Origin of the sequence: uncultured Escherichia sp. (assembly GCF_948475835.1) — a bacterium.
Lineage (GTDB): Bacteria > Pseudomonadota > Gammaproteobacteria > Enterobacterales > Enterobacteriaceae > ECMA0423.
Window position 1 is genome coordinate 1 of the sequence record NZ_CAOLGM010000010.1, and the last position, 57,671, is coordinate 57,671.

The following is a 57,671-nucleotide window of genomic DNA, read 5'->3' on the forward strand; positions in this document are numbered from 1 at the left end:
TGCCGAACTCAGAAGTGAAACGCCGTAGCGCCGATGGTAGTGTGGGGTCTCCCCATGCGAGAGTAGGGAACTGCCAGGCATCAAATTAAGCAGTAAGCCGGTCATAAAACCGGTGGTTGTAAAAGAATTCGGTGGAGCGGTAGTTCAGTCGGTTAGAATACCTGCCTGTCACGCAGGGGGTCGCGGGTTCGAGTCCCGTCCGTTCCGCCACCCTAATTAGGGGCGTAGTTCAATTGGTAGAGCACCGGTCTCCAAAACCGGGTGTTGGGAGTTCGAGTCTCTCCGCCCCTGCCAGAAATCATCCTTAGCGAAAGCTAAGGATTTTTTTTATCTGAAATAACCCTCTCCGAAGTAAATCCTTCTACCGGCATCCTTGCCAGCCATTCATATTAATACACTTCATCCAGCACGTTAATTTTCAAAAGATCGCGAATCAACGTATTTTTATCGCTATTTTGCAGCCATATGGCATAAAGCGGCCGTGAAAGTGTTGTGCTATCGACAACGGTATGCAGGCCGCCTTTTTTACGCGCCCAGCTGACGGGTAGCCAGGTGCAACCATTAAGCATCGCAATCTGTTGCTGTGCCAGTTCAGCAGAACTGGTTGTCAGAATGGGCACTTCGTCAGCACCGATCAAACCTGCCTCATGCTGTTGAAAATCTGGCCCCCACTCAAGTCGCAGATAATTAAGATCTCCCTTTAGTTTTGAAGGGGCACTGGTATAAAGCGCTAAAGTGAAATATCCCAGCAACTGACTACTAAATTCGTCCATTTTGGGCGCTTCAGTGGTAATAAGAAGATCAAGCTGGCGTTCATGCAGCTGTTTTACCAGAGACTGCCGTTGGGCAATTCGCGCTTCGAACTGTAAGCCTGTATGGGCATCCTGATTTTGATACAAACGTCCCAGCCACTGATTAAGCATACATTCCCACAATGAGGCGCTGGCACCGATAGAAAACTCGTTATGTCGTGAGGTATGCGCCACCTCCTTGCGGGCGGCCTGCCAGGTGCTCATGAGCGTTTCTGCATAAGGCAGTAGTTTTTCACCGGCAGCGGTTAAACGGATATTGTTTCTGTGGCGGGTGAAAAGGTTCACACCCAGTTGATTTTCCAGTTGTCTGATTCGAAAGCTCACTGCTGACTGGGTCAGATAGAGCGATTCAGCCGCTCGACCAAAGTGACGCGTTCGGCTAACTTCCAGGAAAGTTTTTAACAATTCCGTATCCACAGTGCTCTCCGCAAAATTATTTGTCGTTATAATTTAAATGTTTTGTTTTACACTCTGTCAAGCGTAACTAATACTCCGCGCCATAACTAGCTCGGTCAAAGAATTAGGAGCGTGCAGGATGGCGGAAAGCTTTACGACGACTAATCGATATTTCGACAATAAACATTATCCACGTGGATTCTCTCGTCATGGTGATTTCACCATCAAAGAGGCACAACTGCTTGAGCGTCATGGTTATGCCTTCAATGAGTTGGATCTTGGCAAACGCGAGCCGGTTACCGAGGAAGAGAAACTCTTCGTAGCAGTATGCCGTGGCGAACGTGAGCCAGTGACAGAAGCAGAACGCGTGTGGTCCAAGTATATGACGCGTATTAAGCGTCCAAAACGTTTTCACACCCTTTCCGGCGGTAAACCGCAGGTTGAAGGTGCTGAAGACTACACCGATTCTGATGATTAATAAAAAGGGCGAAATGCCCTTTTTTTATGTCAGTAGTTTTTGCAGATGGATGAGCAAACGGTCAATCGCACGATAGCTAACTGCCTCCTGCAAATGCTGACGTGTGATAATGTCAGACTGATCAATATCAGCAATGGTTCGTGCAACTTTCAATAACCGCTGCCAGGCACGAATCGATAACCCCAGATGGATCAGTGTTCCTTCCAACCACATCGCATCTTCGCTCTCAAGTTTGCAGAATTGGCGTATTTCCGGACTATCCAGCCAGGCATTCAGTTTATTCTGCCGCTTAAATTGGCGCTCTCTGGCGGCCATTACGCGTTGTTTAACGGTGGCGCTGCTTTCTCCCGGCACTACCGTTTTACTCAAAATGCCGGGGGGTGGTAATGGGATCTCCAGTGAGAGATCGAAGCGGTCGAGAAAGGGCCCCGAGAGCCGGTTGAGATAACGTAATGTCTGTTCTGGCGTGCAGCGGTTATGGTTTCCCTGATAATGTCCGGTAGGGCTGGGATTCATCGCCGCGACAAGCTGGAAACGGGCTGGATAGGTTATTTTTGCTCGTGTGCGTGAAAGATGGATCTGCCCGGATTCAATCGGCTCTCGCAAGGCATCCAGTGTACGCCGTTCAAATTCAGGTAGCTCATCAAGAAAAAGCACGCCGTTATGCGCCAACGAAATTTCACCTGGCCCTGGAATTGCACCACCGCCCACCATCGCAGTTAACGACGCACTGTGATGAGGTGAGCGGAACGGGCGCTGCCGCCATTGTTTTTGTACTGATTCAGCATTTACCAGACTTAATATCGCAGCGCTCTCCAGTGCCTCTTCATTGCTTAAATCTGGCAACAGGCCATTAATACGGCTGGCGAGCATTGTTTTACCTGTTCCCGGCGGCCCAATCAGTAAAAGGTTGTGCCCGCCAGCGGCGGTAATTTCCAGTCCTCGCTTTCCTTGTTCCTGACCGACAACATCACTGAGATCATGTTGTAGCGCCCGGGATACTGCATCAGTTGGTTTCGGGCGTTCGAGAGCGTGCTTACCTTCCAGAAACGCACAGACAGCTTGCAGATGATCGGCTATCAGGCATCCTTCACCGTTAATTAGCCCCACTTCATCTTCGTTATCTTTCGCGACGATAATTTTTCTGCCCGACTTAATAGCTTCAGTTGCACTGGAGATTGCACCGGGAACGCCACGCAGAGCGCCTGTAAGAGCCAGTTCTCCGACTAATTCATATTCATCTAACTTATTGGCTGTAAGCTGTTCTGAGGCCGCCAGCAACGCAATGGCGATAGGTAAATCATATCGTCCCCCTTCTTTTGGCAGATCGGCTGGAGCCAGGTTGATGGTGATTTTTTTCGCCGGATATTCATATCCGCTATTGATAATGGCGCTGCGCACGCGATCGCGAGCTTCTTTTACCGTTGTTTCTGGTAAGCCCACCATCGTTAAGCCGGGTAGACCTTTACTGATATGTACCTCAACAGTGATCGGGGGTGCATTTACTCCCAGGGCTGCGCGGGTATGAACAATTGACAGTGACATAAGCCCTCCTTGAGTCACCATTATGTGCATAAGATATCGCTGCTGTAGCCCGCTAATTCGTGAATTTTAGTGGCTGATTCCTGTTTATTTGTGCAAGTGAAGTTGAGTTGTTCTGGCGGTGGAATGATGCTCGCAAAAATGCAGCGGACAAAGGATGAACTACGAGGAAGGGAACAACATTCATACTGAAATTGAATTTTTTTCACTCAATATTTTATTTTTAAAAAACAACAATTTATATTGAAATTATTAAACGCATCATAAAAATCGGCCAAAAAATATCTTGTACTATTTACAAAACCTATGGTAACTCTTTAGGCATTCCTTCGAACAAGATGCAAGAAAAGACAAAATGACAGCCCTTCTACGAGTGATTAGCCTGGTCGTGATTAGCGTGGTGGTGATTATTATCCCACCGTGCGGGGCTGCACTTGGACGAGGAAAGGCTTAGAGATCAAGCCTTAACGAACTAAGACCCCCGCACCGAAAGGTCCGGGGGTTTTTTTTGACCTTAAAAACATAACCGAGGAGCAGACAATGAATAACAGCACAAAATTCTGTTTCTCAAGATTCAGGACGGGGAACTAACTATGAATGGCGCACAGTGGGTGGTACATGCGTTGCGGGCACAGGGTGTGAACACCGTTTTCGGTTATCCGGGTGGCGCAATTATGCCGGTTTACGATGCATTGTATGACGGCGGCGTGGAGCACTTGCTGTGCCGACATGAGCAGGGTGCGGCAATGGCGGCTATCGGTTATGCCCGTGCTACCGGCAAAACTGGCGTATGTATCGCCACGTCTGGTCCGGGCGCAACCAACCTGATAACCGGGCTTGCGGACGCACTGTTAGATTCTATCCCTGTTGTTGCCATCACCGGTCAAGTGTCCGCACCGTTTATCGGCACTGACGCATTTCAGGAAGTGGATGTCCTGGGATTGTCGTTAGCCTGTACCAAGCACAGCTTTCTGGTGCAGTCGCTGGAAGAATTGCCGCGCATCATGGCTGAAGCATTCGACGTTGCCAGCTCAGGTCGTCCTGGTCCGGTTCTGGTCGATATCCCAAAAGATATCCAGCTAGCCAGCGGTGACCTGGAACCGTGGTTCACCACCGTTGAAAACGAAGTGACTTTCCCACATGCCGAAGTCGAGCAAGCGCGCCAGATGCTGGCAAAAGCGCAAAAACCGATGCTGTACGTTGGTGGTGGCGTGGGTATGGCGCAGGCAGTTCCTGCTTTACGAGAATTTCTCGCTACCACAAAAATGCCTGCCACCTGCACGCTGAAAGGGCTGGGCGCAGTTGAAGCAGATTATCCGTACTATCTGGGCATGCTGGGAATGCATGGCACCAAAGCGGCGAACTTCGCGGTGCAGGAGTGCGACTTGCTGATCGCCGTGGGTGCACGTTTTGATGACCGGGTGACCGGCAAACTGAACACCTTCGCACCACACGCCAGTGTTATCCATATGGATATCGACCCGGCAGAAATGAACAAGCTGCGTCAGGCACATGTGGCATTACAAGGTGATTTAAATGCTCTGTTACCAGCATTACAGCAGCCGTTAAATATCAATGACTGGCAGCTACACTGCGCGCAGCTGCGTGATGAACATGCCTGGCGTTACGACCATCCCGGTGACGCTATCTACGCGCCATTGTTGTTAAAACAACTGTCGGATCGTAAACCTGCGGATTGCGTCGTGACCACAGATGTGGGGCAGCACCAGATGTGGGCTGCGCAGCACATCGCCCATACTCGCCCGGAAAATTTCATCACCTCCAGCGGCTTAGGCACCATGGGTTTCGGTTTACCGGCGGCGGTTGGCGCGCAAGTCGCGCGACCGAACGATACCGTCGTCTGTATCTCCGGTGACGGCTCTTTCATGATGAATGTACAAGAGCTGGGCACCGTAAAACGTAAGCAGTTACCGTTGAAAATCGTCTTACTCGATAACCAACGGTTAGGGATGGTTCGACAATGGCAGCAACTGTTTTTCCAGGAACGATATAGCGAAACCACCCTTACCGATAACCCCGATTTTCTCATGTTAGCCAGCGCCTTCGGCATCCCTGGCCAACACATCACCCGTAAAGACCAGGTTGAAGCGGCACTCGACACCATGCTGAACAGTGATGGGCCATACCTGCTTCATGTCTCAATCGACGAACTTGAGAACGTCTGGCCGCTGGTGCCGCCTGGTGCCAGTAATTCAGAAATGTTGGAGAAATTATCATGATGCAACATCAGGTCAATGTATCGGCTCGCTTCAATCCGGAAACCTTAGAACGTGTTTTACGCGTGGTGCGTCATCGTGGTTTCCACGTCTGCTCAATGAATATGGCCGCCGCCAGCGATGCACAAAATATAAATATCGAATTGACCGTTGCCAGCCCACGGTCGGTCGACTTACTGTTTAGTCAGTTAAATAAACTGGTGGACGTCGCACACGTTGCCATCTGCCAGAGCACAACCACATCACAACAAATCCGCGCCTGAGCGCAAAAGGAATATAAAAATGACCACGAAGAAAGCTGATTACATTTGGTTCAATGGGGAGATGGTTCGCTGGGAAGACGCGAAGGTGCATGTGATGTCGCACGCGCTGCACTATGGCACTTCGGTTTTTGAAGGCATCCGTTGCTACGACTCGCACAAAGGACCGGTTGTATTCCGCCATCGTGAGCATATGCAGCGTCTGCATGACTCCGCCAAAATCTATCGCTTCCCGGTTTCGCAGAGCATTGATGAGCTGATGGAAGCTTGTCGTGACGTGATCCGCAAAAATAATCTCACCAGCGCCTATATCCGTCCGCTGATCTTCGTTGGTGATGTTGGCATGGGAGTAAACCCGCCAGCGGGATACTCAACCGACGTGATTATCGCTGCTTTCCCGTGGGGAGCGTATCTGGGCGCAGAAGCGCTGGAGCAGGGGATCGATGCGATGGTTTCCTCCTGGAACCGCGCAGCACCAAACACCATCCCGACGGCGGCAAAAGCCGGTGGTAACTACCTCTCTTCCCTGCTGGTGGGTAGCGAAGCGCGCCGCCACGGTTATCAGGAAGGTATCGCGCTGGATGTGAACGGTTATATCTCTGAAGGCGCAGGCGAAAACCTGTTTGAAGTGAAAGATGGTGTGCTGTTCACCCCACCGTTCACCTCCTCCGCGCTGCCGGGTATTACCCGTGATGCCATCATCAAACTGGCGAAAGAGCTGGGAATTGAAGTACGTGAGCAGGTGCTGTCGCGCGAATCCCTGTACCTGGCGGATGAAGTGTTTATGTCCGGTACGGCGGCAGAAATCACGCCAGTGCGCAGCGTAGACGGTATTCAGGTTGGCGAAGGCCGTTGTGGCCCGGTTACCAAACGCATTCAGCAAGCCTTCTTCGGCCTCTTCACTGGCGAAACCGAAGATAAATGGGGCTGGTTAGATCAAGTTAATCAATAAATACAAAAAATGGGACGGCACGCACCGTCCCATTTACGAGACAGACACTGGGAGTAAATAAAGTATGCCTAAGTACCGTTCCGCCACCACCACTCATGGTCGTAATATGGCGGGTGCTCGTGCGCTGTGGCGCGCCACCGGAATGACCGACGCCGATTTTGGCAAGCCGATTATCGCGGTTGTGAACTCGTTCACCCAATTTGTACCGGGTCACGTCCATCTGCGCGATCTCGGTAAACTGGTCGCCGAACAAATTGAAGCGGCTGGCGGCGTTGCCAAAGAGTTCAACACCATTGCGGTGGATGATGGGATTGCCATGGGCCACGGGGGGATGCTTTATTCACTGCCATCTCGCGAACTGATCGCTGATTCCGTTGAGTATATGGTCAACGCCCACTGCGCCGACGCCATGGTCTGCATCTCTAACTGCGACAAAATCACCCCGGGGATGCTGATGGCTTCCCTGCGCCTGAATATTCCGGTGATCTTTGTTTCCGGCGGCCCGATGGAGGCCGGGAAAACCAAACTGTCCGATCAGATAATCAAACTCGATCTGGTTGATGCGATGATCCAGGGCGCAGACCCGAAAGTTTCTGACTCCCAGAGCGATCAGGTTGAACGTTCCGCGTGTCCGACCTGCGGCTCCTGCTCCGGGATGTTTACCGCTAACTCAATGAACTGCCTGACCGAAGCGCTGGGTCTGTCGCAGCCGGGCAACGGCTCGCTGCTGGCAACCCACGCCGACCGTAAGCAGTTGTTCCTCAATGCCGGTAAACGCATTGTTGAATTGACCAAACGTTACTACGAGCAAAACGACGAAAGTGCACTGCCGCGCAATATTGCTAGCAAAGCGGCGTTTGAAAACGCCATGACGCTGGATATCGCGATGGGTGGATCGACTAACACCGTACTTCACCTGCTGGCGGCGGCGCAGGAAGCGGAAATCGACTTCACCATGAGTGATATCGATAAGCTTTCCCGCAAGGTTCCACAGCTGTGTAAAGTTGCGCCGAGCACCCAGAAATACCATATGGAAGATGTTCACCGTGCTGGTGGTGTTATCGGTATTCTCGGCGAACTGGATCGCGCGGGGTTACTGAACCGTGATGTGAAAAACGTACTTGGCCTGACGTTGCCGCAAACGCTGGAACAATACGACGTTATGCTGACCCAGGATGACGCGGTAAAAAATATGTTCCGCGCAGGTCCTGCAGGCATTCGTACCACACAGGCATTCTCGCAGGATTGCCGTTGGGATTCTCTCGATGACGATCGCGCCAATGGCTGTATCCGCTCGCTGGAACACGCCTACAGCAAAGACGGCGGCCTGGCGGTGCTCTACGGTAATTTCGCAGAAAACGGCTGCATCGTTAAAACCGCGGGCGTCGATGACAGCATCCTCAAATTCACCGGCCCGGCGAAAGTGTACGAAAGCCAGGACGACGCGGTAGAAGCGATCCTCGGTGGCAAAGTTGTCGCGGGCGATGTGGTGGTGATCCGCTATGAAGGCCCGAAAGGCGGCCCTGGCATGCAGGAAATGCTCTACCCAACCAGCTTCCTGAAATCAATGGGTCTCGGTAAAGCCTGTGCGCTGATCACCGACGGTCGTTTCTCTGGCGGCACCTCTGGTCTTTCCATCGGCCACGTCTCACCGGAAGCGGCAAGCGGCGGCAGCATTGGTCTGATTGAAGATGGTGACCTGATCGCTATCGACATCCCGAACCGTGGCATTCAGTTACAGGTAAGCGATGCCGAACTGGCGGCGCGTCGTGAAGCGCAGGAAGCTCGGGGTGACAAAGCCTGGACGCCGAAAAACCGTGAACGTCAGGTTTCCTTTGCCCTGCGCGCCTACGCCAGCCTGGCAACCAGCGCCGACAAAGGTGCGGTGCGCGATAAATCGAAACTGGGGGGTTAATAATGGCTGACTCGCAACCCCTGTCCGGTGCTCCGGAAGGTGCCGAATATTTAAGAGCAGTGCTGCGCGCGCCGGTTTACGAGGCGGCGCAGGTTACGCCGCTACAAAAAATGGAAAAACTGTCGTCGCGTCTTGATAACGTCATTCTGGTGAAGCGCGAAGATCGCCAGCCAGTGCACAGCTTTAAGCTGCGCGGCGCATACGCCATGATGGCGGGCCTGACGGAAGAACAAAAAGCGCACGGCGTGATCACTGCTTCTGCGGGTAACCACGCGCAGGGCGTCGCGTTTTCTTCTGCGCGGTTAGGCGTGAAGGCCCTGATCGTTATGCCAACCGCCACCGCCGACATCAAAGTCGATGCGGTACGTGGATTCGGCGGCGAAGTGCTGCTTCATGGCGCGAACTTTGACGAAGCGAAAGCTAAAGCGATCGAACTGTCACAGCAGCAGGGGTTCACCTGGGTGCCGCCGTTCGACCATCCGATGGTGATTGCCGGGCAAGGCACGCTGGCGCTGGAACTGCTCCAGCAGGACGCCCATCTCGACCGCGTATTTGTGCCAGTCGGCGGCGGCGGTCTGGCGGCGGGCGTTGCGGTGCTGATCAAACAACTGATGCCACAAATCAAAGTGATCGCCGTAGAAGCGGAAGACTCCGCCTGCCTGAAAGCAGCGCTGGATGCGGGTCATCCGGTTGATCTGCCGCGCGTAGGGCTATTTGCTGAAGGCGTAGCGGTAAAACGCATCGGTGACGAAACCTTCCGTTTATGCCAGGAGTATCTCGACGACATCATCACCGTCGATAGTGATGCGATCTGTGCGGCGATGAAGGATTTATTCGAAGATGTGCGCGCGGTGGCGGAACCCTCTGGCGCGCTGGCGCTGGCGGGAATGAAAAAATATATCGCCCAGCACAACATTCGCGGCGAACGGCTGGCGCATATTCTTTCCGGTGCCAACGTGAACTTCCACGGCCTGCGCTACGTCTCGGAACGCTGCGAACTGGGCGAACAGCGTGAAGCGTTGTTGGCGGTGACCATTCCGGAAGAAAAAGGCAGCTTCCTCAAATTCTGCCAACTGCTTGGCGGGCGATCGGTCACCGAGTTCAACTACCGTTTTGCCGATGCCAAAAACGCCTGCATCTTTGTCGGCGTGCGCCTGAGCCGCGGCCTCGAAGAGCGCAAAGAAATTTTGCAGATGCTCAACGACGGCGGCTACAGCGTGGTGGATCTCTCCGACGACGAAATGGCGAAGTTGCATGTGCGCTATATGGTCGGCGGGCGTCCGTCACATCCGTTGCAGGAACGCCTCTACAGCTTCGAATTCCCGGAATCACCGGGCGCGCTGCTGCGCTTCCTCAACACGCTGGGTACGCACTGGAACATTTCTTTGTTCCACTATCGCAGCCATGGCACCGACTACGGGCGCGTACTGGCGGCGTTCGAACTTGGCGACCATGAACCGGATTTCGAAACCCGGCTGAATGAGCTGGGCTACGATTGCCACGACGAAACCAATAACCCGGCGTTCAGGTTCTTTTTGGCGGGTTAGGGAAAAATGCCTGATAGCGCTTCGCTTATCAGGCCTACCCGCGCGACAACGTCATTTGTGGTTCGGCAAAATCCTCCAGAACGCCTCAATCAGCGGCTCATGCAGCCGCTTTTTTTGTGCACACACGCCCAGTTCAAACGGCGTTTTTTCATCGCTGCGCTCTAAAATCATCACGCGGTTACGCACCGGTTCGGGGCTGTTTTCCAGCACTACTTCCGGCAACAGCGCCACACCACAGCCGAGCGCCACCATCGATACCATCGCTTCATGCCCGCCAACCGTGGCGTAAATCATCGGGTTGCTGATTTTATTGCGTCGAAACCACAGTTCAATGCGGCGACGCACCGGTCCCTGATCGGCCATGATAAACGGCACTGTAGACCAGTCCGGCTTCTCTGCCGAAACCTGGTTACGCACCGGGCAGGGCAGCGCGGGCGCAATCAGCACTACTGCCAGATTCTCCAGCATCGAAAACGCCACAGCGCCGGGTAGCGTCTCCGGTTTCCCGGCAATCGCCAGATCCGCTTCTCCCGTGACCACTTTTTCCATTGCATCTGCCGCATCACCAGTGGTGAGTTTGATCTCCACCGACGGGTGTTCCGCGCGGAAGCGATCCAGAATCGGCGGCAGATGGCTGTAGGCAGCGGTCACCGAGCAGAAGATATGTAATTCGCCAGAGAGCGACGGCCCTTGCTGATCGATGGTGTGGCGCAATTGCTGATACTGCAACAGCGTTTGCTGGGCGAAAACGCGCAGCTCTTCGCCCGCTTCCGTCAGCGTTACCGTGCGGTTATCGCGCACAAATAGCGGCTGACCAAGATCTTCTTCCAGGCGCTGAATCTGCCGTGAGAGCGTGGATGGGCTAACGTGCATCGCCCGCGCGCTGCGGCCAAAATGGCGGCTTTCCGCCAGATGCAGGAAGGTTTTCAGATCGCGTAAATCCAATGGCGCAGCCCTCGATGTTGACGTTGCAAAAATTGCAATGTGACGTTGTGAATATATCAATTTCCGCAATAAATTTCCTGTCATATAGTGAATTCAATCTCGCAAACGCGAACCGAACAATAAGAAGCACAACATCACGAGGAATCACCATGGCTAACTACTTCAATACACTGAATCTGCGTCAGCAGCTGGCACAGCTGGGCAAATGTCGCTTTATGGGGCGCGATGAATTCGCCGATGGCGCGAGCTACCTTCAGGGTAAAAAAGTAGTCATCGTCGGCTGTGGCGCACAGGGTCTGAACCAGGGCCTGAACATGCGTGATTCTGGTCTGGATATCTCCTACGCTCTGCGTAAAGAAGCGATTGCCGAGAAGCGCGCGTCCTGGCGTAAAGCGACCGAAAACGGTTTTAAAGTTGGTACTTACGAAGAACTGATCCCGCAGGCGGATCTGGTGGTTAACCTGACGCCGGACAAGCAGCACTCTGATGTAGTGCGCACCGTACAGCCACTGATGAAAGACGGCGCGGCGCTGGGTTACTCGCACGGTTTCAACATCGTCGAAGTGGGCGAGCAGATCCGTAAAGATATCACCGTAGTCATGGTTGCGCCGAAATGCCCTGGCACCGAAGTGCGTGAAGAGTACAAACGTGGATTCGGCGTACCGACGCTGATTGCCGTTCACCCGGAAAACGATCCGAAAGGCGAAGGTATGGCGATCGCTAAAGCATGGGCGGCAGCAACCGGTGGTCACCGTGCGGGCGTGCTGGAATCGTCCTTCGTTGCGGAAGTGAAATCTGACCTGATGGGTGAGCAAACCATCCTGTGCGGTATGTTGCAGGCTGGCTCGCTGCTGTGCTTCGACAAGCTGGTGGAAGAGGGCACCGATCCGGCATACGCAGAAAAACTAATTCAGTTCGGTTGGGAAACCATCACCGAAGCGCTGAAGCAGGGCGGCATCACCCTGATGATGGACCGTCTCTCTAACCCGGCGAAACTGCGTGCTTATGCGCTTTCTGAACAGCTGAAAGAGATCATGGCACCGCTGTTCCAGAAACATATGGACGACATCATCTCCGGCGAATTCTCTTCCGGTATGATGGCGGACTGGGCCAACGATGATAAGAAACTGCTGACCTGGCGTGAAGAGACCGGCAAAACCGCGTTTGAAACCGCGCCGCAGTATGAAGGCAAAATCGGCGAGCAGGAGTACTTCGATAAAGGCGTACTGATGATCGCGATGGTGAAAGCGGGCGTTGAACTGGCGTTCGAAACCATGGTCGATTCCGGCATCATTGAAGAGTCTGCATATTATGAATCACTGCACGAGCTGCCGCTGATTGCCAACACCATCGCCCGTAAGCGTCTGTACGAAATGAACGTGGTTATCTCTGATACCGCTGAGTACGGTAACTATCTGTTCTCTTACGCTTGTGTGCCGTTGCTGAAACCGTTTATGGCAGAGCTGCAACCGGGCGACTTGGGTAAAGCTATTCCGGAAGGCGCGGTAGATAACGCGCAACTGCGTGATGTGAACGAAGCGATTCGCAGCCATGCGATTGAGCAGGTAGGTAAGAAACTGCGCGGCTATATGACAGATATGAAACGTATTGCTGTTGCGGGTTAAGTGCGCGCTGATGCCCTCACCCCGACCCTCTCCCACAGGGAGAGGGAGAAAACACTCAAGGCCTTCTCCTGGAGAAGGCCTTGCTATTAGTTGCGGTACAGCACCTTAATGATGTGGTAACCGAACTGGGTGTGCAGCGGGCCGGTCGGCTCCAGTACCGGACAAGAGAAAACCACTTTATCGAACGCCGGAACCATCTGACCCTGGCGGAATTCACCTAAATCGCCGCCGCGTTTGCCTGATGGGCAAATGGAGTGTTTCTTCGCCAGCTTGCCGAAATCGGCACCGTTCTTAATCTGCTCGAGAAGATCCAGAGCCAGTTTCTCTTCTTTTACAAGGATATGCAGTGCTGCTGCTGTTTTTGCCATGATCGTGCCTTGAGTGAATAATTGTCAGGCGGCGATTTTAGCATGATCCGCAGATGCTAACGTAATTGTCAGTCAGGGAGGGGCTGGTACATATATGGCAAAAGCCCGGAAAATCCGGGCTTCGCAGGTCCCTCAAGGGGAGAAAACTTAGGGCCTCTATGGGCTACAGAGTCATTATCGGGGATGGTGATTTTATTGTCAATTTATGAGCGATATGGCATTGATTGACTTGATGACCGCCCTCTGTATGTCTGCAACCAACTCATGTGGCAAACATTGATTAAGATACCCTCTGTAAGTCCTTGCTCTGTTTAATCGGTTTCGACTGACTTGTTGTACCAGGTCGGCTTTGGCCCAACGAATCTGCTGATCAAAGAATTGCAGGTCATTGATAACATTACTGGCTATTTCAACATGCATTCCACGATTTAACTTGTCATGATCGCGAGTGGTTGATAATGGAACGACGATACATGCGTTGCCATTAATTTTTCCGTTGAGCACGACAACTAACCTGTTTTTTATCATTTCAGGAGGAATGCGGCCATCGTAATACGTGGTGCTGAACTGTCCATTCTGGCTAACAGGATAGTTACCAAAGTTGCATTCCAGTATTTCACCAACCTTAGGGCTGAAATTAATCGCCACGAGTAAACCTCTCCTTAGTAAACTCTGAAAAAGTAATAACACAACGTTACGACCCGATATTTTCTAAGTCTAATGGATTCACGATGAACTCCGGTTTCGGTCTTCCCTCTCTGATTTAAACATCCGCAGCCAACCGGTTAGCGGCTTACACGCGGTCACATTCAAATGCGATTCTGCTACAATCCTCCCCCCGTTCGAAGATTGAGCAATACACCTATGCGTCTAAACCCCGGCCAACAACAAGCTGTCGAATTCGTTACCGGCCCCTGCCTGGTGCTGGCGGGCGCGGGTTCCGGTAAAACTCGTGTGATCACCAATAAAATCGCCCATCTGATCCGCGGTTGCGGTTATCAGGCGCGACATATCGCGGCGGTGACCTTTACCAATAAGGCGGCGCGCGAGATGAAAGAGCGTGTCGGACAGACGCTGGGTCGCAAAGAGGCGCGTGGGCTGATGATCTCAACCTTCCACACGCTGGGGCTGGATATCATCAAGCGTGAGTATGCGGCGCTGGGGATGAAGGCGAACTTTTCGCTGTTTGACGATACCGATCAGCTGGCGTTGCTCAAAGAGTTGACCGAAGGGCTGATTGAAGATGACAAAGTTCTCCTGCAACAGTTGATTTCGACCATCTCTAACTGGAAGAACGATCTCAAAACACCGTCCCAGGCGGCAGCCAGTGCGATTGGCGAGCGGGACCGTATTTTTGCCCATTGTTATGGGCTGTATGATGCACACCTGAAAGCGTGCAATGTTCTCGACTTCGATGATCTTATTTTATTGCCGACGTTGCTGCTGCAACGCAATGAAGAAGTCCGCGAGCGCTGGCAGAACAAAATTCGCTATCTGCTGGTGGATGAGTATCAGGACACCAACACCAGCCAGTATGAGCTGGTGAAACTGCTGGTGGGCAGCCGCGCGCGCTTTACCGTGGTGGGCGATGACGACCAGTCGATCTACTCCTGGCGCGGCGCACGTCCACAAAACCTGGTGCTGCTGAGTCAGGATTTTCCGGCGCTGAAGGTGATTAAGCTTGAGCAGAACTACCGCTCTTCCGGACGTATTTTGAAAGCGGCGAACATCCTGATCGCCAATAATCCGCACGTCTTTGAAAAGCGTCTGTTCTCCGAACTGGGTTACGGCACAGAGCTAAAAGTTTTAAGCGCGAATAACGAGGAACATGAAGCCGAGCGCGTTACTGGCGAGCTGATCGCCCATCACTTCGTCAATAAAACGCAGTACAAAGATTACGCCATTCTTTATCGCGGTAACCATCAGTCGCGGGTGTTTGAAAAATTCCTGATGCAAAACCGCATCCCGTACAAAATTTCTGGTGGTACGTCGTTTTTCTCTCGTCCTGAAATCAAGGACTTGCTGGCTTATCTGCGCGTGCTGACTAACCCGGACGATGACAGCGCATTTCTGCGTATCGTTAACACGCCGAAGCGAGAGATTGGCCCGGCGACGCTGAAAAAGCTGGGTGAGTGGGCGATGACGCGCAATAAAAGCATGTTTACCGCCAGCTTTGATATGGGCCTGAGTCAGACGCTTAGCGGACGTGGTTATGAAGCATTGACCCGCTTTACTCACTGGTTGGCAGAAATCCAGCGTCTGGCGGAGCGGGAGCCGATTGCCGCGGTGCGCGATCTGATCCACGGCATGGATTATGAATCCTGGCTGTACGAAACATCGCCCAGCCCGAAAGCCGCCGAAATGCGCATGAAGAACGTCAACCAACTGTTTAGCTGGATGACGGAGATGCTGGAAGGCAGCGAACTGGATGAGCCGATGACGCTCACCCAGGTGGTGACGCGCTTTACTTTGCGCGACATGATGGAGCGTGGTGAGAGTGAAGAAGAGCTGGATCAGGTGCAACTGATGACTCTGCACGCGTCAAAAGGGCTGGAGTTTCCTTATGTCTACATGGTCGGTATGGAAGAAGGGTTTTTGCCGCACCAGAGCAGTATCGATGAAGATAATATCGATGAGGAGCGGCGGCTGGCCTATGTCGGCATTACCCGCGCCCAGAAGGAATTGACCTTTACGCTGTGTAAAGAACGCCGTCAGTACGGCGAACTGGTGCGCCCGGAGCCGAGCCGCTTTTTGCTGGAGCTGCCGCAGGATGATCTGATTTGGGAACAGGAGCGCAAAGTGGTCAGCGCCGAAGAACGGATGCAGAAAGGGCAAAGCCATCTGGCGAATCTGAAAGCGATGATGGCGGCAAAACGAGGGAAATAATCAAGGCCGGAAAAGATGCGTCAGCATCGCATCCGGCACTTACTCATTAATGCACTTCCAGCGGCCAGTGGACATAGCTCTGCCACTGGCTTTCCTGAGCAATAATCTCTTTACCCAGCGGATGTTGGGTTAGCCAACCTTGCGGAAGCGTCAAGGTCAACAGTTCATGGTTAGCCTGTAATGTCATCTCTGGCACGAGATCGTCACGGCGACGGCTGGCAAAAATGATGGCCAGGCGGAGTAAACGGCAGAGTTGTTCTGCGACGCGCGGAGGTACGGCATTTTGCTGATGCAGCGATGAGAGATCGACCGGATTAGTCTGGTTGAGCAGTAGCGTCGCCAGCAATTTTTTCTGTGCGGGGGTAAAACCGGGAAGATCCAGATTACGCACCAGATAAGCAGCGTGTTGCGGCGCTTGTTTAAAGTCAACGCTCAGGCCGATTTCATGAAGCTGACAGGCGCTGATGAGCAAATCGCGGCTTATTGCTTCAAGATGCCATTCCTTTTCCACCTGATCGAAGAAGTTAGCCGCAACTTTGGCTACGCGCTGCGCCTGATCAATATCGATCATAAAGCGGCGCTGAATATTACGCAGCGTACGGCTGCGAATATCCTGCTCGACGGCCAGATGCAACATGCCGTAGACCAGGCCTTCACGCAGCGCACCGCCCGCCAGGGTCATACACTGAATATTCAGTTCGGTAAAAATGGCGATCAGGATCGCCAGACCACTCGGGAACACTAACGCACGTTCCAGCGTCAGCCCGTCAATCTCCAGTTCCTCCAGCCGACCGCAATGAATGGCTCGCTGTTTCAATTGCTGCAACTTTTCCAGGGTAATGCGTTCATCCATCCCCTGTGCCATCATGATTTCCTGTAACGCCTGCACGGTGCCGGAAGCACCAACGCACACTTTCCAGCCGTGATACCGTAATTCATCGGCAACCGGACGTAACACTTCGCGTGCCGCTTTTTCTGCAGCATCAAAATTTTCCTGCCCCAGATTACGATCGGCAAAATAGCGTTCCAGCCAGGTGACGCAGCCCATCGACAGGCTGAACAACGAGGTGGTTTGTGCACCCGTGCCGGTTACCAGTTCAGTACTGGCACCGCCTATATCCACCACCAGGCGCTGATCGGCACCGCCAGTTGTGTGAGCAACGCCCTGATAAATCAGACGTGCTTCCTCTTCACCGCTGATCACCTGTACCGGACAACCGAGGATTTCCTGCGCTTTGGCAATAAAATCACCCGCATTGACGGCAAGACGTAATGTCGCCGTAGCGACAACGCGAATTTGCGAGGGAGGGATATCTTGCAGACGTTCAGCAAACAGGCGCAGACATTGCCAACCGCGCTCCATTGCTTCATTAGACAGGGCATTTTCGCTATTCAGGCCAGCAGCCAGACGCACTTTGCGTTTTATTCGCGTCAGCGTCTGGATGCTTCCAGCCACCTCGCGCACAACCAGCATATGAAAACTATTCGAACCGAGATCAATGGCTGCATACAGCGACGAGGTGGAACCCATACTCTTCATCCTTCAATCTGTCTCTGTGTTGGCTGCATTCTTTCACCTGAATCACTTACTACAGTATGCTCATCGGGATTCATTCTCTTGCCATCTTGATACAGTTTGAATGATTTTGAGTATGACATTTTATTTAACCTGAACGACGACGATTACGCGGAGCGCCAGTACGACGCGGACCATTGCCTGTACGTGGGCGCGTGAGGCGCAGCGGTTTTGGCAGATCGGTCATCAATGCGTCCGGATTGTATTTGCTTACCGGAATTGAGTGACCAATATAGGTTTCAATAGCAGGTAAATTCAATGCATACTCTTCACACGCCAGGCTGATAGAGTGACCGCTTGCGCCTGCGCGACCTGTACGACCAATACGGTGAACGTAATCTTCACAGTCATCGGGTAAATCGTAGTTAAAGACGTGCGTCACTGCCGGAATATGCAAACCACGCGCGGCAACGTCGGTGGCAACCAGAATATCCAGATCGCCACGGGTAAATTCATCAAGAATACGCAGACGTTTTTTCTGCGCGACATCGCCTGTCAACAAACCGACACGATGACCATCTGCCGCCAGGTGGCCCCAGATCTCTTCACAACGGTGTTTGGTATTGGCGAAAATAATCGCTCTGTCTGGCCACTCTTCTTCGATCAGCGTTTGCAGCAAACGCATTTTTTCTTCGTTAGAAGGGTAGAAAAGCTCTTCTTTAATACGGTGGCCCGTTTTCTGTTCCGGTTCCACTTCAATATATTCGGCATTGTTCATCTGCTCAAACGCCAGTTCACGTACCCGGTACGAAAGCGTGGCGGAGAACAGCATGTTGAGGCGCTGGTTTGCAGGCGGCATACGGCGGAACAGCCAGCGGATATCTTTAATAAAGCCCAGATCGTACATGCGATCGGCTTCGTCCAGTACCACTACCTGAATGGCACCGAGGTTAATATGGTTCTGCTTGGCATAGTCAATTAAACGACCCGTGGTGCCAATCAGAATGTCAACGCCGCTTTCCAGCACTTTCAGCTGTTTGTCGTAGCCATCACCACCGTAAGCCAGACCCAGCTTCAGGCCAGTAGCTTCCGCCAGCGGTTCTGCGTCGGCATGGATCTGCACGGCAAGTTCACGCGTCGGTGCCATAATTAAGGCACGCGGTTGATTCACCTTGCGATCGGCAATCGCAGGATGAGAGAGAAGATAATGAAACGTTGACGTAAGAAACGCCATCGTTTTCCCGGTACCGGTTTGCGCCTGCCCGGCTACGTCACGACCCGCCAGCGTCAGCGGAAGGGCCAGTGCCTGAATGGGCGTACAGTTATGAAACCCTTTTTTTTCAAGGGCTTCTACAACCTTCGGATGCAGGGCGAAGTCGGAAAACTTCTGTTCTGTTAAATGTGTTTTGCTCATAGTGTGGTAGAATATCAGCTTACTATTGCTTTACGAAAGCGTATCCGGTGAAATAAAGTCAACCTTTAGTTGGTTAATGTTACACCAACAACGAAACCAACACGCCAGGCTTATTCCTGTGGAGTTATATATGAGCGATAAAATTATTCACCTGACTGACGACAGTTTTGACACGGATGTACTCAAAGCGGACGGGGCGATCCTCGTCGATTTCTGGGCAGAGTGGTGCGGTCCGTGCAAAATGATCGCCCCGATTCTGGATGAAATCGCTGACGAATATCAGGGCAAACTGACCGTTGCAAAACTGAACATCGATCAAAACCCTGCCACTGCGCCGAAATATGGCATCCGTGGTATCCCGACTCTGCTGCTGTTCAAAAACGGTGAAGTGGCGGCAACCAAAGTGGGCGCACTGTCTAAAGGTCAGTTGAAAGAGTTCCTCGACGCTAACCTGGCGTAAGGGAATTTCATGTTCGGGTGCCCCGTCGCTAAAAACTGGACGCCCGGCGTGAGTCATGCTAACTTAGTGTTGACTTCGTATTAAACATACCTTATTAAGTTTGAATCTTGTAATTTCCAACGCTTCCCGTTTTATCTTAAATGCGAAGTGAACAGATTTCTGGCTCGTCACTCAATCCGTCTTGTCGTTTCAGTTCTGCGTACTCTCCTGTGACCAGGCAGCGAAAAGACATGAGTCGATGACCGTAAACAGGCATGGATGATCCTGCCATACCATTCACAACATTAAGTTCGAGATTTACCCCAAGTTTAAGAACTCACACCACTATGAATCTTACCGAATTAAAGAATACGCCGGTTTCTGAGCTGATCACTCTCGGCGAAAATATGGGGCTGGAAAACCTGGCTCGCATGCGTAAGCAGGACATTATTTTTGCCATCCTGAAGCAGCACGCAAAGAGTGGCGAAGATATCTTTGGTGATGGTGTACTGGAGATATTGCAGGATGGATTTGGTTTCCTCCGTTCCGCAGACAGCTCCTACCTCGCCGGTCCTGATGACATCTACGTTTCCCCTAGCCAAATCCGCCGTTTCAACCTCCGCACTGGTGATACCATCTCTGGTAAGATTCGCCCGCCGAAAGAAGGTGAACGCTATTTTGCGCTGCTGAAAGTTAACGAAGTTAACTTCGACAAACCTGAAAACGCCCGCAACAAAATCCTCTTTGAGAACTTAACCCCGCTGCACGCAAACTCTCGTCTGCGTATGGAACGTGGTAACGGTTCTACGGAAGATTTAACCGCTCGCGTACTGGATCTGGCATCACCTATCGGTCGTGGTCAGCGTGGTCTGATTGTGGCACCGCCGAAAGCCGGTAAAACCATGCTGCTGCAGAACATTGCCCAGAGCATTGCTTACAACCACCCGGATTGTGTGCTGATGGTTCTGCTAATCGACGAACGTCCGGAAGAAGTAACCGAGATGCAGCGACTGGTAAAAGGTGAAGTTGTTGCTTCTACCTTTGACGAACCCGCATCTCGCCACGTTCAGGTTGCGGAAATGGTGATCGAGAAGGCCAAACGCCTGGTTGAGCACAAGAAAGACGTTATCATTCTGCTCGACTCCATCACCCGTCTGGCGCGTGCCTACAACACTGTCGTTCCGGCGTCAGGTAAAGTGTTGACCGGTGGTGTGGACGCCAATGCCCTGCATCGTCCGAAACGCTTCTTCGGTGCGGCGCGTAACGTGGAAGAGGGCGGCAGCCTGACCATCATCGCTACCGCGCTTATCGATACCGGTTCCAAGATGGACGAAGTTATCTACGAAGAGTTTAAAGGTACAGGCAACATGGAACTGCACCTTTCTCGTAAGATTGCTGAAAAACGCGTCTTCCCGGCTATCGACTACAACCGTTCCGGTACCCGTAAAGAAGAACTGCTCACTACTCAGGAAGAACTGCAGAAAATGTGGATCCTGCGCAAAATCATTCACCCGATGGGCGAAATCGATGCAATGGAATTCCTCATTAATAAACTGGCAATGACCAAGACCAATGACGATTTCTTCGAAATGATGAAACGCTCATAAATTTGTCTTATGCCAAAAACGCCACGTGTTTACGTGGCGTTTTGCTTTTATATCTGTAATCTTAATGCCGCGCTGGCGATGTTAGGAAAATTCCTGGAATTTGCTGGCATGTTATGCAATTTGCATATCAAATGGTTAATTTTTGCACAAGACTGGTGGGTTCGGAACGGACTTTCCCTTCTGAATAAAGGTCTTCGTGGTTATACTTCTGCTAATAATTTTCTCTGAGAGCATGCATTGTGAATTTACTGACAGTGAGTACTGATCTCATCAGTATTTTTTTATTCACGACACTGTTTCTGTTTTTTGCCCGTAAGGTGGCAAAAAAAGTCGGTTTAGTGGATAAACCAAACTTCCGCAAACGTCACCAGGGGTTGATACCACTCGTTGGGGGTATTTCGGTTTACGCAGGGATTTGCTTCACGTTCGGAATTGTCGATTACTATATTCCGCATGCATCTCTCTATCTCGCTTGTGCCGGTGTGCTTGTTTTCATTGGCGCGCTGGATGACCGTTTTGATATCAGCGTAAAAATCCGTGCCACCATACAGGCCGCTGTTGGCATTGTTATGATGGTGTTTGGCAACCTTTATCTCAGTAGCCTGGGTTATATCTTTGGCTCCTGGGAGATGGTGCTCGGACCGTTTGGTTACTTCCTGACGCTATTTGCCGTCTGGGCGGCCATTAATGCCTTCAACATGGTTGATGGCATTGATGGCTTGCTGGGCGGGTTGTCCTGCGTCTCGTTTGCAGCAATCGGTATGATTTTGTGGTTCGACGGGCAAACCAGCCTCGCAATCTGGTGCTTTGCGATGATCGCCGCCATCCTGCCATATATCATGCTTAACCTTGGTATCCTGGGTCGCCGCTACAAAGTCTTTATGGGTGATGCGGGCAGTACGCTGATTGGTTTTACCGTTATCTGGATCCTGCTCGAAACGACCCAGGGCAAAACCTATCCCATCAGCCCGGTTACCGCTTTGTGGATAATCGCCATTCCGCTAATGGATATGGTGGCGATTATGTACCGTCGCCTGCGTAAAGGCATGAGCCCATTCTCTCCTGACCGTCAGCATATTCACCATTTGATCATGCGTGCCGGGTTTACTTCCCGTCAGGCGTTTGTGCTGATTACCATTGCCGCAGCACTGCTCGCTTCCATTGGCGTGCTGGCAGAATATTCTCATTTTGTCCCGGAGTGGGTCATGCTGGTGCTCTTTTTGCTAGCATTCTTCCTCTATGGATATTGCATTAAGCGTGCCTGGAAAGTTGCTCGCTTTATTAAGCGCGTAAAACGCAGACTGCGTAGAAATCGTGGTGGCAGCCCCAATTTAACCAAATAAATGAGGATGTGATGACACAACCAATGCCTGGGAAACCGGCCGAAGACGCTGAAAATGAACTGGATATTCGTGGGTTGTTTCGTACCTTGTGGGCTGGGAAGCTATGGATTATTGGCATGGGGCTGGCGTTTGCGTTAATCGCGCTGGCGTATACTTTTTTTGCTCGTCAGGAGTGGAGCGCGACGGCGATTACCGATCGTCCAACGGTGAATATGCTGGGGGGATATTACTCGCAGCAGCAATTTTTGCGTAACCTGGATGCCCGTTCAAACATGGCTTCTGCCGACCAACCATCGGTCATGGACGAAGCCTATAAAGAGTTTGTTATGCAACTGGCCTCGTGGGATACCCGCAGAGAGTTCTGGCTGCAAACCGACTATTACAAACAGCGGATGGTGGGCAACAGCAAAGCCGATGCGGCGTTGCTGGATGAAATGATTAACAACATCCAGTTTATCCCCGGAGACTTTACCCGCGCGGTCAATGACAGCGTGAAGCTTATTGCCGAAACCGCGCCTGACGCTAATAACCTGTTACGTCAGTATGTTGCTTTTGCCAGCCAGCGTGCAGCCAGCCATCTGAATGATGAGCTGAAAGGCGCATGGGCGGCACGCACCATCCAGATGAAAGCTCAGGTGAAGCGTCAGGAAGAGGTGGCGAAAGCCATCTACGACCGCCGGATGAACAGCATTGAGCAGGCGCTGAAAATTGCTGAGCAGCATAATATTTCGCGCAGTGCGACAGATGTGCCTGCCGAGGAATTACCTGATTCAGAAATGTTCCTGCTTGGGCGTCCAATGCTCCAGGCTCGACTGGAAAATTTACAGGCCGTCGGTCCGGCCTTTGATCTCGACTATGATCAGAATCGGGCCATGTTAAACACCCTGAATGTTGGTCCAACCCTGGATCCGCGTTTTCAGACCTATCGCTATTTGCGTACGCCGGAAGAACCGGTAAAACGCGATAGCCCACGTCGTGCCTTCCTGATGATTATGTGGGGCATTGTCGGGGGGCTGATCGGGGCTGGTGTCGCATTAACCCGCCGTTGCTCGAAATAGCAACACTGCTGCGGCGAGCGCAAAGGCGCTCGCCGCTTATTCGAAGAGAATCGATGTGAAAGTACTGACTGTATTTGGTACGCGCCCGGAAGCCATCAAGATGGCTCCGTTGGTGCATGCGTTGGCAAAAGATCCTTTTTTTGAGGCTAAAGTTTGCGTCACTGCGCAGCATCGGGAGATGCTCGATCAGGTGCTGAAACTCTTTTCCATTGTACCTGACTACGATCTCAACATAATGCAGCCAGGACAGGGCCTGACAGAGATAACCTGTCGGATTCTGGAAGGGCTAAAACCTATTCTTGCCGAGTTCAAACCAGACGTCGTGCTGGTTCACGGCGACACAACAACGACGCTGGCAACCAGCCTGGCGGCGTTTTATCAGCGTATTCCTGTTGGTCACGTTGAGGCTGGTTTACGCACGGGCGATCTCTATTCGCCGTGGCCGGAAGAGGCTAACCGTACATTGACCGGGCATCTGGCGATGTATCACTTCTCTCCAACCGAAACTTCCCGGCAAAACTTGCTGCGTGAAAACGTTGCGGATAGCCGAATCTTCATTACTGGTAATACAGTCATTGATGCACTGTTATGGGTGCGTGATCAGGTGATGAGCAGCGACACGCTGCGTTCAGAACTGGCGGCAAATTACCCGTTTATCGACCCCGATAAAAAGATGATTCTGGTGACCGGTCACAGGCGTGAAAGTTTCGGTCGTGGCTTTGAAGAAATCTGCCACGCGCTGGCAGACATCGCCACCACGCACCAGGACATCCAGATTGTCTATCCGGTGCATCTCAACCCGAACGTCAGAGAGCCGGTCAATCGCATTCTGGGGCATGTGAAAAATGTCATTCTGATCGATCCCCAGGAGTATTTACCGTTTGTCTGGCTGATGAACCACGCCTGGCTGATTTTGACCGACTCAGGCGGCATTCAGGAAGAAGCGCCTTCGCTGGGGAAACCGGTGCTGGTGATGCGCGATACCACTGAGCGTCCGGAAGCGGTGACGGCGGGTACGGTGCGTCTGGTAGGCACGGATAAGCAGCGAATTGTCGAGGAAGTGACGCGTCTTTTAAAAGACGAAAACGAATATCAAACTATGAGCCGCGCCCATAACCCGTATGGTGATGGTCAGGCATGCTCTCGCATTCTGGAAGCGTTAAAAAATAATCGGATATCACTATGAGTTTTGCGACCATTTCTGTTATCGGACTGGGTTACATCGGGCTGCCTACAGCAGCAGCGTTTGCCTCACGGCAAAAACAGGTGATTGGTGTCGATATCAACCAACACGCGGTTGATACCATCAATCGTGGCGAAATCCATATCGTCGAGCCTGATTTGGCGAGCGTAGTAAAAACTGCCGTAGAAGGCGGTTTTTTACGAGCGAGCACGACGCCAGTTGAAGCGGATGCCTGGCTGATTGCTGTACCCACGCCGTTTAAAGGCGATCATGAGCCAGATATGACCTACGTTGAATCGGCTGCTCGCTCCATTGCGCCAGTGCTGAAAAAAGGCGCGCTGGTGATCCTTGAATCCACCTCGCCGGTGGGGTCAACCGAGAAGATGGCAGAATGGTTAGCAGAGATGCGTCCGGATCTCACTTTCCCACAGCAGGTGGGCGAGCAGGCGGACGTCAACATTGCTTACTGCCCGGAACGCGTGTTACCGGGCCAGGTTATGGTCGAGCTGATTAAAAACGATCGCGTGATTGGTGGTATGACGCCGGTTTGTTCGACCCGCGCCAGCGAACTGTACAAAATTTTCCTCGAAGGTGAGTGTGTCGTCACTAACTCGCGGACGGCGGAAATGTGTAAGCTCACCGAAAACAGCTTCCGCGATGTGAATATCGCTTTTGCTAATGAATTGTCGCTGATTTGTGCCGATCAGGGGATTAACGTCTGGGAACTGATTCGCCTGGCGAATCGTCACCCTCGCGTTAATATTCTTCAGCCTGGCCCTGGCGTGGGCGGTCACTGCATTGCTGTTGATCCGTGGTTTATCGTGGCACAGAACCCCCAGCAGGCGCGGCTTATCCGTACCGCGCGCGAAGTTAACGATCACAAACCGTTCTGGGTTATCGATCAGGTGAAAGCGGCGGTTGCCGACTGCCTTGCTGCTACCGATAAACGCGCCAGTGAACTGAAAATCGCCTGCTTTGGTCTGGCGTTTAAACCGAATATTGATGACCTGCGCGAAAGCCCGGCGATGGAAATCGCTGAACTGATCGCCCAGTGGCATAGCGGCGAAACTCTGGTTGTTGAGCCTAACATCCACCAGTTGCCGAAAAAACTGACCGGGCTTTGTACTCTGGCGCAGCTTGACGAGGCGCTGGCAACGGCAGACGTGCTGGTGATGCTGGTCGATCATAGTCAGTTCAAAGTTATCAATGGCGACAATGTCCATCAGCAGTATGTCGTCGATGCCAAAGGAGTCTGGCGCTGATGAGAAAAATTCTGATAACAGGTGGTGCCGGGTTTATTGGCTCGGCGCTGGTGCGTTATATCATCAACGAAACGAGCGATGCGGTGGTAGTGGTCGATAAGCTGACCTACGCCGGAAACCTGATGTCGCTGGCACCGGTCGCGCAAAGCGAGCACTTTGCCTTTGAGAAAGTTGATATCTGCGATCGGGCAGAACTGGCACGCGTATTCACTGAGCATCAGCCAGACTGTGTCATGCATCTGGCAGCCGAAAGCCATGTTGACCGTTCTATTGACGGCCCGGCAGCGTTTATTGAAACCAACATTGTCGGGACTTATACATTGCTTGAAGCGGCGCGGGCTTACTGGAATACGCTGACGGAAGATAAAAAATCAGCGTTCCGTTTTCATCATATCTCCACCGACGAAGTATATGGTGACCTGCACTCGACGGATGATTTCTTCACCGAAACCACGCCGTATGCGCCGAGCAGCCCTTATTCCGCGTCAAAAGCCAGCAGCGACCATCTGGTGCGCGCCTGGCTGCGGACCTACGGTCTGCCGACGCTGATCACCAACTGCTCGAATAACTACGGTCCTTACCACTTTCCGGAAAAACTGATCCCGCTGATGATCCTCAACGCGCTGGCGGGTAAACCGCTGCCGGTATATGGCAACGGGCAGCAAATCCGTGACTGGCTGTATGTGGAAGATCACGCCCGCGCGCTGTATTGCGTGGCGACCACCGGGAAAGTCGGTGAAACCTATAATATTGGTGGTCACAACGAGCGTAAGAATCTCGATGTTGTGGAAACCATTTGCGAGCTGCTGGAAGAACTGGCTCCGAACAAGCCGCACGGCGTGGCGCACTATCGTGACTTGATCACCTTTGTCGCTGACCGTCCGGGGCATGATCTGCGTTATGCCATTGATGCTTCGAAAATTGCCCGTGAACTTGGTTGGCTGCCACAGGAAACCTTTGAAAGTGGAATGCGTAAAACGGTGCAGTGGTATCTGGCTAATGAAAGCTGGTGGAAGCAGGTGCAGGACGGCAGCTATCAGGGCGAGCGTTTAGGTCTGAAAGGCTAATTTTCAGCGGAGGCAAACATGAAAGGTATTATCCTGGCGGGCGGTTCCGGCACCCGATTGCATCCGATTACGCGCGGCGTATCGAAGCAACTGTTGCCGATTTACGATAAGCCAATGATTTACTATCCGCTGTCGGTGCTGATGTTGGCCGGTATCCGCGAAATTCTCATCATCACTACGCCGGAAGATAAAGGTTATTTCCAGCGCCTGCTGGGCGATGGTAGTGAGTTCGGTATCCAGCTGGAATACGCCGAACAGCCCAGCCCGGACGGTCTGGCGCAGGCCTTTATCATCGGTGAAACCTTCCTCAACGGTGAACCTTCTTGTCTGGTGCTGGGCGATAACATCTTCTTCGGTCAGGGCTTCAGTCCGAAGCTGCGTCATGTTGCGGCGCGCACGGAAGGGGCGACGGTATTTGGCTATCAGGTGATGGACCCGGAACGCTTTGGCGTGGTGGAGTTTGACGACAATTTCCGCGCTATCTCGCTGGAAGAAAAGCCAAAACAGCCGAAGTCAAACTGGGCGGTGACCGGGCTTTATTTCTACGACAGTAAAGTCGTGGAGTACGCAAAGCAGGTGAAGCCGTCGGAGCGTGGTGAACTGGAGATTACCTCCATCAACCAGATGTACCTCAAGGCGGGCAACCTGACCGTTGAACTGCTCGGGCGCGGATTTGCCTGGCTGGACACTGGCACTCACGACAGCCTGATTGAAGCCAGTACCTTTGTGCAGACAGTAGAAAAACGCCAGGGCTTTAAGATTGCCTGCCTGGAAGAGATCGCCTGGCGTAACGGCTGGCTCGATGACGAGGGTGTGAAGCGTGCTGCCAGTTCATTAGCGAAAACTGGCTACGGCCAATATCTGCTGGAGTTACTTCGTGCCCGTCCGCGCCAGTATTGAGCCACTAACCTGGGAAAACGCCTTCTTTGGTGTTAACAGCGCCATCGTGCGCATTACGTCTGAAGCACCGCTCCTGACGCCAGACGTGTTAGCGCCGTGGTCACGGGTGCAGGCCAAAATTGCGGCATCAAATACGGGTGAACTGGATGCCCTGCAACAGCTGGGATTCTCCCTGGTAGAAGGTGAAGTTGATTTGGCACTACCCGTGAACAATGTCAGTGATAGTGGTGCTGTAGTGGCACAAGAGACCGATATTCCCGCATTACGTCAGTTAGCCAGCGCCGCATTTGCGCAAAGCCGTTTTCGTGCGCCGTGGTATGCGCCTGACGCCAGCAGACGCTTTTATGCACAGTGGATTGAAAATGCCGTGCGCGGCACCTTTGATCATCAATGTCTGATTTTACGTGCGGCGTCCGGCGGTATTCGCGGTTATGTCTCTTTACGGGAACTCAATGCGACAGATGCGCGAATTGGCCTGCTGGCTGGACGCGGTGTAGGTGCTGAGCTGATGCAAACGGCGCTAAACTGGGCGTATGCTCGCGGTAAAACAACTTTGCGGGTGGCGACCCAAATGGGCAACACCGCCGCGCTTAAACGATACATACAAAGTGGTGCGAATGTAGAAAGCACCGCGTACTGGTTATACAGGTGATCACATGATTCCATTTAACGCACCGCCGGTGGTGGGAACCGAACTCGACTATATGCAGTCGGCAATGGGTAGCGGCAAACTGTGTGGCGATGGCGGTTTTACCCGTCGCTGCCAGCAGTGGCTGGAGCAACGTTTTGGCAGCGCCAAAGTGTTACTGACGCCGTCCTGCACCGCTTCGCTGGAGATGGCGGCGCTGCTGCTCGATATCCAGCCTGGCGATGAAGTGATCATGCCGAGCTACACCTTTGTCTCCACCGCCAATGCCTTTGTGCTGCGTGGCGCAAAAATCGTTTTTGTGGATGTTCGCCCGGACACCATGAACATCGACGAAACGCTGATTGAAGCGGCGATCACCGACAAAACGCGCGTTATCGTGCCGGTCCATTACGCGGGTGTGGCCTGCGAAATGGACACCATTATGGCGTTGGCGAAAAAGCATAATCTGTTTGTGGTAGAAGATGCCGCTCAGGGCGTGATATCCACTTACAAAGGGCGTGCACTGGGAACCATTGGTCATATTGGCTGCTTTAGCTTCCATGAAACCAAAAACTATACGGCGGGTGGTGAAGGCGGCGCGACGCTGATTAACGATAAAGCGTTAATCGAACGAGCCGAGATCATCCGTGAAAAGGGCACTAACCGCAGCCAGTTCTTCCGTGGTCAGGTCGATAAATATACCTGGCGCGATATTGGCTCCAGCTATTTGATGTCCGATCTGCAAGCTGCGTACCTGTGGGCGCAACTGGAAGCAGCGGATCGTATCAACCAGCAACGTCTGGCGCTGTGGCAAAACTACTACGATGCGTTAGCGCCTCTGGCGAAAGCCGGGCGTATCGAGCTGCCGTCGATTCCCGATGGCTGCGTGCAGAACGCGCATATGTTCTACATTAAACTGCGGGATATTGATGACCGGAGCGCGTTGATTAACTTTCTGAAAGAAGCGGAAATCATGGCGGTGTTCCATTACATTCCGCTGCACGGTTGCCCTGCGGGGGAACGCTTTGGTGAGTTCCACGGTGAAGATCGCTACACCACCAAAGAGAGCGAGCGCCTGCTGCGCCTGCCGCTGTTCTACAACCTGTCGCCCGTCAATCAGCGTACGGTAATTGCGACTTTGTTGAACTACTTCTCCTGATATGTCGTTGGCAAAAGCGTCCTTGTGGACGGCGGCCAGTACACTGGTCAAGATTGGTGCCGGGTTACTGGTCGGTAAGTTGCTGGCTGTGTCATTTGGTCCGGCGGGGCTTGGGCTGGCGGCAAATTTCCGCCAGTTGATTACCGTGCTCGGCGTGCTTGCCGGAGCTGGCATCTTTAACGGTGTAACCAAATACGTTGCCCAGTACCATGATAATCCGCAACAGCTGCGCCGCGTGGTCGGCACTTCATCAGCGATGGTACTTGGTTTCTCTACGCTGATGGCGCTGGTTTTTGTGCTGGCAGCTGCGCCAATCAGCCAGGGATTGTTTGGTAATACCGACTATCAGGGGCTGGTGCGTTTAGTGGCGCTGGTGCAAATGGGGATCGCCTGGGGCAACCTGTTACTGGCGCTGATGAAAGGCTTTCGCGATGCCGCAGGTAATGCGTTATCGCTGATTGTCGGCAGCTTGATTGGCGTTCTCGCGTACTACGTCAGTTACCGTTTGGGCGGTTATGAAGGGGCGTTGCTGGGTCTGGCGCTGATTCCCGCGCTGGTGGTGATTCCTGCCGCCATCATGTTGATCAAACGTGGTGTCATCCCGTTAAGCTATCTGAAACCCAGTTGGGATAACGGTCTGGCAGGGCAGTTGAGCAAATTTACGCTCATGGCGTTGATTACGTCGGTGACCTTGCCTGTTGCTTACATCATGATGCGTAAACTGCTGGCGGCGCAGTATAGCTGGGATGAGGTGGGGATCTGGCAAGGGGTGAGCAGTATTTCCGATGCCTACCTGCAATTTATTACGGCATCGTTCAGCGTATATTTGCTGCCCACGTTGTCGCGGCTAACGGAAAAGCGCGATATCACCCGGGAAGTGGTTAAATCGCTGAAATTCGTCTTACCGGCAGTGGCGGCGGCGAGTTTTACCGTCTGGCTGCTGCGTGATTTTGCTATCTGGTTGCTGTTGTCGAATAAATTTACCGCTATGCGCGATCTCTTTGCCTGGCAGTTAGTGGGTGATGTGTTAAAAGTGGGCGCTTATGTCTTTGGTTATCTGGTGATCGCCAAAGCGTCATTGCGGTTTTATATTCTGGCGGAAATCAGCCAGTTCACTTTATTGATGGTATTTGCCCACTGGCTAATCCCTGCGCATGGTGCACTGGGCGCGGCGCAGGCATATATGGCAACTTATATCGTCTATTTTTCTCTTTGTTGTGGCGTGTTTTTACTCTGGCGTAGGCGGGCATGACTGTACTGATTCACGTACTGGGATCGGATATCCCTCACCATAACCGAACCGTTTTGCGGTTTTTCAATGACGCGCTGGCCGCGACGAGCGAGCACGCGCGCGAGTTTATGGTTGTTGGCAAGGACGACGGCTTAAGTGATAGCTGTCCGGCGCTTTCTGTGCAATTTTTCCCTGGGAAAAAATCGCTGGCGGAAGCGGTCATCGCGAAAGCAAAAGCTAACCGTCAGCAGCGTTTTTTCTTCCACGGTCAGTTCAATCCCACACTGTGGCTGGCTCTGCTGAGTGGTGGCATTAAGCCCAGCCAGTTTTTCTGGCATATCTGGGGGGCAGACCTGTATGAGCTTTCCAGTGGCTTGAGATATAAGCTTTTTTACCCACTACGTCGCCTGGCGCAAAAGCGAGTCGGCTGTGTATTTGCCACCCGCGGCGATTTGAGCTTTTTTGCCAAAACGCATCCAAAGGTGCGGGGCGAACTGCTGTACTTCCCGACGCGGATGGACCCTTCTCTCAATACGATGGCGAACGATCGGCAACGTGAAGGGAAAATGACCATTCTGGTGGGGAACTCCGGTGACCGCAGCAATGACCATATTGCTGCCTTGTGCGCCGTTCATCAGCAATTTGGCGATACGGTAAAAGTGGTGGTGCCGATGGGATATCCGCCTAATAACGAAGCGTACATTGAGGAAGTTCGTCAGGCGGGGCTGGAGTTATTCAGCGAAGAAAATCTGCAAATTTTGAGCGAAAAACTGGAATTTGACGCCTATCTGGCGCTACTTCGTCAGTGCGATCTTGGTTACTTTATTTTTGCCCGCCAGCAGGGCATTGGTACGCTGTGCTTACTGATTCAGGCGGGCATTCCCTGTGTGCTTAACCGGGAAAATCCGTTCTGGCAGGATATGACGGAACAGCATTTGCCGGTGCTGTTTACTACCGACGATCTCAACGAGGATATTGTGCGTGAAGCGCAGCGCCAGTTGGCGTCGGTGGATAAAAACACCATTGCCTTCTTTAGCCCTAACTATCTACAAGGCTGGCAGCGGGCGTTGGCGATTGCCGCCGGGGAGGTCGCATGAGTCTGCTGCAATTCAGTGGCCTGTTTGTTGTCTGGCTGCTCTGCACGCTGTTTATTGCCACGCTGACCTGGTTTGAGTTTCGCCGTGTGCGCTTTAACTTCAATGTCTTCTTTTCATTGCTGTTTTTGCTCACCTTTTTCTTCGGCTTCCCGCTGACCAGCGTGCTGGTATTTCGCTTTGATGTTGGTGTCGCGCCGCCAGAAATCTTGTTGCAGGCGTTGCTTTCTGCGGGCTGCTTCTACGCGGTTTACTATGTCACCTACAAAACCCGCCTACGCAAACGCGTTGCTGATGTACCGCGCCGTCCGCTGTTTACCATGAACCGCGTGGAGACCAATCTTACGTGGGTGATCCTGATGGGCATCGCGCTGGTAAGCGTCGGCATCTTCTTCATGCACAACGGCTTTTTGCTGTTCCGGCTTAACTCCTACAGTCAGATCTTCTCCAGTGAAGTCTCCGGCGTGGCGTTAAAACGCTTCTTTTACTTTTTCATCCCGGCGATGCTGGTGGTCTACTTTCTGCGCCAGGATAGCAAAGCGTGGCTGTTTTTCCTCGTCAGCACGGTCGCCTTTGGCTTGCTGACTTATATGATTGTCGGCGGCACTCGCGCCAATATCATCATCGCATTCGCTATCTTCCTGTTTATTGGCATTATTCGCGGCTGGATTTCGTTGTGGATGCTGGCGGCGGCGGGCGTGCTGGGGATTGTGGGCATGTTCTGGCTGGCGCTAAAACGCTATGGAATGAATGTGAGCGGCGATGAAGCGTTCTATACGTTTCTCTATCTCACTCGCGACACCTTCTCGCCATGGGAGAATCTGGCGTTGCTGTTGCAGAACTACGACAACATCGACTTCCAGGGCCTGGCTCCAATTGTCCGCGATTTCTATGTCTTTATCCCTTCCTGGCTGTGGCCGGGTCGCCCGAGTATGGTGCTGAACTCAGCCAACTACTTTACCTGGGAAGTGCTGAATAACCACTCCGGACTGGCGATCTCGCCTACGCTTATAGGCTCACTGGTGGTGATGGGCGGCGCGTTGTTCATCCCACTCGGGGCGATTGTGGTTGGACTGATCATCAAATGGTTCGACTGGCTGTATGAGCTGGGCAACCGCGAGACTAATCGCTATAAGGCTGCGATATTGCACAGTTTCTGCTTTGGGGCGATCTTCAATATGATCGTGCTGGCACGTGAAGGGCTGGATTCGTTTGTCTCACGCGTAGTCTTTTTTATCGTGGTCTTCGGCGCATGTCTGATGATCGCAAAACTGTTGTACTGGCTTTTTGAAAGCGCCGGACTCATTCATAAACGTACAAAATCATCGCTCCGGACGCAGGTTGAAGGATAACAATGAATAACAACACCACGGCACCGACCTATACGCTGCGTGGCTTACAGTTGATTGGTTGGCGTGATATGCAGCACGCCCTCGATTATCTGTTTGCTGACGGGCAGCTTAAGCAGGGAACGCTGGTTGCCATTAATGCCGAAAAAATGCTGACCATTGAAGATAACGCCGAGGTCAGGGAGTTAATTAACGCTGCCGAATTTAAATATGCGGATGGCATCAGCGTTGTACGTTCAGTACGTAAAAAGTACCCGCAGGCGCAGGTTTCCCGCGTTGCCGGTGCCGATCTCTGGGAAGAGCTGATGGCGCGCGCAGGCAAAGAAGGGACGCCGGTATTTCTTGTGGGCGGTAAACCTGAAGTGCTGGCGCAAACTGAAGCTAAACTGCGCAACCAATGGAATGTGAATATCGTTGGCAGTCAGGATGGTTATTTTAAACCCGAGCAGCGTCAGGCGCTGTTTGAACGCATTCATGCCAGCGGAGCGCAAATCGTCACCGTTGCGATGGGATCGCCAAAGCAGGAGATCTTCATGCGCGACTGCCGTCTGGTGCATCCAGATGCGCTGTATATGGGCGTTGGCGGGACTTACGATGTTTTCACCGGTCACGTAAAACGCGCACCGAAAATCTGGCAAACGCTGGGACTGGAGTGGCTCTACCGCCTGCTTTCGCAGCCGAGCCGCATTAAGCGTCAGCTTCGTTTGCTGCGTTATTTACGCTGGCACTACACCGGCAACCTCTGATTTTCCTCTCTTTGTAAAGCGACGGAGTGGTCACTCCGTCGCCTGTCTGCTTTTTTATTACACAAAGCATTCAAATTTTTAATGCTTTATTTGCCATTTCTCCTGAATTACGAAAACATTCGCAACACTCGATGTACCCATAACGATAACCGGTAACACCGGAAAGCATGCAAACACAACACGAGGATTTATGGCAGATAACAAACCAGAGCTACAGCGTGGGCTGGAAGCTCGACATATCGAACTCATCGCCCTGGGGGGCACCATTGGCGTCGGCCTGTTTATGGGGGCCGCCAGTACCTTGAAATGGGCCGGGCCATCCGTATTGTTGGCCTATATCATCGCCGGGCTATTCGTCTTTTTCATCATGCGTTCAATGGGCGAAATGTTGTTCCTCGAACCGGTTACCGGTTCGTTCGCCGTTTATGCGCATCGTTATATGAGCCCGTTCTTTGGTTATCTCACCGCCTGGTCTTATTGGTTTATGTGGATGGCGGTGGGGATCTCAGAAATCACCGCCATTGGCGTTTATGTCCAGTTCTGGTTCCCGGAGATGGCGCAGTGGATACCCGCATTGATCGCAGTGGCGCTGGTGGCGTTGGCGAATCTGGCGGCGGTGCGGTTGTACGGCGAAATCGAGTTCTGGTTCGCGATGATCAAAGTCACCACGATTATCGTGATGATTGTCATTGGCCTGGGCGTGATTTTCTTTGGCTTTGGCAATGGCGGGCAGTCGATTGGTTTTAGCAATCTCACAGAGCATGGCGGTTTCTTTGCGGGTGGCTGGAAAGGGTTCCTGACCGCGCTGTGTATTGTGGTGGCGTCCTACCAGGGCGTGGAGCTGATTGGCATTACTGCCGGTGAAGCGAAGAATCCGCAGGTGACGCTGCGCAGTGCCGTAGGCAAGGTGCTGTGGCGGATCCTGATTTTCTACGTAGGCGCGATTTTCGTTATCGTCACCATCTTCCCGTGGAATGAAATAGGCAGCAACGGCAGCCCGTTCGTACTGACTTTTGCCAAAATCGGTATTACCGCAGCGGCGGGCATTATCAACTTTGTGGTGCTGACGGCTGCGCTCTCTGGCTGTAACAGCGGCATGTACAGTTGCGGACGTATGCTCTACGCACTGGCGAAAAACCGTCAGTTACCGGCGGCGATGGCGAAAGTTTCCCGTCACGGCGTACCCGTTGCGGGTGTGGCAGTATCTATTGCTATTCTGCTAATTGGCTCATGCCTGAACTACATCATTCCCAATCCGCAGCGTGTGTTTGTCTACGTCTACAGTGCCAGCGTGCTTCCGGGGATGGTGCCATGGTTTGTGATATTGATAAGCCAGCTGCGTTTTCGGCGTGCACATAAAGCGGCGATTGCCAGCCATCCGTTCCGCTCAATCCTGTTCCCGTGGGCCAACTACGTAACAATGGCATTCCTGATTTGCGTTTTGATCGGCATGTACTTTAATGAAGATACGCGTATGTCGCTGTTTGTTGGCATCATCTTTATGCTGGCGGTGACGGCGATTTATAAAGTTTTTGGCCTTAATCGCCACGGGAAAGCGCATAAACTGGAGGAATAAGCAGCAAAACGCACAAACCGTAACCAAACGCGCAATTTATTTAAAAAGGGACTAGACAGAGGGGTGGGAAGTCCGTATTATCCACCCCCGCAACGGCGCTAAGCGCCCGTAGCTCAGCTGGATAGAGCGCTGCCCTCCGGAGGCAGAGGTCTCAGGTTCGAATCCTGTCGGGCGCGCCATTTAGTCCCGGCGCTTGAGCTGCGGTGGTAGTAATACCGCGTAACAAGATTTGTAGTGGTGGCTATAGCTCAGTTGGTAGAGCCCTGGATTGTGATTCCAGTTGTCGTGGGTTCGAATCCCATTAGCCACCCCATTATTAGAAGTTGTGACAATGCGAAGGTGGCGGAATTGGTAGACGCGCTAGCTTCAGGTGTTAGTGTCCTTACGGACGTGGGGGTTCAAGTCCCCCCCCTCGCACCACGACTTTAAAGAATTGAACTAAAAATTCAAAAAGCAGTATTTCGGCGAGTAGCGCAGCTTGGTAGCGCAACTGGTTTGGGACCAGTGGGTCGGAGGTTCGAATCCTCTCTCGCCGACCAATTTTGAACCCCGCTTCGGCGGGGTTTTTTGTTTTCTGTGCATTTCGTCACCCTCCCTTCGCAATAAACGCCCGTAATAACTCATTGCCCCACGGTATGATTTCGCCCTTAACGTATTGAAGGATGACTTCAGGCAAGGAGTGACCATGCTGCAACAGGTTCCAACGCGTGCTTTTCATGTGATGGCGAAACCGAGTGGTTCCGATTGTAATCTGAACTGTGACTACTGTTTTTATCTCGAAAAACAATCCCTTTACCGCGAAAAGCCAGTCACGCATATGGACGATGACACGCTGGAAGCGTATGTCCGTCACTATATCGCTGCCAGCGAACCGCAAAACGAAGTGGCTTTTACCTGGCAGGGCGGCGAACCAACGTTACTCGGGCTGGATTTTTACCGCCGTGCCGTAAAGTTACAGGCGAAATACGGTGCTGGCAGGAAGATAAGTAACAGCTTCCAGACTAACGGCGTGCTGCTCGATGATAAATGGTGTGCATTTCTGGCAGAAAATCATTTTCTTGTTGGGTTATCGCTGGACGGTCCGGCTGAGATCCACAATCAATATCGCGTGACCAAAGGTGGCAGACCAACGCATAAGCTGGTGATGCGTGCCCTGACGCTGCTGCAAAAACATCATGTCGACTATAACGTGCTGGTCTGCGTCAACCGCACCAGCGCGCAGCAACCGTTGCAGGTTTATGATTTTTTGTGCGATGCGGGAGTCGAATTCATCCAGTTTATTCCGGTGGTCGAGCGCCTGGCTGATGAAACAGCTGCCAGCGATGGACTGAAACTACATGCGCCTGGTGATATTCAGGGGGAACTGACGGAATGGTCGGTGCGCCCCGATGAATTTGGTGAATTTCTGGTGGCGATATTCGACCACTGGATCAAACGCGACGTCGGCAAGATTTTCGTGATGAATATCGAATGGGCGTTTGCCAATTTTGTCGGTGCGCCGGGTGCGGTTTGCCATCATCAGCCAACCTGTGGGCGCTCGGTGATTGTTGAGCACAACGGCGACGTTTACGCCTGCGATCACTATGTTTATCCGCAATATCGGCTGGGGAATATGCATCAGCAAACAATTGCAGAAATGATCGATTCCCCGCAACAGCAGGTGTTTGGTGAAGATAAATTTAAGCAATTACCGGCGCAGTGTCGCAGTTGTAACGTGTTAAAAGCGTGCTGGGGAGGCTGCCCGAAACACCGCTTCATGCTCGATGCCAGCGGCAAACCGGGGCTGAATTATTTGTGTGCCGGGTATCAGCGTTATTTCCGCCATCTACCGCCATATCTTAAAGCAATGGCTGATTTGCTGGCGCACGGTCGCCCGGCCAGTGACATTATGCAGGCACATTTGCTGGTGGTGAATAAGTAAAAAAGCGGCCATTTTGTGGCCGCCTGCGGTTGATTGCCGGATGCGGCGTAAACGCCTTATCCGGCCTACATGATCGTGCAAATTCAATAAATTGCAGCGTTCTGTGGATACTGGTTTGGGTGATCGTATCCGGCAAAGCCTTTGCGTGCGGTGGCAGTTGACGGGGTATCTGCTGCGCTGGCCATGAGAGGAAGAGCGGCGGCGACAGCAACAACAAAAAGTTTGGGTGAAAACGAAAATTCCATGCAAAATGCTCCGGTTTCATGTCATCAAAATGATGACGTAATTAAGCATTGATAATTGAGATCCCTCTCCCTGACAGGATGATTACATAAATAATAGTGACAAAAATAAATTATTTATTTATCCAGAAAATGAATTGGAAAATCAGGAGAGCGTTTTCAATCCTACCTCTGGCGCAGTTGATATGTAAGGCAGGTTTATTATATCGCGTTGATTATTGATGCTTTTTTTAGTTTTAACGGCAATTAATATATGTGTTATTAATTGAATGAATTTTATCATTCATAATAAGTATGTGTAGGATCAAGCTCAGGTTAAATATTCACTCAGGAAGTTATTACTCAGGAAGCAAAGAGGATTACAGAATTATCTCATAACAAGTGTTAAGGGATGTTATTTCCCGATTCTCTGTGGCATAATAAACGGGTAGATGCTCATTCCATCTCTTATGTTCGCCTTAGTGCCTCATAAACTCCGGAATGACGCAGAGCCGTTTACGGTGCTTATCGTCCACTGACAGATGTCGCTTATGCCTCATCAGACACCATGGACACAACGTTGAGTGAAGCACCCACTTGTTGTCATACAGACCTGTTTTAACGCCTGCTCCGTAATAAGAGCAGGCGTTTTTTTATGCATCAGAAAGGTCCCGGAGGTGCTTGCCTCCGGGTGAGAAGGAACTACTGTGGTGGGTTGTTCTGCAACGTTAACATCAAACCGTCGCGACGCATCGCTGCAGCTTCTTCCGGCTTGTGCAGTCTGTCCAGCGCGTCGGCAAGCCATGCGTAATCGTAGGCGTCCGGACGTTGTTTCAGCGCCGCGCGGAAGGCGAGCGATGCTTCCTGCCATTCTCCGTGCTTCATCAGTGACTGGCCCAGTGTGCTCCACAACAGCGGGCGATCGCCGACGTTTTTGATCTGCTGGCGCAGCACTTTTTCCAGCTGTTCCGGATTGTTGGTTTTCAGTCGAGGAATCGGCAGCAGTAGGCGATCGTCGTACTGGCGTTTCAGGCCATCGATGATAATTTGCTGGGCAGTATCATGATCGTCACATTCAATAAGATGTTCCGCCATTGCCACCTGCAACGCTACCTGATGACGCGTTTTCCGGCTTTGGTTTTTCCACCAGTTACGCAAACCTTCACTACCGTTATCGGCACGCGCCTGATCCATCAGGCCAATCCATGCCTGTTGTTCCAGCATTGCACGATGTTCTTCATCACCAACATGGGCTTTCGCCATTGATGGGATGATATCCAGCAGAGAACTCCATGCACCTGTGCGGATATACGCCTGTTCCGCCAGACGTAATACTTCCGGATGGCGTGGCGTAACTTCCAGCAGCTTATCCACGCCGTGGCGTGCAGCATGGTTTTCATTACGGGCCAGTTGCAGACGTACACGGGTGATTTCTACCGGAATGGTGTCATTGCCGGCCAGCTCTGCTGCGCGTTCCAGATGTTGGTTGGCGCGTGCTTCATCACCACGTTGTTGCGCGGCTTCGGCAGCCAGTAGATAGTTCACCACCGGTTGTTCCGCGTGATCGGCATTTTTCGCCATCAGCTTTTCAACTTGCTGATAATCGCCTTCCGCCAGTTTCAGCAGCGCCTGTTCGGTCTGCTTACGGGCACGGCGACGCTTACGTCCGACAAACCACCCACGTGTGTGTGCGCCTGTGCGGAAGATCCGCCGCAGTAGCCACTCAATGGCAAACAGCACTACCATCGCCAGAATCAAAATAATCGCCAGGCCCGTGACGCTGGTTTCGATATTGTAGTTGTCAGTCTGGATCAGCACGTAACCCTGATGACCGGCAATCATCGGGCCAACCACTATCCCCGCAATCAGCAAAACAAAGAGTAATAACACTTTTAGCATGGTTATTCTCCTTGCGGCGCGGCTGCCGGAGTATCACCTTGCGGTGCAGGTGCAGGTGCAGGTGCAGGTGCAGGTGCAGGTGCAGGTTTAGCTTCCGTTGTCCCCGCTGCCGGTTGTGCCAGCAGGTTACGCACGCGGGTCTGCATCAGTTTTTCCAGCATCGCCTGGCTTTGCAGGGTTTCCGGAAGATCCATCGAGATATTTTGCTGGCTTAACTGGTCCACCTCGTCGAGGAACGCTTTGGTGGTGGCATCATCAGTATCGTAGTAAGCTCGTACCCAGGTGGAGACGTTCTCCAGCGCCTGGCGATAAGTCTCTTCCTGGTGACGCGGTACAGCTTGTGCTGCGACCAGCAGGCGAGAGCGAATATTTTCGCGCAGATAGATATCCTGATTTGGCGCTAACAGCGGTACGGCGGTGTCATCACGACGGCGAATCGTAATGAAGTTGTCCATAAAGTTCTGCCAGCTTTTTTGCAGATTGATACGCCATTCGCTGATGGAACTGGAAAGCTCTTCACCGTCGGAATCCATCGGCGAACCATCGCTGTCATTATCGGCCAGACGCAGGTTATCTACCTGATTTGAAAGCTGATTAAGCTTAAGGATGATGCCGTCATAATCCACCTGCGAAACTGCAGAAAGGCTGGCGATATCATCGGTAATTGCCCGACGAACGGTAATCAGACTCGGGTCATTCATATCCGCCAGGCTGGCATCTGCACTTTTCAGCAACGCTGCAGCGGTCGTGACGTCCTGATCGCTCCACAGCTTCCGTCCGGCGAGTTTCACCAGAAAATCGGCCTGAGCCAGCAGCCAGGTTTTAGCATCGCTGCCGGAAATGGTGGCGACCTTTTGTTGGACTTCATCCAACTGTTTTGCCAGCGTTTCTTGCTGACGATTCGCCTGCTTAAGCTGTGCAGCTTGTTGCTTAATAATGCCTTCCAGCTCGGCTTTTTGGCTCTCCTGGGCTTTTTGCAATGCCGTCAGTTGGTTAGCCAGGGCATCGCTGGTGGCGGTCTGATTGACGGCCTGTTGTTTACCCCAGCCATACAAACCGACGCCCGCCGCCAGAGCAATAGCGATAGCCACCGCGCTGAGAATCAATGCGGTATTGTTCTTACTCTTTTTTTCTGTTGCGACAGGTTGTGACGTGGTGTCCACGGCCTCCCTGGTCTCTTCAACCACGGCGGAGGTTTTTTCTTGTTCCGTCATTATGGCTTCCTGTTATGAGAGTTATTGTAATGCCCGTAAAAGCGCATCGTTGTCAGCGTTATCGGCGACCTTAATGTCTTGCCAGCCCAGTTCCCGGGCGAGTTTCGCCAAACGCTCACTGACGACCAATAGTCGACAGTGTAGTAACCAGTGCTCACGATACCATTGTGGGATCAGCGACCAGAGTTGCTGCAACATTTCACCGCTGGTAACAACGACCATCGTCACCTCGCGGGATTGCCAGCGCATCGCTTCTTCTGCACCATCGTAATGGATTGCGCATCGTTGATAACATTCACAAAAAGTGACCTCAGCACCGCGCGCTGTCAGGGTATCCCCAATTAGCTCACGACCGCCATTGCCACGTAATATCAGCGCACGTTTGCCCGCAATATTTTGTAATTCAGGTAATTGTAGCAAGACTTCGCTGATTTCCCGATCCTGCGGGTAGAGAATCTTCTGTCCGCTTACGGTATGTAGCGCCAGTGCGGTGGTGCGTCCAATGGCGAAATAATCAGGTAGTCGGGGCCATTTACGATCTTGCTGATGCAGCTGTGATTGGGCAAAAGCAACCGCGTGTTGCGAGAGGGCAAACAACAGATCGCTCTCCCCCAGCGCCGCCAGTTGATCAGCAAGTTGCGGTAATTGTCGACCCGGAGAAAACTCAATCAGCGGAAAATGCCAGGCCACCTGCCCCAGTGTGCGCAGACGGCTCACTAACTCTTCTCCAGCGGGAGACGGGCGGGTGACCAGGATACTCATGCCGGGGCGTCTCCGTTATAGACTTCAGCGAGGATCTCGCGCGCGCCGTTATTCAGTAGCTCTTCTGCCAGCGAAATCCCCATTTGTTCGGCATTTTGCGGCGCACCGCGGCGTTCACCGCGAATAATCTGCGAACCGTCCGGCGCGCCGACCAGCGCACGCAGCCAGATTTCACCATCAATAAGCTCGGCGTAGCTACCAATTGGCACCTGACATCCACCTTCGAGACGGGTATTCATGGCGCGTTCTGCGGTAACGCGCAGTGCAGTTTCGTGGTGATTCAGCGCGGCAAGCAGCTCGCGAGTGCGCGTATCATCAAGGCGGCATTCAATACCGACTGCACCTTGTCCTACCGCCGGAAGAGAAATCTCGGGTGGTAACGCGGCGCGAATGCGGGACTCCAGACCTAAACGTTTTAGTCCGGCTACGGCAAGAATGATGGCATCGTATTCGCCGTTATCTAGTTTGCTCAGGCGAGTGCCGACGTTGCCGCGCAGGGAGCGGATAATCAGATCCGGGCGGCGTTCAGCCAGTTGGCACTGGCGACGTAAACTGGACGTCCCGACGATACTGCCTGCCGGTAACGCATCCAGACTGTCATAATTATTGGACACAAAGGCATCGCGAGGATCTTCACGCTCACAAATAGTGACCAACCCCAGACCTTGCGGGAATTCAACCGGCACATCTTTCATTGAATGTACGGCGATATCGGCGCGATTCTCCAGGAGCGCGACTTCCAGCTCTTTTACAAATAAGCCTTTTCCGCCTACTTTCGCCAGCGGCGTATCAAGAATCACATCGCCGCGCGTCACCATCGGTACCAGTTCAACCACCAGGCCCGGATGGCTCGCCATCAACTTGTCTTTGACATAGTGTGCCTGCCAGAGTGCAAGTGGGCTTTGGCGTGTGGCAATTCTTAAAACATTGTCTAACATGCTTGTTACCGTCATTATCATCCGTGGTCCATCCTAACATCCTTGCCAGAGTGATGTCAGTGTTGTGGTGAAACGTAGACGCCTGCGCAAATCGTAAAATGAGGTCTGGCAGTGGATCCTGACAGGCGTTTCACGCCGTCGTAATAAGGAATTTACAGAGAATAAACGGTGCTACACTTGTATGTAGCGCATCTTTCTTTACGGTCAATCAGCAAGGTGTTAAATTGATCACGTTTTAGACCATTTTTTCGTCGTGAAACTAAAAAAACCAGGCGCGAAAAGTGGTAACGGTTACCTTTGACATACGAAATATCCCGAATGCCGCGTGTTACCGTTGATGTTGGCGGAATCACAGTCATGACGGGTAGCAAATCAGGCGATACGTCTTGTACCTCTATATTGAGACTCTGAAACAGAGACTGGATGCCATAAATCAATTGCGTGTGGATCGCGCGCTTGCTGCTATGGGGCCTGCATTCCAACAGGTCTACAGTCTACTGCCGACATTGTTGCACTATCACCATCCGCTAATGCCGGGTTACCTTGATGGTAACGTTCCCAAAGGCATTTGCCTTTACACGCCTGATGAAACTCAACGCCACTACCTGAACGAGCTTGAACTGTATCGTGGAATGTCAGTACAGGACCCACCGAAAGGTGAGCTTCCAATTACTGGTGTATACACCATGGGCAGCACCTCGTCCGTAGGGCAAAGTTGTTCCTCTGACCTGGATATCTGGGTCTGTCATCAATCCTGGCTCGATAGCGAAGAGCGCCAGTTACTACAACGTAAATGTAGTCTGCTGGAAAGCTGGGCCGCCTCGCTGGGTGTGGAAGTCAGCTTCTTCCTGATTGATGAAAACCGCTTCCGTCATAATGAAAGCGGCAGCCTGGGGGGCGAAGATTGTGGCTCCACCCAGCATATACTGCTGCTTGACGAATTTTATCGTACCGCCGTGCGTCTCGCCGGTAAGCGTATTCTGTGGAATATGGTGCCGTGCGACGAAGAAGAGCATTACGACGACTATGTGATGACGCTTTACGCGCAGGGCGTGCTGACGCCAAATGAATGGCTGGATCTCGGTGGCTTAAGCTCGCTTTCTGCTGAAGAGTACTTTGGTGCCAGCCTTTGGCAGCTCTACAAGAGTATCGATTCCCCATACAAAGCGGTACTGAAAACACTGCTGCTGGAAGCCTATTCCTGGGAATACCCGAACCCACGTCTGCTGGCGAAAGATATCAAACAGCGTTTGCACGACGGCGAGATTGTATCGTTTGGTCTCGATCCATACTGCATGATGCTGGAGCGTGTTACTGAATACCTGACGGCGATTGAAGATTTTACCCGTCTGGATTTAGTACGTCGCTGCTTCTATTTAAAAGTGTGCGAAAAGCTCAGCCGTGAACGCGCCTGTGTAGGCTGGCGTCGCGCAGTGTTGAGCCAGTTAGTGAGCGAGTGGGGTTGGGACGAAGCTCGTCTGGCAATGCTCGATAACCGCGCTAACTGGAAGATTGATCAGGTGCGTGAGGCGCACAACGAGTTGCTCGACGCGATGATGCAGAGCTACCGTAATCTGATCCGCTTTGCGCGTCGCAATAACCTTAGCGTCTCCGCCAGTCCGCAGGATATCGGCGTGCTGACGCGTAAGCTGTATGCCGCGTTTGAAGCATTACCAGGTAAAGTGACGCTGGTAAACCCGCAGATTTCACCCGATCTCTCGGAACCGAATCTGACCTTTATTTATGTGCCGCCGGGCCGTGCTAACCGTTCAGGTTGGTATCTGTATAACCGCGCGCCAAATATTGAGTCGATCATCAGCCATCAGCCGCTGGAATATAACCGTTACCTGAACAAACTGGTGGCGTGGGCATGGTTTAACGGCCTGCTGACCTCGCGCACCCGTTTGTATATTAAAGGTAACGGCATTGTCGATTTGCCTAAGTTGCAGGAGATGGTCGCCGACGTGTCGCACCATTTCCCGCTGCGCTTACCTGCACCGACACCGAAGGCGCTCTACAGCCCGTGTGAGATCCGCCATCTGGCGATTATCGTTAACCTGGAATATGACCCGACAGCGGCGTTCCGCAATCAGGTGGTGCATTTTGATTTCCGTAAGCTGGATGTCTTCAGCTTTGGCGAGAATCAAAATTGCCTGGTAGGTAGCGTTGACCTGCTGTACCGCAACTCGTGGAACGAAGTGCGTACGCTGCACTTCAACGGCGAGCAATCGATGATCGAAGCCCTGAAAACTATTCTCGGCAAAATGCATCAGGACGCCGCACCGCCAGATAGCGTGGAAGTCTTCTGTTATAGCCAGCATCTGCGCGGGTTAATCCGTACTCGCGTGCAGCAACTGGTTTCTGAGTGTATTGAACTGCGCCTTTCCAGCACCCGCCAGGAAACCGGGCGTTTCAAGGCGCTGCGCGTTTCTGGTCAAACCTGGGGCTTGTTCTTCGAACGCCTGAATGTATCGGTACAGAAGCTGGAGAACGCCATCGAGTTTTATGGCGCTATTTCGCATAACAAACTGCACGGCCTGTCAGTGCAGGTTGAAACCAATCACGTCAAATTACCGGCGGTGGTGGACGGCTTTGCTAGTGAAGGGATCATCCAGTTCTTCTTCGAAGAAACGCAAGACGAGAATGGCTTTAATATCTACATTCTCGACGAAAGCAACCGGGTTGAGGTGTATCACCACTGCGAAGGCAGCAAAGAGGAACTGGTGCGTGACGTCAGTCGCTTCTACTCGTCATCGCACGACCGCTTCACCTACGGCTCAAGCTTCATCAACTTCAACCTGCCGCAGTTCTATCAGATTGTGAAGGTTGATGGTCGTGAACAGGTGATTCCGTTCCGCACAAAATCTATCGGTAACATGCCGCCTGCCAATCAGGATCACGATACGCCGCTATTACAGCAATATTTTTCGTGATGAACGTGCCGGAAAGCGAGGCTTATCCGGCATGCAATCTTAGCGGAAACTGACTGTTTCACCCGCCTGCTGTGTCGCCGCCTGTTCCAGCAAATCCCAGAAGGTTTCGCCGCTGCGATCGCAAATCCACTCATCGCCTTTCAGATCAAAATGGTAGCCGCCTTGTTTGGTTGCCAGCCATACCTGGTGCAGCGGTTCCTGGCGGTTGATAATGATTTTGCTGCCGTTTTCAAAGGTAATGGTCAGCACGCCGCCGTTGATTTCGCAGTCGATATCGCTGTCGCCATCCCAGTCGTCCAGACGCTCTTCAATGGTCAGCCACAGTTGATCAGCCAGGCGATGAAATTCACTGTCGTTCATTGTTGTATCCTGTTTTTAAGTGATGGCGGCAGTATAGCGGCATGGGGTCAGGGCTTCAAAGTTTGCACCTCTGCTGCTGCGTTCCGGCATGATTCATCCGTCACCGGAATAATGATGTCTCTGTTTTGAACTTCACGTACGTTCTCCTCTCTGACACGAGTTTTCGCCGGGCAGGGGGAGGGCGTAATCCTTACCTCTGTATCGGTCCATGTATAAACATTGCGATCGTCATAAGCGAAGCGATCGTTTTTAGTTAGCGGACCGTTAACTGGAATAATTTGCAAGCTCTTTGACCGTAATTGGCGGATAAAGTAAGCATGTTGTTTGCCGCCATTAAATGAGCGATCAATGACCAGGTCTGGCGTATCCAGCGGGATTATCTCAAGCTGGTCTTCACCAAATATCGATAATTTTGTTACATACAGCCGATCTTTATATTGCGCAATATTGCCAGTAATCAGATGAAATTGTTCAGGTTCAATACCTGGTAGGTCTATCCACTTGCTCCACTGACGGTCGGACGTGAGCTGTTTACGCCAGCGAACGCGACTTTCCCCTACTTCAAAAGAGACGTCATCATCTACGGGTATCGCTTTGCCTGATAATTGACCAAAGGGATAACGATACATACCCTTATTGTCGCGAAAAACCAGCAGTGAATGAGGTATCCAGCGAATTATCTCAAATGAGTCTGCATTCGCCGTAAGGTGAACGCCATTTAAATAAATATTCTGCCCACTGCGGATAAGCAGATCATTGGAATACAAATTTCTGTTTACACTCATAAGACGTGGATTAATACCCCACCATCTTTTTTCTAATACAGTAACATTACTGCTGCTCCCCTGACGTCGACCGGACAAATAGAGATTTTTACTATCCACCAGCGTGGTAGAGTTACCTTCGATAGCTTTTAGTGTCGCCAGATCAACACGTGACGCGCCGCTATTACTTTCGGTGCGCTGTCCGTCAAAATAGAGGCTATATTTATCGACCGCGAAGCGGCCCATAGCCTGAAAGCTGGCAATATCGACAGTGGGGGTTCCCGGTGGATTGCTAACGATTTTGCCACGCCAGAGAATAACGCGGCCGTCTGTCACCCAGTGGTATTCCTCATTTTTTATGCTTATTTCATCGGAAGGTATATAACCCGTTTTCCCAGAGATATTTTTCACAAGGCGCAAATCGGCCCTGCTCATCTCCGGAAACTGGGCAATGATTTTCTTATCCCCCCAATAACCTTTACCGTAAGACATAACACCGTGATCATTGTAATAGTCGAACCCTATGGCCTGTACAGCAGGCGTCAGAAATGTGTGTCCCAACAGGATGAGTGCAACTGTGATTATTTGACCCTTCATTTTGTCGCCTCATTGCGCGGGGCAGGAATAAATTCGCCGTCATCAGTAATTTTTCCGTCCAGATATCCCGTTTTGTAATTTACGCCATAGCCATATCCCGAATGTTGTTCCTTCCAGATTAAGCGAACTTGTTTCGGATCAGCGGTGCGGTATCGCCAGAGCTGCGCGCCATCAAAGCTGTAAATGTAGCGGTTATCGCGGGCATACCATCTGCGCAAAAAGGGATGGTCATTAAGATGGGCTTCGCGTTCATCCGGAGAACGGTTATCCAGTAAGATCAGCGGTCCGTCAGATTCAAACACATGTAAACCGGAATGGTATGGCCACCCTTCGGCACGCGTAAGTAAATAGCCGTGGCGTTTCCCGGCGTTGAAACGTTTGTTGATAATAAGATTGGGATCATCAAGTTTCACGATTTCCAGCTTGCGGTCACCAGACTCTGTTTCGATGATGGTATAAAGCGAGTCCTGATACTGGGCGACAGCATCACTGATGGGTTGAAACTGCTCCGGATCGAGTCCGGGTAATTCTTCCTGTTTACAAGCAGGTCCTTTACGCCAGAACACTTTCTTTTCCAGCAGAGAAAAATCCAGACAGTGCTTTGTTAAATCTTCATCCCACGCCAGATTTTCCTTGTCGAGGACTTTACGCTGCAGCCCGTTTTTATCACGCCAGGTCAAGAGTGAGCCGGGCATCCAGCGCACGACGGAAAAGGTGTCCGGGTCGGCATCAAGCTGTTCGCCGTTGATCAGGATTTTGGTCCGTGTACGAGCCAGGGTATCCCAGGGGCCAAATGGCATAGCCACACAGGGATTAAACGCGGTAGAAAACTTTCCTCGCTGATCCCATGACTTTTGTGCCAGCACACGGAAACTATCGGGATCTGCGAGGCGATGCCCATTGATATACAAGAAATTAGCGTCACGTAATATCAGCCCCAGTAAGTCAGGATCCCAGGGAGGCCGGAATTCCACCTGATGCAGTGTTTTGATATCTAAGCGATTTCCCCCGCCATTGTTATCTGTGCGCTTGCCTTCGAAATAGAGACTGTGTTTATCTGCGGCAAAATCACCCCACGCCTTGAACGAGGCGACATCGACGGGAGGTTTGTCTGGCGGGTTTTGCACAACTTCACCCGCGTAGAGGATATAGCGACCATCGCTATGCCAGGAGTAATGAGGATACCAGGCCTGTGCGCCTTCATAGAGGTAGTCGGTTGTCAGATCAGTCAGAGGAGGTACTTTATCCCATTTGTCTAGTGTTGTCGGGTCTATTAATAAATTGGGTAAACGGCGCAAACTTTTGTAATTCACGTCAGGAAGAGAAAGATTTGTTTCTTTATAAGGGCGCAGGTATACCACGCCTTTTCCCTGTTTCTGGTAAATATTATGTTCAGGCGGATCAAGCCGACATCCCCATGCCGACGATAAAAACAATGAACAAGACAACAAACAAACCACATTGCGATAGTGCATAAAGCCATCCTGGCGCGAGGTGCCGATCACGAAACTACCAGCAGAACATAATTCCTCGCACGTAAGCGTAACTTTTGCGGCAAATCGTCACTTTTCAGAATCTATAAAGGCCATCGCTATTTTCTGATAGTTGCTGGGGTAAACTTGAGGTTTTCATTCATGATATAAATACGAGCTACTGCGCCATGGTGTGACTGATCACGTTAAAATGTGCCGGATTGACGCCGGGAAGGGTGTCAACATGCGACTCTGCCCACCGTTACCTACTTTATTGTCTTTCGCGTGTTGTACTTAGGTCCCACCACCGGTATCTAACATTCCCCACATTATTACGCTTTCTGCCGAACGTGATTTTTATAGAAATCTATCAATTCATTTTCCCTGTACCATAAAGTTTATCTTTCACATCCTGCCGAACGCGGGTCTTGTACCCCCCGTTGTGAAGATCTTCATACGGAGAAAAAGAATCTTTACTCCACCCCAGCAGCACTTTATCGCCAGGCATAAAATGCACATGCAGAAAATCTTCTCCCCATTCTCTTTTGGGGAGAGGTAACGTCATATTCCGTTTCTCCAGACGCATTCCAGCATTATACTGTGTACGAGTAGTACTTAATGTCCAGATAACCTCTGCCGTATCCCCACTGACATCACCACAACAGGTGATTGAACCGCCACCATTTGCAAAAGCATTCGCGCCCGCCACGCCGTTAACACTGAATCCCAGTATCGGACGGTCAATTTCACTGTGGATTTCCAGAATCACTCCACCTCTTGGTCCTCCCCATACTGCCTGTCCTATATTCCACAACACGACCAGTACCGGAACGACAATTAACGTCCGCCATACCCAGCGCCCCCAGCGGGCATAACCGCGCGTAAGCTTTTGGTCAAATTTTTCCAGTTGGGTAAATAGCCCCATCAGATTTTATTCCCTCTTATCACCAGGTTGGCAAAGTTGTATGTCACTGGCGACTAAGGTCAGACAACGAAATTGCATGGTGCGCCACTCTATTAAAAGCCCCATGCCGACGATAAGAACAATGAACAAGACAACAAACAAACCACATTGCGATAGTGCATAAAGCCATCCTGGCGCGAGGTGCCGATCACGAAACTACCAGCAAAACATAAATCCCCACGTGTAAGCGTTATACTCGCAGCATTTCCTCACTTTTCAGACTTCATAAAGAGTCGCTAAACGCTTGCTTTTACGCCTTCTCCTGCGATGATAGAAAGCAGAAAGCGATGAACTTTACAGGCAATCCATAATGAAAAACGTGTTTAAGGCACTCACTGTATTAATTACTCTCTTCAGCCTGACGGGCTGCGGTCTGAAAGGTCCGCTCTATTTCCCGCCTGCAGATAAAAACGCACCGCCGCCGACCAAACCGGTAGAGACGCAAACGCAATCCACGGTGCCGGATAAAAACGATCGCGCCACTGGCGATGGTCCATCCCAGGTGAATTACTAAAAGTCAGTTTCTGTACCCGCGTGATTGGAGTAAATGATGCAGTTCTCGAAAATGCATGGCCTTGGCAACGATTTTATGGTCGTCGACGCGGTAACGCAGAATGTCTTTTTTTCACCGGAGCTGATTCGTCGCCTGGCTGATCGGCACCTGGGAGTAGGGTTTGACCAACTGCTGGTGGTTGAGCCGCCGTATGATCCTGAACTGGATTTTCACTATCGCATTTTCAATGCTGATGGCAGTGAAGTGGCGCAGTGCGGCAATGGTGCGCGCTGCTTTGCCCGTTTTGTGCGTCTGAAAGGGCTGACCAATAAGCGCGATATCCGCGTCAGCACCGCCAACGGGCGGATGGTTCTGACCGTCACCGATGATGATCTGGTCCGCGTAAATATGGGCGAACCCAACTTCGAACCTTCCGCCGTGCCGTTTCGCGCTAACAAAGCGGAAAAGACCTATATTATGCGCGCCGCCGAGCAGACAATCTTATGCGGCGTGGTGTCGATGGGAAATCCGCATTGCGTGATTCAGGTCGATGATGTCGATACCGCGGCGGTAGAAACGCTTGGTCCTGTTCTGGAAAGCCACGAGCGTTTTCCGGAGCGAGCCAATATCGGTTTTATGCAAGTGGTTAAGCGCGAGCATATTCGTTTACGCGTTTATGAGCGTGGGGCAGGAGAAACCCAGGCCTGCGGCAGCGGCGCGTGTGCGGCGGTTGCAGTAGGGATTCAGCAAGGTTTGCTGGCCGAAGAAGTACGCGTGGAACTCCCCGGCGGTCGTCTTGATATCGCCTGGAAAGGTCCGGGTCACCCGTTATATATGACTGGCCCGGCGGTACATGTCTACGACGGATTTATTCATCTATGAAGCAACCAGGGGAAGAACTGCAGGAAACACTCACGGAGCTTGATGACCGGGCGGTTGTCGATTATCTGATTAAAAATCCTGAGTTTTTTATCCGTAATGCGCGCGCAGTAGAAGCGATACGTGTGCCGCATCCGGTACGCGGCACCGTTTCGTTGGTCGAGTGGCACATGGCCCGCGCACGTAATCATATTCATGTTCTGGAAGAGAACATGGCGCTGTTGATGGAACAGGCTATCGCCAACGAAGGCCTGTTTTATCGCCTACTCTACCTGCAGCGCAGTCTCACCGCCGCCAGCAGTCTCGACGATATGCTGATGCGCTTTCACCGCTGGGCGCGCGATCTCGGCCTGGCAGGTGCGAGTCTGCGCCTGTTTCCGGATCGCTGGCGCTTAGGTGCGCCGTCGAACCACACTCATCTGGCATTAAGCCGTCAGTCTTTCGAACCGCTGCGTATTCAGCGTTTGGGGCAGGAACAGCACTATCTTGGGCCGCTTAACGGACCAGAGCTGCTGGTGGTGCTACCGGAAGCGAAAGCGGTGGGATCGGTGGCGATGTCGATGCTGGGAAGCGATGCTGATTTGGGTGTCGTGCTGTTTACCAGTCGCGATGCCAGTCACTATCAACAAGGGCAAGGAACGCAGTTACTTCATGAAATTGCGCTGATGTTGCCGGAGCTTCTGGAGCGTTGGATTGAACGCGTATGACCGATTTACACACCGATGTAGAACGCTACCTACGTTATCTGAGCGTGGAGCGCCAGCTTAGCCCGATAACCCTGCTTAACTACCAGCGTCAGCTTGAGGCGATCATCAATTTTGCCAGCGAAAACGGCCTGCAAAGCTGGCAGCAATGTGATGTGACGATGGTGCGCAATTTTGCTGTACGCAGTCGCCGTAAAGGGCTGGGAGCAGCAAGCCTCGCGTTACGGCTTTCTGCGCTACGTAGCTTTTTTGACTGGCTGGTCAGCCAGAACGAACTCAAAGCTAACCCGGCGAAAGGAGTTTCGGCACCGAAAGCGCCGCGTCATCTGCCGAAAAACATCGACGTCGACGATATGAATCGGCTGCTGGATATTGATATCAACGATCCCCTCGCTGTACGCGACCGTGCAATGCTGGAAGTGATGTACGGCGCGGGTCTGCGTCTTTCCGAGCTGGTGGGGCTGGATATCAAACACCTCGACCTGGAGTCTGGTGAAGTGTGGGTAATGGGGAAAGGCAGCAAAGAGCGCCGCCTGCCGATTGGTCGCAACGCTGTGGCGTGGATTGAGCACTGGCTTGATTTGCGCGACCTGTTTGGTAGCGAAGACGACGCGCTTTTTCTGTCGAAACTGGGCAAGCGTATCTCCGCGCGTAATGTGCAGAAACGCTTTGCCGAATGGGGCATAAAACAAGGGCTGAATAATCACGTTCACCCACATAAATTACGTCACTCGTTCGCTACGCATATGCTGGAGTCGAGCGGCGATCTTCGTGGTGTGCAGGAGCTGCTGGGTCATGCCAACCTCTCCACCACGCAAATCTATACTCATCTTGATTTTCAACACCTTGCCTCGGTGTACGATGCGGCGCATCCACGCGCCAAACGGGGGAAATAATGCGTTTTTACCGGCCTTTGGGGCGCATCTCGGCGCTCACCTTTGACCTGGATGATACCCTTTACGATAACCGTCCGGTGATTTTGCGCACCGAGCGAGAGGCGCTTACCTTTGTGCAAAATTATCATCCGGCGCTGCGCAGCTTCCAGAATGAAGATCTGCAACGCCTGCGCCAGGCGGTACGGGAAGCGGAACCCGAGATTTATCACGACGTGACGCGTTGGCGTTTTCGTTCGATTGAACAAGCGATGCTCGACGCCGGGCTGAGTGCCGAAGAAGCCAGTGCAGGCGCACACGCAGCAATGATTAACTTTGCCAAATGGCGCAGCCGAATCGACGTCCCGCAGCAAACTCACGACACCTTAAAACAGCTGGCGAAGAAATGGCCGCTGGTGGCGATCACCAACGGTAACGCCCAGCCGGAACTGTTTGGTTTGGGGGATTATTTTGAGTTTGTGCTGCGCGCTGGCCCGCACGGGCGCTCAAAACCGTTCAGCGATATGTACTTTTTGGCTGCGGAAAAACTCAACGTGCCGATCGGCGAGATCTTACATGTTGGGGACGATCTCACCACTGACGTGGGTGGGGCAATTCGCAGCGGAATGCAGGCTTGTTGGATCAGACCGGAAAATGGCGATCTGATGCAAACCTGGGACAGCCGTTTACTGCCGCATCTGGAAATTTCCCGGTTGGCATCTCTGACCTCGCTGATATAATCAGCAAATCTGTATATATACCCAGCTTTTTGGCGGAGGGCGTTGCGCTTCTCCGCCCAACCTATTTTTACGCGGCGGTGCCAATGGACGTTTCTTACCTGCTCGACAGCCTTAATGACAAACAGCGCGAAGCGGTGGCCGCGCCACGCAGCAACCTTCTGGTGCTGGCGGGCGCGGGCAGTGGTAAGACGCGCGTACTGGTGCATCGTATCGCCTGGCTGATGAGCGTGGAAAACTGCTCGCCATACTCGATTATGGCGGTGACGTTTACCAACAAAGCGGCGGCGGAGATGCGTCATCGTATCGGGCAACTGATGGGCACCAGCCAGGGCGGCATGTGGGTCGGCACCTTCCACGGGCTGGCGCACCGCCTGCTGCGTGCGCACCATATGGACGCCAATCTGCCGCAGGATTTCCAGATCCTCGATAGCGAGGACCAGCTGCGCCTGCTTAAGCGTCTGATCAAAGCCATGAACCTCGACGAGAAGCAGTGGCCGCCGCGCCAGGCAATGTGGTACATCAACAGCCAGAAAGATGAAGGCCTGCGTCCGCATCATATTCAAAGCTACGGTAATCCGGTGGAGCAGACCTGGCAGAAGGTGTATCAGGCGTATCAGGAAGCGTGTGACCGCGCGGGCCTGGTGGACTTCGCCGAGCTGCTGCTGCGCGCTCACGAACTGTGGCTTAACAAGCCGCATATCCTACAACACTACCGCGAACGTTTTACCAATATCCTGGTGGACGAATTCCAGGATACCAACAACATTCAGTACGCGTGGATCCGCCTGCTGGCGGGCGACACCGGCAAAGTGATGATCGTCGGTGATGACGACCAGTCAATCTACGGCTGGCGCGGGGCGCAGGTGGAGAATATTCAGCGTTTCCTTAATGATTTCCCCGGTGCCGAAACTATTCGTCTGGAGCAAAACTACCGCTCTACCAGCAATATTCTGAGCGCCGCTAACGCCCTGATTGAAAACAATAACGGGCGTCTGGGTAAAAAACTGTGGACCGATGGCGCGGACGGTGAGCCTATTTCCCTCTATTGCGCTTTTAACGAACTCGATGAAGCGCGTTTTGTGGTTAACCGCATCAAAACCTGGCAGGACAACGGCGGGGCGCTTGCCGAGTGCGCCATTCTCTACCGCAGTAACGCCCAGTCGCGTGTACTGGAAGAAGCACTGTTGCAGGCCAGTATGCCGTACCGTATTTACGGCGGGATGCGCTTCTTCGAACGCCAGGAAATCAAAGACGCGCTCTCGTATCTGCGTCTGATTGCCAACCGTAACGACGACGCGGCGTTTGAGCGCGTGGTGAATACGCCAACGCGGGGTATTGGTGACCGGACGCTGGACGTGGTACGTCAGACATCGCGCGATCGCCAGTTAACACTCTGGCAGGCATGTCGTGAACTGTTGCAGGAAAAAGCCCTCGCCGGGCGAGCTGCCAGCGCCTTGCAGCGATTTATGGAATTAATCGATGCCTTAGCGCAAGAAACTGCCGATATGCCGCTGCATGTACAGACTGACCGGGTAATTAAAGACTCCGGCCTGCGCACCATGTACGAGCAGGAGAAGGGCGAAAAAGGCCAGACGCGTATCGAAAACTTAGAGGAACTGGTGACGGCAACGCGCCAGTTCAGCTACAACGAAGAAGATGAAGATTTAATGCCGCTGCAGGCATTCCTCTCCCATGCGGCGCTGGAAGCGGGCGAGGGGCAGGCGGATACCTGGCAGGATGCAGTGCAGTTGATGACGCTGCACTCGGCGAAAGGCCTGGAGTTCCCGCAGGTGTTTATTGTCGGTATGGAAGAGGGTATGTTCCCAAGCCAGATGTCGCTGGATGAAGGCGGGCGTCTGGAAGAAGAACGCCGTCTGGCCTACGTTGGTGTAACCCGCGCGATGCAGAAACTGACGCTGACCTACGCGGAAACCCGCCGTCTGTATGGTAAAGAGGTTTACCATCGCCCGTCGCGCTTTATCGGCGAGCTGCCGGAAGAGTGTGTGGAAGAGGTGCGCCTGCGCGCTACGGTAAGTCGTCCGGTCAGCCATCAACGGATGGGGACGCCGATGGTCGAGAACGACAGCGGCTACAAGCTCGGTCAGCGTGTACGCCACGCTAAGTTTGGTGAAGGCACCATCGTCAATATGGAAGGCAGCGGCGAGCATAGCCGTTTGCAGGTGGCATTCCAGGGCCAGGGTATTAAATGGCTGGTGGCGGCATACGCCCGGCTGGAGTCGGTGTAACGTTGCCGGATGCGGTGCTGCGCACCTTATTTGGCCTAAAAAATCATTCATATTCAATAAATTGCAACGTCATGTAGGCCGGATAGGGCGTTTACGCCGCATCCGGCATCTGCGCCATCTTCAGTATCTGACACAAAACTATCGTTTTAACCTTTCCGCTCTACGGAAATCATGGTGACAAAAGGATAGCGTTGCCACGGGATTGCCCCGCCTTTCATATACATATGTGAAATCGTGCCATCAAGATAAAGCAGCTGCTCAACGTTCAGTTTCGCTTTGGCATAACAGGCAAAATCATAAAAATTTGTCGCCTGCTGGCTCAACAAAAACACGGCATTCCCATGTTTATTAATCCCAACACCGTTACGAATTTTACGTGAGGCGACGTTGGGATGAATACGCGGATTAATTACACTGTTTTCCATCAACATTGGCCCTGACTGCACCGCAAACTGAATCTCTTTACTGGTTTTGAAGGCATCCAGACGAACGATGCCGACTTTATCTCCCGCGACATAAAACACGCCGCCAGGACGGATAAAGAAATTCCCTTCACCTGAAGCGAGATTTAACGCCACCTTCTGCTGACCGTTTTCGATGTACAAACCGAGCGGCGCATAGCTTTCATCATAGATGCCGCCGTTCATCGCCATCTGCACCTGACCCTGACTATTCATATCCGCCAGCAGAGCATGTAAAGTTCCCCACGCTTCGCCATTGGCTTTTTGCCAGTACATTTTCACCCGCTCTGTTTGAGGATTAACGGTATACGCCTGTACGGTCAGCGTCGGATCTGAGAGTGCGCAATCATCAGCGGCAACAGCAAACAAGGGAAGTAAGGTGAGGGCGAGAAAAATCCGTTTGAGATTCAAGGTGATCATTCCTTTACCAATGAGTAGCCGATGCGCCATTATAGGTCCTGGATGTTGGATTTTTTTATCCTGTTAGCGACCTTGACGAGTACCAAAAAGCGCGAAGTTCAACTATTGTTCTGTGGTGTTCTGTTGCGTGTTGACGGCAAAATTTTGCTGGCGTAACATGCGCGCACGATCACTCTAAGAGGACATTCGCCTTGGACACACCCAGTAGATACTGGCTCACTATCCTGTCATCCAGGATCAACTCCTAAGGCTATCCCTTTTTGCTGATAGCCTTAGCGGTTGTCAGCGACCTCAATTTTTCCCGTCGCGCTGAGTCAGGCTGTTTAATGGTCTGAAACCCAATTTGTTTCTGTGTGCCCACCGAACTGTCCGATATTTTAAGCATTGGGAGTCCCGGTCATGCTGAGCGCATTTCAACTGGAAAATAACCGACTGACCCGGCTGGAAGTCGAAGAGTCACAACCCCTTGTAAATGCAGTATGGATTGATCTTGTCGAACCGGACGACGACGAGCGACTGCGCGTACAATCTGAACTTGGCCAGAGCCTGGCAACCCGCCCGGAACTGGAAGACATCGAAGCATCGGCACGTTTCTTTGAAGACGATGACGGCCTGCATATTCACTCCTTCTTCTTCTTTGAAGATGCGGAAGATCACGCCGGTAACTCCACTGTGGCATTTACCATCCGTGATGGTCGTCTGTTTACTCTGCGTGAGCGTGAACTGCCTGCATTCCGTCTGTATCGTATGCGCGCCCGTAGCCAGTCAATGGTGGACGGTAACGCCTACGAGCTGCTGTTGGATCTGTTCGAAACCAAAATCGAACAGCTGGCAGATGAAATTGAAAATATCTACAGCGATCTGGAGCAGTTGAGCCGGGTAATTATGGAAGGGCATCAGGGCGATGAGTACGATGAGGCGCTCTCCACGCTGGCGGAACTGGAAGATATCGGCTGGAAAGTTCGCCTGTGTCTGATGGATACCCAGCGTGCGCTCAACTTCCTGGTACGCAAGGCGCGTTTACCGGGTGGGCAACTGGAGCAGGCGCGTGAAATCCTGCGAGATATCGAATCCCTGCTGCCGCATAACGAATCCCTGTTCCAGAAGGTGAACTTCCTGATGCAGGCGGCGATGGGCTTTATCAACATCGAGCAGAACCGCATCATCAAAATCTTCTCGGTGGTATCCGTGGTATTCCTGCCGCCGACGCTCGTTGCTTCCAGCTATGGGATGAACTTTGAGTTTATGCCAGAACTGAAGTGGAGTTTCGGCTACC

The 57,671-nt window shown here is 52.3% G+C and carries 52 protein-coding genes, 6 tRNA genes and 1 pseudogene (1 of these 59 running past the window's edge); 42 read left to right on the forward strand and 17 right to left on the reverse strand.

The window, feature by feature from the left end; translation table 11 throughout:
• Positions 1 to 133: 133 nt before the first annotated feature.
• Both QZF50_RS03620 and QZF50_RS03625 read left to right on the forward strand, forming a co-directional pair.
• Positions 134 to 210 (forward strand) — tRNA-Asp (locus tag QZF50_RS03620).
• A gap of 8 nt (positions 211 to 218) precedes the next feature.
• Positions 219 to 294, forward strand: a tRNA-Trp gene (locus QZF50_RS03625).
• 95 nt (positions 295 to 389) lie between these two features.
• Here the strand turns inward: QZF50_RS03625 and hdfR are convergent.
• Positions 390 to 1,229 carry an HTH-type transcriptional regulator HdfR gene (hdfR, locus tag QZF50_RS03630; protein ID WP_000379246.1) on the reverse strand — a complete coding sequence of 280 codons (840 nt, stop codon included), beginning with the start codon at positions 1,227 to 1,229 and terminating at the stop codon, positions 390 to 392.
• Between the two features lie 118 nt (positions 1,230 to 1,347).
• Here hdfR and maoP point away from each other — a divergent pair, with 118 nt between their 5' ends.
• On the forward strand, positions 1,348 to 1,686 hold the full coding sequence (maoP, locus tag QZF50_RS03635; RefSeq protein ID WP_000841001.1) for a macrodomain Ori organization protein MaoP: 339 nt from the start codon (positions 1,348 to 1,350) through the stop codon (positions 1,684 to 1,686).
• A gap of 24 nt (positions 1,687 to 1,710) precedes the next feature.
• Here maoP and QZF50_RS03640 read toward each other — a convergent pair whose 3' ends face one another.
• Positions 1,711 to 3,231, reverse strand: a complete 1,521-nt coding sequence (locus tag QZF50_RS03640; RefSeq protein WP_000058976.1) for a YifB family Mg chelatase-like AAA ATPase — start codon at positions 3,229 to 3,231, stop codon at positions 1,711 to 1,713.
• Positions 3,232 to 3,583: 352 nt separating this feature from the next.
• Between QZF50_RS03640 and ilvL the strand changes: the two genes are divergently transcribed.
• From ilvL to ilvA, 7 genes are all read left to right on the forward strand, one after another.
• Complete coding sequence (gene ilvL, locus QZF50_RS03645; protein WP_001311244.1) at positions 3,584 to 3,682, forward strand: ilv operon leader peptide; 99 nt, start codon at positions 3,584 to 3,586, stop codon at positions 3,680 to 3,682.
• A gap of 86 nt (positions 3,683 to 3,768) precedes the next feature.
• On the forward strand, positions 3,769 to 3,819 hold the full coding sequence (gene ilvX, locus QZF50_RS03650) for a peptide IlvX (RefSeq protein ID WP_001387183.1): 51 nt from the start codon (positions 3,769 to 3,771) through the stop codon (positions 3,817 to 3,819).
• A 2-nt stretch (positions 3,820 to 3,821) separates the two neighbouring features.
• On the forward strand, positions 3,822 to 5,468 hold the full coding sequence (ilvG, locus tag QZF50_RS03655; protein ID WP_001012619.1) for an acetolactate synthase 2 catalytic subunit: 1,647 nt from the start codon (positions 3,822 to 3,824) through the stop codon (positions 5,466 to 5,468).
• Positions 5,465 to 5,728, forward strand: a complete 264-nt coding sequence (ilvM, locus tag QZF50_RS03660) for an acetolactate synthase 2 small subunit (protein ID WP_000983255.1) — start codon at positions 5,465 to 5,467, stop codon at positions 5,726 to 5,728. The genes ilvG and ilvM overlap by 4 nt, the downstream gene beginning before the upstream one ends.
• Positions 5,729 to 5,747: 19 nt before the next feature.
• Positions 5,748 to 6,677 (forward strand): branched-chain-amino-acid transaminase, encoded by a 930-nt coding sequence (gene ilvE / locus QZF50_RS03665; RefSeq protein WP_000208520.1) that lies wholly within the window; start codon positions 5,748 to 5,750, stop codon positions 6,675 to 6,677.
• 64 nt (positions 6,678 to 6,741) lie between these two features.
• On the forward strand, positions 6,742 to 8,592 hold the full coding sequence (gene ilvD / locus QZF50_RS03670; protein ID WP_001127394.1) for a dihydroxy-acid dehydratase: 1,851 nt from the start codon (positions 6,742 to 6,744) through the stop codon (positions 8,590 to 8,592).
• Positions 8,593 to 8,594: 2 nt separating this feature from the next.
• Positions 8,595 to 10,139 carry a threonine ammonia-lyase, biosynthetic gene (gene ilvA / locus QZF50_RS03675; protein WP_000785599.1) on the forward strand — a complete coding sequence of 515 codons (1,545 nt, stop codon included), beginning with the start codon at positions 8,595 to 8,597 and terminating at the stop codon, positions 10,137 to 10,139.
• A 51-nt stretch (positions 10,140 to 10,190) separates the two neighbouring features.
• Here the strand turns inward: ilvA and ilvY are convergent, their stop codons facing one another.
• A complete protein-coding gene (gene ilvY, locus QZF50_RS03680) occupies positions 10,191 to 11,084 on the reverse strand; it encodes an HTH-type transcriptional activator IlvY (RefSeq protein WP_000365776.1) in 894 nt (297 codons plus the stop codon).
• 149 nt (positions 11,085 to 11,233) lie between these two features.
• Here ilvY and ilvC point away from each other — a divergent pair, with 149 nt between their 5' ends.
• On the forward strand, positions 11,234 to 12,709 hold the full coding sequence (gene ilvC, locus QZF50_RS03685) for a ketol-acid reductoisomerase (protein WP_000024951.1): 1,476 nt from the start codon (positions 11,234 to 11,236) through the stop codon (positions 12,707 to 12,709).
• Between the two features lie 86 nt (positions 12,710 to 12,795).
• On the opposite strand, the gene ppiC is transcribed toward ilvC, so the two are convergent.
• Together ppiC and QZF50_RS03695 are read right to left on the reverse strand one after the other, a co-directional pair.
• On the reverse strand, positions 12,796 to 13,077 hold the full coding sequence (ppiC, locus tag QZF50_RS03690; RefSeq protein WP_001140251.1) for a peptidylprolyl isomerase PpiC: 282 nt from the start codon (positions 13,075 to 13,077) through the stop codon (positions 12,796 to 12,798).
• Positions 13,078 to 13,275: 198 nt separating this feature from the next.
• On the reverse strand, positions 13,276 to 13,725 hold the full coding sequence (locus QZF50_RS03695) for a type II toxin-antitoxin system PemK/MazF family toxin (protein WP_000996698.1): 450 nt from the start codon (positions 13,723 to 13,725) through the stop codon (positions 13,276 to 13,278).
• A gap of 216 nt (positions 13,726 to 13,941) precedes the next feature.
• Between QZF50_RS03695 and rep the strand changes: the two genes are divergently transcribed.
• On the forward strand, positions 13,942 to 15,963 hold the full coding sequence (rep, locus tag QZF50_RS03700) for a DNA helicase Rep (protein WP_001238890.1): 2,022 nt from the start codon (positions 13,942 to 13,944) through the stop codon (positions 15,961 to 15,963).
• Positions 15,964 to 16,009: 46 nt separating this feature from the next.
• Here rep and gppA read toward each other — a convergent pair whose 3' ends face one another.
• Positions 16,010 to 17,494: a guanosine-5'-triphosphate,3'-diphosphate diphosphatase gene (gene gppA / locus QZF50_RS03705; RefSeq protein ID WP_001299253.1), complete on the reverse strand. Its 1,485-nt coding sequence runs from the start codon at positions 17,492 to 17,494 to the stop codon at positions 16,010 to 16,012.
• A gap of 133 nt (positions 17,495 to 17,627) precedes the next feature.
• The gene (rhlB, locus tag QZF50_RS03710) at positions 17,628 to 18,893 is read right to left on the reverse strand and encodes an ATP-dependent RNA helicase RhlB (RefSeq protein ID WP_000047499.1); all 1,266 of its coding nucleotides are present in this window, start codon (positions 18,891 to 18,893) and stop codon (positions 17,628 to 17,630) included.
• A gap of 130 nt (positions 18,894 to 19,023) precedes the next feature.
• On the opposite strand from rhlB, the gene trxA reads away from it, so the two are divergent.
• The 21 genes from trxA (at position 19,024) to QZF50_RS03815 (ending at position 37,456) form a co-directional block, all read left to right on the forward strand.
• Positions 19,024 to 19,353 (forward strand): thioredoxin TrxA, encoded by a 330-nt coding sequence (trxA, locus tag QZF50_RS03715; protein ID WP_001350026.1) that lies wholly within the window; start codon positions 19,024 to 19,026, stop codon positions 19,351 to 19,353.
• A gap of 140 nt (positions 19,354 to 19,493) precedes the next feature.
• Complete coding sequence (gene rhoL / locus QZF50_RS03720) at positions 19,494 to 19,595, forward strand: rho operon leader peptide RhoL (RefSeq protein ID WP_001295255.1); 102 nt, start codon at positions 19,494 to 19,496, stop codon at positions 19,593 to 19,595.
• An 84-nt stretch (positions 19,596 to 19,679) separates the two neighbouring features.
• Complete coding sequence (rho, locus tag QZF50_RS03725; protein ID WP_001054527.1) at positions 19,680 to 20,939, forward strand: transcription termination factor Rho; 1,260 nt, start codon at positions 19,680 to 19,682, stop codon at positions 20,937 to 20,939.
• Positions 20,940 to 21,178: 239 nt separating this feature from the next.
• Positions 21,179 to 22,282, forward strand: coding sequence for a UDP-N-acetylglucosamine--undecaprenyl-phosphate N-acetylglucosaminephosphotransferase (wecA, locus tag QZF50_RS03730; RefSeq protein WP_290378431.1), 1,104 nt, complete (start codon positions 21,179 to 21,181; stop codon positions 22,280 to 22,282).
• 11 nt (positions 22,283 to 22,293) lie between these two features.
• The gene (wzzE, locus tag QZF50_RS03735) at positions 22,294 to 23,340 is read left to right on the forward strand and encodes an ECA polysaccharide chain length modulation protein (protein ID WP_001299252.1); all 1,047 of its coding nucleotides are present in this window, start codon (positions 22,294 to 22,296) and stop codon (positions 23,338 to 23,340) included.
• Between the two features lie 55 nt (positions 23,341 to 23,395).
• Positions 23,396 to 24,526 (forward strand): UDP-N-acetylglucosamine 2-epimerase (non-hydrolyzing), encoded by a 1,131-nt coding sequence (gene wecB, locus QZF50_RS03740; RefSeq protein ID WP_000866672.1) that lies wholly within the window; start codon positions 23,396 to 23,398, stop codon positions 24,524 to 24,526.
• Entirely contained in the window at positions 24,523 to 25,785 is a 1,263-nt protein-coding gene (gene wecC, locus QZF50_RS03745; protein WP_000006625.1) for a UDP-N-acetyl-D-mannosamine dehydrogenase, read from the forward strand. Before wecB ends, wecC begins: the two co-directional genes overlap by 4 nt.
• Positions 25,785 to 26,852 carry a dTDP-glucose 4,6-dehydratase gene (gene rffG, locus QZF50_RS03750; RefSeq protein WP_001226587.1) on the forward strand — a complete coding sequence of 356 codons (1,068 nt, stop codon included), beginning with the start codon at positions 25,785 to 25,787 and terminating at the stop codon, positions 26,850 to 26,852. Before wecC ends, rffG begins: the two co-directional genes overlap by 1 nt.
• Positions 26,853 to 26,870: 18 nt before the next feature.
• Positions 26,871 to 27,752, forward strand: coding sequence for a glucose-1-phosphate thymidylyltransferase RfbA (gene rfbA / locus QZF50_RS03755; RefSeq protein ID WP_061892613.1), 882 nt, complete (start codon positions 26,871 to 26,873; stop codon positions 27,750 to 27,752).
• Complete coding sequence (rffC, locus tag QZF50_RS03760) at positions 27,730 to 28,404, forward strand: dTDP-4-amino-4,6-dideoxy-D-galactose acyltransferase (protein ID WP_001145196.1); 675 nt, start codon at positions 27,730 to 27,732, stop codon at positions 28,402 to 28,404. The genes rfbA and rffC overlap by 23 nt, the downstream gene beginning before the upstream one ends.
• Before the next feature lie 4 nt (positions 28,405 to 28,408).
• On the forward strand, positions 28,409 to 29,539 hold the full coding sequence (gene rffA, locus QZF50_RS03765; RefSeq protein ID WP_000612036.1) for a dTDP-4-amino-4,6-dideoxygalactose transaminase: 1,131 nt from the start codon (positions 28,409 to 28,411) through the stop codon (positions 29,537 to 29,539).
• Position 29,540: 1 nt separating this feature from the next.
• Positions 29,541 to 30,791, forward strand: a complete 1,251-nt coding sequence (wzxE, locus tag QZF50_RS03770) for a lipid III flippase WzxE (RefSeq protein ID WP_000050260.1) — start codon at positions 29,541 to 29,543, stop codon at positions 30,789 to 30,791.
• Positions 30,788 to 31,867 carry a TDP-N-acetylfucosamine:lipid II N-acetylfucosaminyltransferase gene (rffT, locus tag QZF50_RS03775; protein ID WP_000217240.1) on the forward strand — a complete coding sequence of 360 codons (1,080 nt, stop codon included), beginning with the start codon at positions 30,788 to 30,790 and terminating at the stop codon, positions 31,865 to 31,867. The genes wzxE and rffT overlap by 4 nt, the downstream gene beginning before the upstream one ends.
• Positions 31,864 to 33,216, forward strand: coding sequence for an ECA oligosaccharide polymerase (gene wzyE, locus QZF50_RS03780; protein WP_000055132.1), 1,353 nt, complete (start codon positions 31,864 to 31,866; stop codon positions 33,214 to 33,216). The genes rffT and wzyE overlap by 4 nt, the downstream gene beginning before the upstream one ends.
• A gap of 2 nt (positions 33,217 to 33,218) precedes the next feature.
• Positions 33,219 to 33,959, forward strand: a complete 741-nt coding sequence (wecG, locus tag QZF50_RS03785; protein ID WP_001064038.1) for a lipopolysaccharide N-acetylmannosaminouronosyltransferase — start codon at positions 33,219 to 33,221, stop codon at positions 33,957 to 33,959.
• Positions 33,960 to 34,149: 190 nt separating this feature from the next.
• The gene (locus tag QZF50_RS03790) at positions 34,150 to 35,535 is read left to right on the forward strand and encodes an amino acid permease (RefSeq protein WP_000774731.1); all 1,386 of its coding nucleotides are present in this window, start codon (positions 34,150 to 34,152) and stop codon (positions 35,533 to 35,535) included.
• A gap of 102 nt (positions 35,536 to 35,637) precedes the next feature.
• Positions 35,638 to 35,714, forward strand: a tRNA-Arg gene (locus QZF50_RS03795).
• A 58-nt stretch (positions 35,715 to 35,772) separates the two neighbouring features.
• Positions 35,773 to 35,848, forward strand: a tRNA-His gene (locus QZF50_RS03800).
• A 20-nt stretch (positions 35,849 to 35,868) separates the two neighbouring features.
• Positions 35,869 to 35,955, forward strand: a tRNA-Leu gene (locus QZF50_RS03805).
• A gap of 42 nt (positions 35,956 to 35,997) precedes the next feature.
• A tRNA-Pro gene (locus QZF50_RS03810) sits at positions 35,998 to 36,074 on the forward strand.
• A 146-nt stretch (positions 36,075 to 36,220) separates the two neighbouring features.
• Positions 36,221 to 37,456 (forward strand): anaerobic sulfatase maturase, encoded by a 1,236-nt coding sequence (locus QZF50_RS03815; RefSeq protein WP_000941530.1) that lies wholly within the window; start codon positions 36,221 to 36,223, stop codon positions 37,454 to 37,456.
• 107 nt (positions 37,457 to 37,563) lie between these two features.
• On the opposite strand, the pseudogene QZF50_RS03820 reads toward QZF50_RS03815, so the two are convergent.
• The 5 genes and pseudogenes from QZF50_RS03820 to hemC all read right to left on the reverse strand — a co-directional run.
• Positions 37,564 to 37,701: pseudogene (locus tag QZF50_RS03820) on the reverse strand (arylsulfatase); the annotation flags it as partial.
• A 678-nt stretch (positions 37,702 to 38,379) separates the two neighbouring features.
• Positions 38,380 to 39,576 carry a protoheme IX biogenesis protein HemY gene (gene hemY, locus QZF50_RS03825; RefSeq protein WP_000921791.1) on the reverse strand — a complete coding sequence of 399 codons (1,197 nt, stop codon included), beginning with the start codon at positions 39,574 to 39,576 and terminating at the stop codon, positions 38,380 to 38,382.
• A 2-nt stretch (positions 39,577 to 39,578) separates the two neighbouring features.
• The gene (gene hemX / locus QZF50_RS03830; RefSeq protein ID WP_000139044.1) at positions 39,579 to 40,790 is read right to left on the reverse strand and encodes a uroporphyrinogen-III C-methyltransferase; all 1,212 of its coding nucleotides are present in this window, start codon (positions 40,788 to 40,790) and stop codon (positions 39,579 to 39,581) included.
• Between the two features lie 21 nt (positions 40,791 to 40,811).
• Positions 40,812 to 41,552 (reverse strand): uroporphyrinogen-III synthase, encoded by a 741-nt coding sequence (hemD, locus tag QZF50_RS03835; protein WP_000026061.1) that lies wholly within the window; start codon positions 41,550 to 41,552, stop codon positions 40,812 to 40,814.
• The gene (gene hemC / locus QZF50_RS03840; RefSeq protein WP_001307481.1) at positions 41,549 to 42,490 is read right to left on the reverse strand and encodes a hydroxymethylbilane synthase; all 942 of its coding nucleotides are present in this window, start codon (positions 42,488 to 42,490) and stop codon (positions 41,549 to 41,551) included. Before hemC ends, hemD begins: the two co-directional genes overlap by 4 nt.
• A gap of 386 nt (positions 42,491 to 42,876) precedes the next feature.
• Here hemC and cyaA point away from each other — a divergent pair, with 386 nt between their 5' ends.
• Positions 42,877 to 45,423 (forward strand): class I adenylate cyclase, encoded by a 2,547-nt coding sequence (gene cyaA / locus QZF50_RS03845; protein WP_000281680.1) that lies wholly within the window; start codon positions 42,877 to 42,879, stop codon positions 45,421 to 45,423.
• Between the two features lie 39 nt (positions 45,424 to 45,462).
• On the opposite strand, the gene cyaY is transcribed toward cyaA, so the two are convergent.
• From cyaY to QZF50_RS03865, 4 genes are all read right to left on the reverse strand, one after another.
• Entirely contained in the window at positions 45,463 to 45,783 is a 321-nt protein-coding gene (gene cyaY, locus QZF50_RS03850; protein WP_000999947.1) for an iron donor protein CyaY, read from the reverse strand.
• Positions 45,784 to 45,830: 47 nt separating this feature from the next.
• Positions 45,831 to 47,144 carry a hypothetical protein gene (locus QZF50_RS03855; RefSeq protein WP_000678270.1) on the reverse strand — a complete coding sequence of 438 codons (1,314 nt, stop codon included), beginning with the start codon at positions 47,142 to 47,144 and terminating at the stop codon, positions 45,831 to 45,833.
• Positions 47,141 to 48,649 (reverse strand): hypothetical protein, encoded by a 1,509-nt coding sequence (locus QZF50_RS03860; protein WP_000580517.1) that lies wholly within the window; start codon positions 48,647 to 48,649, stop codon positions 47,141 to 47,143. Before QZF50_RS03860 ends, QZF50_RS03855 begins: the two co-directional genes overlap by 4 nt.
• Positions 48,650 to 48,986: 337 nt before the next feature.
• On the reverse strand, positions 48,987 to 49,541 hold the full coding sequence (locus QZF50_RS03865; protein WP_000522552.1) for a DUF3304 domain-containing protein: 555 nt from the start codon (positions 49,539 to 49,541) through the stop codon (positions 48,987 to 48,989).
• 349 nt (positions 49,542 to 49,890) lie between these two features.
• On the opposite strand from QZF50_RS03865, the gene QZF50_RS03870 reads away from it, so the two are divergent.
• From QZF50_RS03870 to uvrD, 6 genes are all read left to right on the forward strand, one after another.
• On the forward strand, positions 49,891 to 50,094 hold the full coding sequence (locus QZF50_RS03870; RefSeq protein WP_000799884.1) for a lipoprotein: 204 nt from the start codon (positions 49,891 to 49,893) through the stop codon (positions 50,092 to 50,094).
• A gap of 36 nt (positions 50,095 to 50,130) precedes the next feature.
• The gene (gene dapF, locus QZF50_RS03875; protein ID WP_001160654.1) at positions 50,131 to 50,955 is read left to right on the forward strand and encodes a diaminopimelate epimerase; all 825 of its coding nucleotides are present in this window, start codon (positions 50,131 to 50,133) and stop codon (positions 50,953 to 50,955) included.
• Positions 50,952 to 51,659 carry a DUF484 family protein gene (locus QZF50_RS03880; RefSeq protein WP_000812796.1) on the forward strand — a complete coding sequence of 236 codons (708 nt, stop codon included), beginning with the start codon at positions 50,952 to 50,954 and terminating at the stop codon, positions 51,657 to 51,659. Before dapF ends, QZF50_RS03880 begins: the two co-directional genes overlap by 4 nt.
• Positions 51,656 to 52,552 carry a tyrosine recombinase XerC gene (gene xerC / locus QZF50_RS03885; protein ID WP_000130691.1) on the forward strand — a complete coding sequence of 299 codons (897 nt, stop codon included), beginning with the start codon at positions 51,656 to 51,658 and terminating at the stop codon, positions 52,550 to 52,552. The genes QZF50_RS03880 and xerC overlap by 4 nt, the downstream gene beginning before the upstream one ends.
• On the forward strand, positions 52,552 to 53,268 hold the full coding sequence (gene yigB / locus QZF50_RS03890) for a 5-amino-6-(5-phospho-D-ribitylamino)uracil phosphatase YigB (protein WP_001213584.1): 717 nt from the start codon (positions 52,552 to 52,554) through the stop codon (positions 53,266 to 53,268). The genes xerC and yigB overlap by 1 nt, the downstream gene beginning before the upstream one ends.
• An 83-nt stretch (positions 53,269 to 53,351) precedes the next feature.
• Positions 53,352 to 55,514: a DNA helicase II gene (gene uvrD / locus QZF50_RS03895; protein WP_000383406.1), complete on the forward strand. Its 2,163-nt coding sequence runs from the start codon at positions 53,352 to 53,354 to the stop codon at positions 55,512 to 55,514.
• 146 nt (positions 55,515 to 55,660) lie between these two features.
• Here the strand turns inward: uvrD and QZF50_RS03900 are convergent, their stop codons facing one another.
• Positions 55,661 to 56,425: a phosphodiester glycosidase family protein gene (locus QZF50_RS03900; protein ID WP_000951164.1), complete on the reverse strand. Its 765-nt coding sequence runs from the start codon at positions 56,423 to 56,425 to the stop codon at positions 55,661 to 55,663.
• Between the two features lie 161 nt (positions 56,426 to 56,586).
• Between QZF50_RS03900 and ysgD the strand changes: the two genes are divergently transcribed.
• Together ysgD and corA are read left to right on the forward strand one after the other, a co-directional pair.
• Positions 56,587 to 56,643: a protein YsgD gene (ysgD, locus tag QZF50_RS03905; protein ID WP_211180520.1), complete on the forward strand. Its 57-nt coding sequence runs from the start codon at positions 56,587 to 56,589 to the stop codon at positions 56,641 to 56,643.
• Positions 56,644 to 56,794: 151 nt separating this feature from the next.
• Positions 56,795 to 57,671 carry the 5' portion of a magnesium/cobalt transporter CorA gene (gene corA / locus QZF50_RS03910; RefSeq protein WP_000947159.1) on the forward strand. It continues 74 nt past the right edge of the window, so 877 of the gene's 951 nt are visible here — the first part of the coding sequence; it begins with the start codon at positions 56,795 to 56,797; its stop codon lies off the right edge, out of view.

What these genes read in the sequence shown, in the direction of transcription:
- wzyE (WP_000055132.1), top strand. Translation starts at nt 31,864, where the DNA reads ATGAGTCTGCTGCAATTCAGTGGCCTGTTTGTTGTCTGGCTGCTCTGC.
- gppA (WP_001299253.1), bottom strand. Translation starts at nt 17,494, where the DNA reads ATGGGTTCCACCTCGTCGCTGTATGCAGCCATTGATCTCGGTTCGAAT.
- QZF50_RS03880 (WP_000812796.1), top strand. Translation starts at nt 50,952, where the DNA reads ATGAAGCAACCAGGGGAAGAACTGCAGGAAACACTCACGGAGCTTGAT.
- rho (WP_001054527.1), top strand. Translation starts at nt 19,680, where the DNA reads ATGAATCTTACCGAATTAAAGAATACGCCGGTTTCTGAGCTGATCACT.
- wzxE (WP_000050260.1), top strand. Translation starts at nt 29,541, where the DNA reads ATGTCGTTGGCAAAAGCGTCCTTGTGGACGGCGGCCAGTACACTGGTC.
- QZF50_RS03855 (WP_000678270.1), bottom strand. Translation starts at nt 47,144, where the DNA reads ATGAAGGGTCAAATAATCACAGTTGCACTCATCCTGTTGGGACACACA.
- QZF50_RS03790 (WP_000774731.1), top strand. Translation starts at nt 34,150, where the DNA reads ATGGCAGATAACAAACCAGAGCTACAGCGTGGGCTGGAAGCTCGACAT.
- rffG (WP_001226587.1), top strand. Translation starts at nt 25,785, where the DNA reads ATGAGAAAAATTCTGATAACAGGTGGTGCCGGGTTTATTGGCTCGGCG.
- ilvC (WP_000024951.1), top strand. Translation starts at nt 11,234, where the DNA reads ATGGCTAACTACTTCAATACACTGAATCTGCGTCAGCAGCTGGCACAG.
- wecG (WP_001064038.1), top strand. Translation starts at nt 33,219, where the DNA reads ATGAATAACAACACCACGGCACCGACCTATACGCTGCGTGGCTTACAG.
- QZF50_RS03900 (WP_000951164.1), bottom strand. Translation starts at nt 56,425, where the DNA reads ATGGCGCATCGGCTACTCATTGGTAAAGGAATGATCACCTTGAATCTC.
- QZF50_RS03640 (WP_000058976.1), bottom strand. Translation starts at nt 3,231, where the DNA reads ATGTCACTGTCAATTGTTCATACCCGCGCAGCCCTGGGAGTAAATGCA.
- maoP (WP_000841001.1), top strand. Translation starts at nt 1,348, where the DNA reads ATGGCGGAAAGCTTTACGACGACTAATCGATATTTCGACAATAAACAT.
- wzzE (WP_001299252.1), top strand. Translation starts at nt 22,294, where the DNA reads ATGACACAACCAATGCCTGGGAAACCGGCCGAAGACGCTGAAAATGAA.
- QZF50_RS03870 (WP_000799884.1), top strand. Translation starts at nt 49,891, where the DNA reads ATGAAAAACGTGTTTAAGGCACTCACTGTATTAATTACTCTCTTCAGC.
- hemC (WP_001307481.1), bottom strand. Translation starts at nt 42,490, where the DNA reads ATGTTAGACAATGTTTTAAGAATTGCCACACGCCAAAGCCCACTTGCA.
- ilvD (WP_001127394.1), top strand. Translation starts at nt 6,742, where the DNA reads ATGCCTAAGTACCGTTCCGCCACCACCACTCATGGTCGTAATATGGCG.
- ilvL (WP_001311244.1), top strand. Translation starts at nt 3,584, where the DNA reads ATGACAGCCCTTCTACGAGTGATTAGCCTGGTCGTGATTAGCGTGGTG.
- trxA (WP_001350026.1), top strand. Translation starts at nt 19,024, where the DNA reads ATGAGCGATAAAATTATTCACCTGACTGACGACAGTTTTGACACGGAT.
- yigB (WP_001213584.1), top strand. Translation starts at nt 52,552, where the DNA reads ATGCGTTTTTACCGGCCTTTGGGGCGCATCTCGGCGCTCACCTTTGAC.
- rep (WP_001238890.1), top strand. Translation starts at nt 13,942, where the DNA reads ATGCGTCTAAACCCCGGCCAACAACAAGCTGTCGAATTCGTTACCGGC.
- hemX (WP_000139044.1), bottom strand. Translation starts at nt 40,790, where the DNA reads ATGACGGAACAAGAAAAAACCTCCGCCGTGGTTGAAGAGACCAGGGAG.
- ilvM (WP_000983255.1), top strand. Translation starts at nt 5,465, where the DNA reads ATGATGCAACATCAGGTCAATGTATCGGCTCGCTTCAATCCGGAAACC.
- ilvA (WP_000785599.1), top strand. Translation starts at nt 8,595, where the DNA reads ATGGCTGACTCGCAACCCCTGTCCGGTGCTCCGGAAGGTGCCGAATAT.
- rhoL (WP_001295255.1), top strand. Translation starts at nt 19,494, where the DNA reads ATGCGAAGTGAACAGATTTCTGGCTCGTCACTCAATCCGTCTTGTCGT.
- uvrD (WP_000383406.1), top strand. Translation starts at nt 53,352, where the DNA reads ATGGACGTTTCTTACCTGCTCGACAGCCTTAATGACAAACAGCGCGAA.
- rhlB (WP_000047499.1), bottom strand. Translation starts at nt 18,893, where the DNA reads ATGAGCAAAACACATTTAACAGAACAGAAGTTTTCCGACTTCGCCCTG.
- ilvE (WP_000208520.1), top strand. Translation starts at nt 5,748, where the DNA reads ATGACCACGAAGAAAGCTGATTACATTTGGTTCAATGGGGAGATGGTT.
- rfbA (WP_061892613.1), top strand. Translation starts at nt 26,871, where the DNA reads ATGAAAGGTATTATCCTGGCGGGCGGTTCCGGCACCCGATTGCATCCG.
- rffA (WP_000612036.1), top strand. Translation starts at nt 28,409, where the DNA reads ATGATTCCATTTAACGCACCGCCGGTGGTGGGAACCGAACTCGACTAT.
- QZF50_RS03865 (WP_000522552.1), bottom strand. Translation starts at nt 49,541, where the DNA reads ATGGGGCTATTTACCCAACTGGAAAAATTTGACCAAAAGCTTACGCGC.
- hemD (WP_000026061.1), bottom strand. Translation starts at nt 41,552, where the DNA reads ATGAGTATCCTGGTCACCCGCCCGTCTCCCGCTGGAGAAGAGTTAGTG.
- dapF (WP_001160654.1), top strand. Translation starts at nt 50,131, where the DNA reads ATGCAGTTCTCGAAAATGCATGGCCTTGGCAACGATTTTATGGTCGTC.
- cyaY (WP_000999947.1), bottom strand. Translation starts at nt 45,783, where the DNA reads ATGAACGACAGTGAATTTCATCGCCTGGCTGATCAACTGTGGCTGACC.
- xerC (WP_000130691.1), top strand. Translation starts at nt 51,656, where the DNA reads ATGACCGATTTACACACCGATGTAGAACGCTACCTACGTTATCTGAGC.
- wecC (WP_000006625.1), top strand. Translation starts at nt 24,523, where the DNA reads ATGAGTTTTGCGACCATTTCTGTTATCGGACTGGGTTACATCGGGCTG.
- hemY (WP_000921791.1), bottom strand. Translation starts at nt 39,576, where the DNA reads ATGCTAAAAGTGTTATTACTCTTTGTTTTGCTGATTGCGGGGATAGTG.
- QZF50_RS03815 (WP_000941530.1), top strand. Translation starts at nt 36,221, where the DNA reads ATGCTGCAACAGGTTCCAACGCGTGCTTTTCATGTGATGGCGAAACCG.
- rffT (WP_000217240.1), top strand. Translation starts at nt 30,788, where the DNA reads ATGACTGTACTGATTCACGTACTGGGATCGGATATCCCTCACCATAAC.
- ppiC (WP_001140251.1), bottom strand. Translation starts at nt 13,077, where the DNA reads ATGGCAAAAACAGCAGCAGCACTGCATATCCTTGTAAAAGAAGAGAAA.
- ilvG (WP_001012619.1), top strand. Translation starts at nt 3,822, where the DNA reads ATGAATGGCGCACAGTGGGTGGTACATGCGTTGCGGGCACAGGGTGTG.